Here is a 57671-nt window from a genome sequence, read left to right as displayed (position 1 = left end):
CTCTGCAACCCAAAGTCGTGCGCCACGTTTACAGCCTATGCCGTTGATCGTAATTGTTGCCGACGAATTTGCCGACATGATCATGCAAGTGGGTAAAAAAGCTGAAGAAATGATTACCCGTCTTGCACAAAAATCACGTGCAGCAGGGATTCATTTGCTGTTGGCGACGCAGCGTCCAACCGTAGATGTAGTGACAGGTTTGATCAAAGCCAATATTCCAACGCGTGCTGCGCTACGTGTGAACAGTAAACTGGATTCACGTACTATCTTAGACGCTGGTGGTGCGGAAGACTTACTGGGCCATGGTGATATGTTATTCCTCGGACCGGGGAAAATTGAACCTGAACGGGTACATGGCGCGTTTATTTCAGACGATGAAGTGAACCGTATTTGTGATGCATGGCGTGAGCGCGGTGAACCGAATTATGTCGATGAAATCCTCACGCCTTATGATGAAGAGCCGACATCTCGCGGTTTTGAAGATGGTGATGGCGGATCAGATCGAGATGCTTTGTATGACCAATGCGTTAGCTTTGTACTGGAAACTCGTAAAGCTTCTACTTCTTCGTTGCAACGTAAATTTAGCCTCGGTTATACCGTGCTGCACGGATTATTGATCAGATGGAAGAAAATGGTATCGTAAGTAGTATGGGGCCAAATGGTAAACGAGATATCTTGGTCTAAGTTCTAAAACAAAAAACCTGCTTCGGCAGGTTTTTTTTATTTTTAGATTGAGAACTCATCTTGGTAGAACATGCACTGAGCCAGTTCGATAAAGGCTTTGCAGGCAGGGCTCATGAGTTTTTGATTTTTTACGGCGAGTCCAATTTGCCGTTGGGTATTTGGAAAGAGTGGACGTTTAACCACATGTGGATGCAACGCCAACAGCTCAGTAGGCATCGCCATATCTGCAACAATAGCAATCCCTTCCTGTAAATTCACCATGTTTAAAATGGTTAACAGTTGCGACATTTGATAGGTAATTTTAGGTTGTATGTAGTGTTGTTTAAGCAGTTTTTCGACATGGGACTGGCTGCCTGCACGGGTCATAATAAAGGGGTAATTTTGCAGGTCTTGGATATCTAAATGACTGTGTTTGGAAACTGAATAACTATCTGGAATCAAGGCAATGAAAATGTCTTGAATTAAGGGGAAGGTGAACAGCTGCGGCTTGGGGAGTACGGCAAAACCAACATCAATCTGACGTTCAGAAATCCAACGAGACACTTCTGCATCAGTACCTTCTTCGACATAGATTTCAATGTGTGGATAGCGCTCTCTATATGCCTTTAATAGCTCTGGAAGCAGATGAATCGAACTAGAAGAACCAAAAGAGCCAATTCTCAGCGTTCCTTGTTGAATACCATGTGCGGCATGCACTTCTTGTTGCATGATCTGTGCCGTATTGATGATTTCTTTGGCATGCAGCAATAACTGCTGACCAATGTGGGTCAGGCTAATTTCGCCTTGTTCACGGCTAAATAAGCTGACATTCCAATGTTGCTCTAAACACTTTAGGGCATGAGAGACAGCTGACTGAGTAATTCCCAGCTGTCGAGCAGCGAGAGTAAAGCTTTGTTGTTCTGCGACTTTAATAAAAATTTCAAGCTGAGAAAATGTCATTGCCATGAGTAATTACTCATTTTGTTATGAGTCTAGATGAGGATTATATTGTGCTACATAAATGGTTAAAGATGAAATAGCTACTTTATTTCAAGGCGTACAGCATGAATATCGTCGTCGCATTGTTTCCCCTCGTTGCATTAATCGCGATGGGCTATGTGCTTAAATACACACAGTTTGTTCAGGATGAATTTTGGGCAAATTCAGAAAAACTTAATTACTACGTTTTATTTCCTGTGCTGCTTTTTTTGAATGTATCAGCCGTGCAATTGGATATGAACACCGTTTCACGAATGTTGACAGTACTGGTTGCGGGCACCTGTTTGATCAGCATTGTGTTGTGGGGGATCAAGCAGTTTATGCATATCCCCGTGCAGCGTTTTGGCGTGTATATCCAAAGTCATATTCGTTTTAATACCTATATTGGTTTATCCCTTATGGGCGCTTTATTTGGCTCCACAGGCATGCAGATGTTTGCCATGTTAATTGCCGTTGCAGTGCCCTTAGTCAATATTATTTCAGTATTGGCCTTCTCAAATTTAAGTGTGAAGCAATTGAGGCATACCTGTCAGTCCATCGCAAAAAATCCCTTAATTTTAGGCTGTGTGGCAGGGGTATTGTTTAATTTATCAGGCTTGAGTCTGTTTCATGGCTTACCTGAATTATTAAAAATATTGGCAGCCATGAGTTTACCGCTCGGACTACTTTCTGTTGGGGCAGCATTACAGTTTCAGCAAATGCGCGCCGATCTACGTTGTTTAAGTTTAAATACGATAGGGCGTCTCATGTTAATGCCATGTATTGCTTATCTATTGAGTACTTGGATGGGTCTGACTGATTTTGAGCGAATGATTTTAGTGGTCTTTTTTGCTTTGCCAACTGCATCATCGTCTTATATTTTGACACGCTATTATCAAGGTAATTCACAACTGATGGCGGCCATTATTAGTGTACAAACCATTGGTTTTGGCTTGATGTTTCCATTGCTCATGTTGATCGTGCATTAATCATGCTGAAATACTATCACCCTGATTTTAAATAAAATAAAAAAAGCCCACATCATGCGGGCTTTTTTTTCGGTACTCGAAATTAAGCAAATTTTGCCAATACTTCGAGGAAACCTGCGCTTTGACGTGGGTATTGAGCAATCACGTCATGAATACGCTGACCTTCAGGATTAGTTGCGTTCACATCACGGCCATCGGCAACGAATTGAGTCAAAAGACGCTCATAGTCATTTGGACGCATATGTTTGAAAGCATGGTAAAGCACGTGAAAGTCGCCATTCACTCCTTCAGGAGGAAGCTGAGTAAGGTAGGCAAATACACGCTCATCTGACCATTCTTCGTTGAACGTTGCTGGCTGAGATAATGCCATCGCAATCTCCTTGCTGGTTTAAAATACAAAAAGGCAAAAATGAGTACGCAAGTAAAATGGTTTTATTCGCCATCTCTAAGTTAAGCGACTCATTTTATGGTTGGATCTAAAGTTATTTTTTTATCCCGTTTACTCGAAGCAAAGCTTTTGATCTCACAAAGGAATAAAACTAATCCAGCCCACTCGAAGCAAAGCTTCTCATCTTGCGGCTGGGTAAAGCAGCGCTTTACTGATCCAGCCTCACATTTTGCCTTGATTCAATTTACTTGGCTAATCAGAATTCAGATTAACGTTCTTCAGGCAAATTGATATTCATTTCAAGCATTTCAATATTCGCTTCAGAACGAACAGACATTTGAATATGTTGCTCATCTACACCACGAACATAGCGGTTTACTACTTGCATGATTTCTTTTTTCATCATGTCAATCTTGTCTTGGCTAAGGCGTTTACCTAGACCATTTTCAGATGCCACGATGACTTTTAAACGGTCTTTTGCCGTTTGTGCGCTTGACGGTTTCTCGTCGCTGCTAAAAAGTTTGCTCCAGAATCCTGCCATGATTACGCTCCAAATAGACGTGCTAACCAACCCTTAGGTTTTACCGTAATGTGACGGTAAGGGCGCTCTTCACCAAGGAAACGCGCAACAAGGTCATCATACGCTTGGCCAGCCGCTTCTTCTGTAAACAGAATCACTGGTTTACCTTCGTTCGATGCTTGTAGAACGCTTTTACATTCAGGAATAACACCTAAAGTCGGTACGCGTAAAATATCTTTTGAAATGTCATCAATCGTCAACATCTCTTGTTTATCCGCACGTTCTGGATTGAAACGTGTAATACAGAGATGCTTACGGATACGACCTTCGTTTTGTTCTACTTTTTTGGTTTTGCTGTCAAGCATACCAATAATACGGTCAGAGTCACGTACAGAAGAAATTTCTGGGTTCGTCACAATGATCGCTTCATCAGCATGATACATTGCTAAAATTGCACCACGTTCGATACCCGCAGGTGAGTCACAAATAATGTAATCGAACTCTTGAGAAAGTTCGTCCATTACACGTGCTACACCTTCATCTGTTAACGCGTCTTTATCACGTGTTTGAGATGCTGGCAAAATGTAGAGATTTTCAATATCTTTATCGCGAATAAGCGCTTGTTGTAATCGAGCTTCGTTATTCAATACGTTTACAAAGTCATATACAACGCGGCGTTCACAGCCCATGATCAAGTCAAGGTTACGTAAACCCACATCAAAGTCGATTACAACAGTTTTGTGGCCGCGAAGGGCTAAACCTGTTGCAAAAGATGCGCTTGTAGTTGTTTTACCTACGCCACCTTTACCTGATGTTACGACAACAATTTTCGCCACCGAATCCACTCCTGTTATGGTTTAAATCCCCTTTTTTAATTAGGGGTTTGGTGATTATTTATACATTAAAATTGCAAAGCTTCAAATACTAGCTCTTGCTGGTCATTCAAATAAATATGTACTGGCTGTTTGACCACATGAGGCGGAATATCATCAGCGACACAGTAAGTCCCTGCTATTGAAACCAATTCAGCTTCTAATGAATGGCAGAAAATACGTGCAGCCGTGTTCCCACCAGCTCCGGCAATGACTCTACCACGAGCACTACCATAAATATGTATATTTCCTGAAGCAATTACTTCTGAACCGCTATTAATACCAGCATTAATAATGATATCGCCATGGTCTTGGACTAAACATTGACCTGTACGCAAGATTTCATTGTGATAAGACGTGGCATGACGAATAGTCGGTACTTCGACTGCAGCAATTTTATCTTCGGTTTTTTCTTCTGTAGGTGCGGGTTCTTCAACCACTTGTTCGCGTGTCGGTTTAACTTGTTGTAGTTTGCGATCCGCAGGAACCACTGGAAATTGGATAGCACGCGCTTGGTCAGATAGTGGACCTTCAGTGACACCAATTGGTTGGATTTCAATACTAATAAGCAGTTGAATCAGTGCAATTAGTTCTTGATCAACCGTACTCTCAATCACGGCTAATGTTCCGGGTGGAAAAGCCTTTTGGAACATTGGAGTAAGTTGCTGGCGGATCGCATCATGATCATTGGTATCGAGGTGAATGCGAATCGCATTGACCATTTTGCCTTTTATCCGTATATCAGCCATATTGAATCCTTGAGACTTCTAACTATTACTTTTGTGCCGAAGTAGTTATGTTGTAAATAGAGCAAATCCTAGAACAATTTGCATGAATACTCTAGCGGAGTTCGCAATTATTTTTGACTGAGTGTTTATTCTGTAGCTTGGTCCTGTTCCTGCATAATCTGCTGCCACTGTTTTACTTTCACTTGCTTACGAATAGCCTCTAGACTTTCAAAAACCGCAGAGCGAACCAACTCATCGAGCTGGGCATTATTTTCGATTTCAATACGGCTAACACGCTGTGAAATGTCTAAATATAGATTGGGTTTTTGAGCCGTCGATGTATTGGGATAAGCCAATGGGGAAATTAAACCTTGGGTAATATTTTCACCCAAACGTTGCCCGATACTTTGAATCTGCTGTTCAATGCGGCTGCCAACGATTGGCACTAAGCGCAATAGCTGCGTGAGTTCTGGAGTGTCTTCGATGGCCTGACTGACGATTTGTCCGACATTTTTGGCGATCAATTCACGTTCAGTACGTAGCTCTTTGCTTAAATTTTCTTGCAAAATCTCAGCTAAAACTTGGGTGAACATCTCACGGTGATGCTGCACAAGATTACTAATTAGGTCTTTATGGGTTGTACTGGTATTGAGCTCATGCTTAACACCATCTAACACGGTAAGTACCACACGATCTGACAGTTCTTCCATCACGACTCGATAGTAGAACAATGCCTTTTTCTGCCATGCAGAAGGCACGATTTGATAGCCCATTTCATACAGTCGATAAGCAATAATGCCCGCACGAAATAAACGCAGGAAACGTAAATGCGGCACAATAGCTAAAATTTCGTACCAATGTATAAACGGGAAGAAGAACCAGCGCTGATGGTGCTTGTTGATGATGGCAATCGCCCAGCGCACCAACAATTCTACAATCAAAAAGATAATGAACCACGCTTCGGTAGTAATCACCCATGGATGTAAATGTTCACGGTAAAAACTCAGCACATCGGGCAGGTAGATACTGTTAAAGAACCAACTGCCAAGATTGCTCATGAGGAAAAAGTTCATGCACAGGCAGAACAAGTTAAAAACAATAATAAACACCATGAATATGTCATAAATCAAAAACAGTTTGAATGACCAACTGTTTGGATTGACATGATGATATTTAGATTTCTTGTTTTGCGGCATGCTGTTCTGCGACATAAAACTTCTTCTTAATTATTCAGTAACTGAGTATTTAGCTTTCATACGAGTAATGAGTTGGTCTTTCTCCGTCCACAGCTCATCTACCCAATGCTGAAATTTTTCACGGAATTCTGCATCATCTTCATAGTTGCCGCCATGCACCCACGTTGGAATTTCAATTTTACGTAAATCCACGGCGATACGCGGAACTTCACCGAGCCAAAATTCGCTATAACCTGGTGCACCATTTGGATAGACGATGGTCATATCTACGAGAGCATCAACTTGATCCCCTAAAATATTGAGTGCCAGTGCTAAACCACCCGCTTTCGGCTTAAGAAGGTTTTGATACGGTGATTGCTGTTGCGCATGTTTTTCAGGGGTAAAGCGAGTGCCTTCCAAATAGTTCAGCAGGGTAAAAGGCTGGCTCAATAACTGTTCACAAGATTTACGCGCTTCTTCCATATCTCGATATTTAAGTTCAGGATTTTTCGCGATTTGTTCTTTGCTATGTCGTTTCATCATTGGGAAGCCTAAAATTTTAAAAGCTTGTCCAACAAATGGAATGAAAATGAGTTCCCATTTGGTAAAGAAACGCGTCAGTGGCATACGAGTTAAACCAAAATATTGGTTGACTGTCGTATCGACCCAACTCTGATGATTACAGGTCATGAGATAGCGACCATGCAAATTTAAGTTGAGGCCTTCATCGATGGTGATATCCCATTTTGTGTTGGGTAAAACGTGATCAATTAACCAGTTATTGACCGTGAGCCAACTGTTGGTAATTTTTATGTTGGTTTCATCAACCTTTTTTGATTTTTTAAAGAGTTTGGCTAGACCAAGGGCTAGTACAGGAGGACCATGGAAAAAAGTACTGCCTGTCATAACTGAACCGACGGTAAGTCCTTTGCTAATTTTTTTTAGTGTCGGTTGCTTATTTGTTTGAGATGACATATAAAAAGTCCTAGCGGAAATTGTCCAAATAATGATTGATTCTAGTAAATATAGTTCGAGTTGATTAAATAAAAAAGGGCATCTGCTGAACTGTGAAGAAATTGTGATGGAATTAACAAATAAATCTCGTATTCATATTACAAATTGTAACTTAACGTTTTATTATTAACAAAAAATCAATGGTTCAGCCATTTGTTTTACTTCATCATTTCAACCATACAACAAAACACAAAGAAGGAGGCATGCAATGCGTGCACTAGTAATTTCGGCAGTAGTTGGGGCAATGGCACTTACTGGTTGTCAAAACATGGAATATGACAAAGCAGCAATCGGTACTGGTTTAGGTGCTCTTTTAGGCGCTGGTATTGCTTATTCTAATGCTGATAAAGACAAAATGGGTCAAGCAGCAGCAATTGGTGCTGTAGTTGGCGCGGGTGCTGGTCTTCTTCTTGATAAGAAAGAACAACGTCTTAAACAAGAATTGGCTGGTACTGGTGTTGACGTAGGTCGTAATCCAGATGGTTCGATCAACCTTGTTATGCCATCAGTAACTTTCGCAACTAACTCTTCAACTATTCAATCTCAGTTCCAATCTGCGTTGAATGACGTTGCTAAAGTATTGCGTGAAGACGGTACTGCAAACAAACTTGCAATCGTTGTACATGGTCACACAGACAACACTGGTTCTGATGCGATCAACAACCCACTTTCTCAAAACCGTGCAAACTCAGTGAAAAACTACCTAGCGTCTCAAGGTATTTCTTCAACTCGTATTACTGCACGTGGTTATGGTTCAACTTCTCCAGTTGCGGATAACTCAACTGCTGCAGGTCGTGAACAAAACCGTCGCGTAGAAATCTCAGTTTACGAAACTAAATAAGTTTTAGTTCGAAACGAAAGGCCACCCTCGGGTGGCTTTTTTTATGGCATTTTTAATGACCGATAAAATACATTTTGCATTAGGCAAGATCGTTTCAGATGACTATAATCATCCTCGAATTAATAAGAGGAAAGACTATGTCACTGGCAAGTCAGTTGAACGACAAGCAACTTGAAGCAATGAAATACACTCAAGGACCCTTGTTAGTACTTGCAGGGGCAGGTTCAGGCAAAACATCGGTGATTACCCGTAAAATTGCCTATTTGGTGAAGCATTGTGGTATTCCTGCGCACCGTATCACCGCGATGACCTTTACCAACAAAGCTGCGCGTGAAATGAAAGAGCGTGTGACGAAGCTGATGAGCCGTGAAGAGGCAAAAGGGCTGTCGGTTTCTACATTCCATAACTTCGGGCTAAACATGCTCCGTTTGGAATTAAAAAATACACCACTGAAAAATAACTTTTCAATTTTAGATGCAGATGACTGCAAACGCATTTTGATGGACTTAATGCATCGCGACAATTTATCCGGTGCAGAAAGTAAAGAGCTGATTGCCAAAGCCATGAAAATGATTTCAGATTGGAAAAACGATCTGATTCCACCTGAGCAAGCGCATACCACCTGTGAAACAGCAGAAGACGTTCAGTTTGCACATCTGTATCAACTGTATGAGCGTAATTTACGTGCCTACAATGCTGTGGATTTTGATGATTTGATTGTCATGCCGACGCGCTTATTACAAGAAAATGCAGAAGTGCGTGATCGTTGGCAGAATCGAATCCGCTATTTATTGGTCGACGAATATCAAGATACCAACACCGCGCAATATATTTTGGTGAAATTACTCGTGGGTGTCATGGGACAGTTCACCGCGGTAGGTGATGATGACCAATCGATTTATGCATGGCGTGGTGCTAAGCCTGAGAATATGGCTTTATTGAAGGAAGATTTCCGTAATCTGAAAGTGATTAAGCTTGAGCAAAACTATCGCTCGACCAGTCGTATTTTAAAAGCTGCCAATACAGTTATTGGCAATAACCCACATATTTTCGATAAAAAGCTTTGGTCAGATAAAGGCCATGGTGAAGTGATCCGCGTGATTACTTGTCGTAATGACGATGATGAATCAGAACGCGTTGTAAAAGACTTGATTACGCACAAGCTGATGAACGGTAAAAATTGGAAAGACTACGCCATTTTATACCGTGGTAATTTCCAAGCGCGTGCTCTAGAGACACAGCTACGCCAAATGCAGATCCCGTATAAATTATCGGGTGGTCAGTCTTTCTTCGCTCGTGCTGAAATTAAGGACTTGATGAGCTACTTACGTTTGATCATCAACCCTGAAGATGACAGTGCATTTTTACGAATTATCAATACACCAAAACGTGCGATTGGTCCGGTGACTTTGGAAAAGCTTGGCTTATTTGCGCAGGAAAGTAATTTATCCTTACTCAGTGCAGCAGGGGATCAGCGCTTGAGCATGGCGATTCCGAAAAAAGCTACAACCCAATTGGCCGAATTTGCGGACTTTATTTCGACCTTTACTCGTGAATTATTAGAAGATGATGAACCTGTTCCGATCATTCGTCGCATGATGATTGAAGCAGGTTATATCGACTATGTTAAAGAATCTGCAGCTACACCTGCACAGGAAAAAACCAAACTGGATAATATTGAAGTGCTATATAGCAGTATTCAAAGTTTGATAAACCGCGCTGAAGATGTAGATGAAAAGAACATTGAAAGTGTGATTCGTAAAATGGTGCTGCTCGATATGTTAGAACAGCAACAAGAAGAAGAAGACACCGATAAAGTCAATTTGTTAACACTTCATGCGTCGAAAGGTCTGGAATTTCCATTCGTTTATTTGATTGGTCTGGAAGAAGAAATTCTACCGCATAAAAACTCCATTGCTGCAGACACGGTTGAGGAAGAACGTCGACTGATGTATGTGGGGATTACTCGTGCACGTCAAGGTTTAACCATGACTCTTGCAGAGCAGCGTAAAGCTGGTGGTCAAATGCGACAAATGACACCAAGCCGTTTCTTGGACGAACTGCCACAAGATGAATTGGAGTGGTTAGGGCGCAAGAAAAAGCTGGCAGGGGATATCGATCCTAAACAGCAAGCACAGCATTATTTAGAAAATTTACGTGCGCTGATTAAGCGTTAAAGCTTAATGTGTAGAATATTTTATTTATTTTTTGAAATTCGTTTTATTGAAACAGGAATGAACCATGAAAGTTCAAGTTAAAGTTCTCGACACACGTTTAGGTACGGAATGGCCAATGCCAACTTATGCCACAGCAGGTTCGGCAGGTCTAGATCTCCGTGCATGTGTAGAAGAAACCACCGTAATTGAACCGGGTCAAACTGTTCTGGTAAAAACAGGCCTATCGATTTATATCGAAGATACTAACTTTGCAGGTTTAATTCTCCCACGTTCAGGCTTAGGTCATAAACACGGAATCGTGTTGGGTAACTTGGTCGGTTTGATTGACTCAGACTATCAAGGTGAATTGATGGTATCTGTTTGGAACCGTAGCCAAACGGCATTTAGCCTAGAGCCGGGTGAGCGTTTAGCACAATATGTTTTAGTGCCAGTTGTACAAGCTCAGTTTGATATTGTAGATGAGTTTGAAGCCACTGAACGAGGAGCTGGCGGTTTTGGTCATACAGGTAAAAACTAATCAGCGCAAGACTTTTGCTCCAGTGTGTTGACAAGTAAATGCCTACAATCAAGTAGCGAATAAAAACCATCCTCGTGATGGTTTTTATTTATATCATTTTATTTAAATTTTAATTTATTCAAATTCAAATCTATATTTAGAGTATTTTGGATCTTATCAGGAGTTTTAATTCTGATGAGTTTACTTGGTTTATATTTTAGGGGTGAGGGTAAAGAATAATTAGAATTTTGTGTATTGGTTTAAATTTGATCGATTTACTATATTTATACACATTTGAATAAATAATCAAAAATATTTGAAAAGTAAAATATTTAAGACTGAATGATAATTTGATATTTTTATTAATTTAAGCTATTGATTTTATTTTAAAAATAAATTATTGGATAAATGTGAGTGTAATTTTTAGATCAGTATTTAAATATTATTAATTGATTGTTAACTAAATTTGTTATAAAAAAAGCTACACTTTTTTTTCAGGATTTTATCCTTTAATTAAAAGCTTAAATTCTCAATAGAATTTTAGATTTTTTAATTAATAAAGATGTAATTAGAAGAACATAGTATGGGTTCACTGTTTAGTCACTTTCCGCAACATATTTTTCGTGCATATGACATTCGCGGGAAAATATCGCTCTTAAATGCTGATTTAGTTCAGTCAATTGCTTGTGGCTTAGTCAAACAATATTTAGATGTAGGGCAAAAGAGACTTGCCATTGGCTATGATGCGCGTTTAACCAGTCCAACCTATGCAAAAATAATTCAAAAAGTCTGCCATGAGGCTGGCCTTGAAGCGGAAATTATTGGCTGCTGCTCAAGCCCGATGTTGTATTTTATTGCGGGACAATTTCAAGGCAATGGCATTATGGTGACGGCGAGCCATAATCCAAAATCAGATAATGGTATCAAGTGGATTATCAAAGGTGAGCCACCTTGTCCAGAGATGATTCAACACGTTGCAGTCGAAGCACGAAATTGTTTTTCATCGAAACGTGTGCATTTGATGACTGAACTTGAGCCACACGAAATCAAGCCTGAATATTGTTTGGCCTATCAGAAATTTATTTTAGATGACATTCATTTACAGCAACCGCTTAAAGTTGTGATCGATGGCATGCATGGTTCAGCTGGGTATTGTGCAGCCTTATTATTAAATAAATTAGGCTGTGAAGTTTTGGCATTACGTTGCCAAGCTGATGGACATTTCCCTGATCATGCTCCAGATCCATCACAGCTCAAACATTTAACTCACCTTCGCCAAGCTATAAAGCAACAACAAGCCGATATTGGCATTGCTTTAGATGGTGATGGTGATCGTTTAGTGCTGATTGATGAATCTGGCAAAGTGGTTTCTGCAGATCGATTATTGTGTTTATTTGCTGAAATTTGTTTGACTCAAAAACCACATGCAGAAGTGGTATTTGATGTGAAATGTTCAACAATGATTCGAGATACCGTGTACGATTTAGATGCGCAGCCTGTCATGATTCGAACGGGCAGTAGTTTCTTGCGAAAATATATTTCCCAATCTAAAGGCAAAGCGGTTTTTGGCGGAGAGTACGCAGGGCATTATGTTTTTAATGACGGCCGCGGCGGCGGTTATGACGATGGTCTATATGCTGCACTAAGAGTTATAGAATATATTCAGGCTCAAGGACTGACATTGTCAGAAGCTTTGGCAAAATATCCGGAGCGCTTTAGTACCGAAGATTTATATGTCAGTACGCATCAGCATGATCCAGCGGAAGTTTTAAAGCAGGTTGAAGCCAATTCTACGCGAATTCCGGCACAAATCAGTAAAATTGATGGAATACGCCTTGATTTTGATGATGGATTTGGCATCATTCGAGCATCGAATACAGGTGAGTATTTCACTTTACGCTTTGATGCCAACTCATCAGCACGCTTAAAAGAAATACAAGATCTGTTTGTTTCCATGTTAGTTGAGCACTATCCAGACATTGCTCATGACATTCCAGATGCTCAATAAGGAGAGGCAAATGCCACATCAACATACTGGCATCGACAAAGCACAAATCCTGACGGAAGCTTTGCCGTATATTCAACGTTTTGCGGGTAAGACGCTGGTAGTGAAGTATGGTGGTAATGCCATGACCGATCCTGAGCTTGAGAGCTCATTTGCACGTGATATCGTATTGCTGAAAACGGTTGGTCTAAATCCGATTGTGGTACATGGCGGTGGTCCACAAGTGGATTCATTCCTCAAACAATTAGGCCGTGAGTCTGATCGTATCGACGGTATGCGCGTGACTGATCCTGCAACGATGGAAGTTGTCGAGATGGTCTTGGGCGGCAGCGTGAACAAATCGATTGTGAACTTAATCAATAAACACGGTGGCCGTGCAATTGGTTTAACGGGTAAAGATGGTAATTTGATCCGTGCGCAAAAATTATTGATGGAAAAAACTGCCGAAGATGGTTCAGTAAAACAGATTGATTTAGGTCTAGTTGGCGAAGTGGTTGGTGTGAAAACTGACGTACTTGAAATGTTTACCCAAAGCGATTTTATTCCTGTGATTGCACCATTAGGTGTAGACGAAGACGGCAATACCTATAACATCAATGCTGACTTGGTTGCAGGTAAAGTGGCGGAAGCATTGGGTGCGGAAAAGCTAATTTTATTGACCAATATCACGGGTGTTTTAGACGAAAATAAAAATCTGCTGACTGGGTTAACAACCCAAGAAGTCGATCGTTTGATTGAAACTGGCGTGATCTATGGTGGCATGATTCCGAAAGTTGGCTGTGCATTAGATGCAGTCAAAGGTGGCGTAATCAGCGCACATATTGTTGATGGTCGTGTACCTCATGCAACATTACTTGAAATCTTTACGGATCATGGTGTGGGTACATTAATCACCAATCGAACCAATGTGAAAAAAGCTTAAGATACTTAGCATTTTTTGATATAAAAAAGCCTCTTTTGAGGCTTTTTTATTATTTATCAGTTGGCTAAGTGAGATTTGTATAGATCAAATAAAGTATTTGCCCTGTTGGATTATAAAAACTCTTATAATGGCGCCGATTTTAGATTTACAACAACTAAAACTGTCATGCACAATAGAGAAATCATAGATTTACTGCTGAAATGATCAATATGTGCCAGCTGCTCGGAATGAATTGTGCGACTCCCACCGATATTACTTTTTCGTTTCGGGGATTTTCGCAGCGAGCAGGAATTACCTCAGATCATTGTGATGGCTTTGGTATCGCTTTTTTTGAAGATAAAGCATGTCGTTTATTTGTCGACAATCAATCTGCTGTAGAGTCTCCGATTGCCGAGCTGATCCGAAACTACCCGATTAAATCTCGCAATGTGATTGCACACATTCGTAAAGCGACACAAGGCAAAATTAATCTTGAAAACTCACATCCATTTAGTCGTGAATTGTGGGGCAGACAGTGGATTTTTGCACATAATGGCGACCTACATGGCTTTCAGCCTGAGCTCACGGGGCGCTTCAGCCCCGTCGGCAATACCGACAGTGAATTGGCCTTTTGCTATTTGCTTGAGCAAATGGTGAAACGTTTTGGTTATACCGAACCAACACTCGATCAGGTGTTTGACCTGTTATTAGAAATCTCTCCGAAAATTGCGGAACATGGCACCTTTAATTTTTGTTTGTCGAATGGGCAGGCGCTATTTAGTTATGCGATTACCAAGCTGCATTGGCTGGTTCGAGAGTTTCCATTTCAGCCTGCACAGTTGATTGATATTGATGTTGAAGTCGATTTTAGTGAAGTCACTACGCCTGAAGACCGTGTTGCCGTGATTACCACTGAACCCTTAACGCAAAATGAAGTTTGGACAGCATTTGAGCCGGGTGAAATGATTTTATTTCAACATGGTCGTCCAATACGTGCTGCAAAGACGGTTGTTGAACGTTTAGAACGTGAGCGGCTGGACCCATCTTTAAAACGTGTCACACGTGCAGATCAGTATTAATTTTGAATGAAAGATATTCATTATAAAAATGAATATCTTACACTTTATTGAATTAAGGGTGTTTTCTAAGATATTGAATTGATTAAAAAATATCTTAGCTTTATACTCGGGATTAAATAAATTAACATAATAAAAACAATTAATTACAATATAAATAGCAGTATTTCAATTAAAACCAACCTTTTTACTTCATTTTTATTTAAGTTCTTTAATTATATGATGAAATTTACGTGATAAGTCCTTCATATTTATAGGTGGTCGTAATGAAAATGAAATGGGTTCCAGAATACAATACTGGTATCGATGTGATTGACGATCAACACAAACGGATTCTTGACTACATCAATGAAATTGATGGCATTGACGCAAATACAGATCGTGATCGTGTAAAACAAATTCTGGAAAACATTATTGATTACACGCAATCACATTTTACCTTCGAAGAATCTTTACAAGAAGAAGCGGGTTATAAATATCGTGTGCCACATAAACGCGTACATGATTTATTTATTAAAAAAATTGAATCTTACCGCGACCGTTTTGAAATGGGGCATGCGATTGAAAATGAATTACATGAAGTGCTTTCAAAATGGCTGATTAACCATATTCAGCACGATGATGCTGATTATGTCGGTGCGGTTAAAGAAAATATGATGGGTATCATCAAAGAAAAAGAAAAGAAAAAAGGCAAAAATTGGTTTGCACGTTTCTTTTCATAACCTCAAAAAATGAAATAAAAACAATTAAAATCTAATAATATTATTTGCGCAGCAAATCACCTTTAAGGTGATTTGCTTTTTGTTTTTGATTTTCAAGGCACAGCAAGGCAAAATAGCGCTAGAATTTTCAAAGGAATTTGTCATGCAGGACAATGCGATGTCGAAATGGTTATCGCCACTGATGGCGTTCTGTTTATCTTTTATCATTATTGCAACTTTAGCACCGGTAACAGGTATTCAAATTGAACGTCAGCTAGATTTCTGGCTGTTGTGGCTAGGTACAATGCTTATTTTAGCTTTACCGCTATGTTATTTGGAAATTGCTTTAGCAAAACGTTCAAAAATTACAGCAGTTCAAGCACTGTCTTCGCTAACACGTGATGCGGATGCTTCACCCAAATGGCGTATAGTCGGTTGGCTTGCCGTAGTATTTATTCCATTTTTAGCAGGTGCCATGCTTTCAGCCGCGTCGCAATATGTGGCAATTTTTACAGCTAATGGCTTTGCCTATAGCATTATTTTGGCTGTCCTTGCAGTCATTGCATTTGCATTGTCGTTTGTACCACGCCAATTTTTAGTGATTTTGACCGCTATTGGTGTGATTGCTGCAGTAGTCTTAGCGAATGTTATGGGAACTGCCTTACCAGAGTGGAAAATGACTGCGCTCGAATTTAGTGAGTGGGGCAATGCAACCGTCTTGGCGCTCGTAGCAAGTGGTTTGGGGATGGGCTTGTACTGGCAGTCAAGTTTGCCAGCTGTGAAGCAACAAGAGATTGCAAGCAAAACGGTATTTCCAATTTGGATCGCTCAACTTTTGGCAGTGGTTGCTTTTGCCTTTTTCGCAGCAAAAGTACAAGTACCTGCTTTAGCACTGGTTGTGGGTTTAGTCGCAGCTTCAGCATTGCTGATTCAAATGGCACGTGAACAATTACAACAACGCCAATTGGCCGTAGTGGTGCAATGGGCGATTTTATTGGTTGCGGTTTTTGTATGGGCACTGAGCACTGTTGTTCCAGTATTTAATATTGCCTTGTTGATTTGGGGCTTAATTATTTGTCTGATTTATGCGATTTTCGCAGGGTGGATTATGAAGATTAGTCATCTACGTAAGTCAATGAACTTCAGTCATGAAACCTTTTATAATATTTGGCGTATTGCCGTACGTATCGTCGTGCCCTTGTCAATAATATTGGCATTGGTGGCTGTGATTGGGCAGTTATTCTAATGACAGCTCAGTTACAAGTATGGGTCGCTTATGCGAGCGTGGAACAGCAGATATTAATTCCGCTGAGCTTTAATCCCGGTATGACGGTTGAAGATGCTATTGTGCAAAGTGGCATTCGAAAACAAGTGGATTTACCCGAAGAATTAACACTAGGAATCTTCGGGGCGCGTGTAAGCGATTCATCTCAGTTACTTGAAGCAGGTGATCGTGTCGAAATCTATCGTGCATTAACCATTAATCCGAAAGATATTCGTCGTAATCGCGCCAAGAAAAATCCCGTTGGTCGTTATTGTCGAGGCAATCGTTTCAAACAATTGTACTTATAAAAAAAACCCCTAAATTTAGGGGTTTATTTTTATCTGAAAGCGACTATAGTGGTGGCGCAGTTAAAATCGCTTCTTTAGAACCTGGTAAGCCAGGTTGAGACTCTGGAATGGTTTCTAAGCCTTCAATTTTTTGAACGATACCGTTTTGGTCAAAGAAGATTTTTAAGTGTTGACCATGTGCAGCAGGAATCTTGGCTTTTTTAGCATATGTTCCTGGGGTATACTTATAAATGTAGTCCCAACGTAACGGATTCATTGGATCGGCAACAGTTGGACTACCTAGCAAAAAGCGAACTTGTTGGTGGCTCATTCCCACTTGAATTTTAGCCGCTTGTGCTTGAGTTAAAGGTGTACCTTGTGGAATATCAACTTTATAAACGCCCAAGGTTGAACAGCCTACGAGCAATGAAGTGACGAATAACGTCAGCATGATTTTTTGCATTTTGCTAAACTATCCCAAATTAATTATGATGCATTTGATCCAAGGATAGATCATACTGCATCTACACTTTGTTGCATATTCCAACTTTAATTTTGTTGAGAGACCTTTTTTCATGCCTATTTCAAATCAAGATTTACGTAAAGCTGGACTTAAAGTTACACTTCCACGAATTAAAATATTGGAATTGCTTGAAAATTCAAGACAACATCACTTAAGCGCAGAAGATATTTATAAGACTTTACTTGAACAGGGTGAAGATGTGGGTTTAGCAACTGTGTATCGCGTGTTAACACAGTTTGAAGCTGCAGGTATTATTCAACGCCATCATTTCGAAAACAATCATTCTGTTTTTGAGATTATGCAAGAAGATCACCATGACCATATTGTGTGTCAAAACTGCAATAAAGTGGTGGAATTTACTAATGATGTGATTGAGCATGAGCAACATCAAGTGGCAGAAAAATTTGGTTTCCAACTTACAGGTCACTCATTAAATCTTTATGGCTATTGTGATGCGCCTGAATGCCAAGAAGCATATCGTAAAAAATAATCCGATGCGGATGAGAATGAATAAAAAACAGACTTCATATGAAGTCTGTTTTTTATTTCCGAAAGCATCATGCAGAATTAATGTTGACCATCAAAGGTAATATTTGAATTTGCACGCAGTAAATGCTCACCGCCTTCTTCAGACAATTTAATCTGTAGACGCAGGTCATTCGGTGAATCGGCATGTTTGAGCGCATCTTTGTAGCTAATTTGCTTGGCTTTATAAAGGTCATATAAGGCTTGGTCAAAGGTTTGCATACCCAGTTCACGAGAACGCTTCATCAGGTCTTTAATTTCATGCACTTCACCCTTACGGATTAAGTCTGAAATTAAAGGTGAGTTGATCAAAATCTCAATGGCAGCACGACGTGAATTACCATCAATGGTTGGAATCAACTGCTGCGCAACCATTGCTTTTAAGTTCAAAGATAAGTCCATGAATAGCTGACTATGACGATCCGCTTCAAAGAAGTGAATGATACGGTCGATGGCCTGGTTGGCGTTGTTGGCATGCAGTGTTGCAAAAACCAAGTGACCGGTTTCAGCAAAGGCAATCGCATAGTCCATGGTTTCACGTGAACGAATCTCACCAATCAGAATCACGTCAGGTGCCTGACGTAGCGTATTCTTTAAGGCAACTTCGAAAGAGTCGGTATCAATACCCACTTCACGTTGGGTAATGATACAGCCTCGGTGTTGGTGTACAAATTCAATCGGGTCTTCAATTGTAATGATATGACCTTTGCTATTTTCATTACGATAGCCAATCAAAGATGCCAAAGAGGTTGATTTACCTGTACCCGTTGCACCTACGAAAATGATAATGCCACGCTTGGTCATCGCTAATTCTTTTAAAATCGGCGGTAATTTCAACTCATCCATCGTTGGAATAACGGTTTCGATACGACGCAGAACCATACCTGGCTGGTCACGTTGTTGAAAGGCGCTGACACGAAAACGAGCAGATTTACTGGTATTACTAATGGCAAAGTTACATTCGCGCGTATCGGCAAACTCCTTACGCTGTTTTTCAGACATTATCGAATATAAAATTTGACCGACAGTCGGACCCGGTAACTTAGTCGAGCCAATTGGCAAAATTTGCCCATTGATTTTAATCGAAGGTTCAACATCGGCTGTAATGAATAAATCCGATGCTTTTTTCTCCACCATATAATCAAGTAAGCCGTTAAAATCCATAACGATCGCCCCAGAAAAATAAAAAAATTACAAGAAAGATTCGGGTTGTTTCGCTGCAGTCCGTGCAGTTTGCGTACTAATAATGCCTTTTGCGACAAGGTTTTTTAAGCTTTGATCGAGTGTGGTCATACCGTAGTTGGCACCGGTTTGAATCGCAGAATACATTTGTGCGACTTTGTTTTCACGAATCAAGTTACGGATCGCAGGAATACCAATCATAATTTCATGGGCAGCCACACGACCACCGCCATTTTTCTTGAGTAGGGTTTGTGAAATTACGGCTTGAAGTGATTCGGATAACATTGCACGAACCATATCTTTTTCTTCAGCAGGGAATACGTCAATCACACGGTCAATGGTTTTTGCGGCAGAGGTTGTATGTAGTGTACCGAAGACCAAGTGACCGGTTTCAGCAGCTGTCAGCGCCAAACGAATGGTTTCAAGGTCACGCATCTCACCGACTAAGATAATATCCGGGTCTTCACGCAGTGCGGAACGAAGTGCTTCGTTAAAGCCGTGCGTATCACGGTGTACTTCACGTTGGTTGACCAAGCATTTTTTTGATTCGTGTACAAATTCGATCGGGTCTTCGACCGTTAAAATATGGTCATAACGGTTGTCGTTAATGTAATCAACCATCGCAGCAAGCGTGGTTGATTTACCCGAACCTGTTGGACCGGTCACCAATACGATGCCACGTGGATATTCACAAATATCTTTGAAGATTTGGCCCATGCCAAGATCTTCAATGGTTAGTACTTTTGAAGGAATGGTACGGAATACGGCACCAGCACCACGGTTTTGGTTAAATGCGTTCACACGGAAACGAGCCACACCAGGTACTTCAAATGAAAAGTCAGTTTCTAATTTTTCTTCGTAATCACGACGCTGTTTATCGTTCATGATGTCGTAAACCAATTTGTGCACTTCTTTATGTTCAAGAGCAGGAAGGTTGATACGACGAACTTCACCATCCACACGAATCATTGGTGGCATACCAGAAGATAAATGTAAATCCGAAGCGTTATTTTTGGCAGCAAAGGCCAATAGTTCTGTAATGTCCATAAAATCCCCGAGATAAAAATTAAATCTTAATTATTTTGATAGAATAATAAGGCTTTCCCACAGCTTAACCAACACTTAGTTGCAGGGCAATGCAAAAAAAGATGAATGAAATGAGAACCCCGTCAATGAATAAACTTCAAGAAGCACGAAATCAAGTCTTGCAGCAAATTGAGCAGGCTTGCCAACTTGCGGGTCGACCACAGCAATCGGTTGAATTGTTGGCTGTATCTAAGACGCATCCTGCTGAAATGCTAAGAGAAATGTATGCAACGGGGCAACGCTCATTTGGTGAAAATTATCTGCAAGAAGCGCTTGAAAAAATTGAGGCTTTGGCAGATTTAGAGATTGATTGGCATTTCATTGGTCATGTACAGCGCAATAAAACCAAACATTTGGCTTCAAACTTTGCTTGGGTGCATGGGGTAGACCGTTTGATTATTGCGGAGCGTTTATCAAGCCAGCGAGAAGCGACGCAAGCACCTTTGAATATTTGCCTACAAGTCAATATTGATGCGCAAGATACGAAGGATGGCTGTCAGCCGAATGAAGTAGCAGATTTGGTCGCAAAGATTTCTACGCTACCGAATTTACGCTTACGTGGACTGATGGTGATTCCTGCTCCAAACAATCCGCAAGCGTTTGCTGATGCCAAAATGCTCTTTGAACACGTCAAAGCACAGCATGCGAAACCTGAAGATTGGGATACATTAAGTATGGGGATGTCAGGCGATATGACTGATGCGATTGCTGCGGGTTCAACGATGGTTCGCGTGGGGACAGCATTGTTTGGCGCACGTGATTATTCAAAATAGGACAGAAGATTCAGCCTGCTTTCAAAAACTAGGCTTATAAAGTGTAAGCACAGCAGATAAATTTTCACAATAGATGAAACCTATGGGTTCAAAGTGAGCCTTTTAATTTGAACTTTCCATTAAAGTTGAGTACAAAATAATCAGGATGTTTTTGGTATTGAAGTAATTCACACTTGGACAAATAGGGAAGTTCATGACGGCATATTATCAGTTGATTCAACGCGACGTAGATGCGCAAGGCTGTGTCACGGCACATTACCATTCGACCAATTTAGCACAAGGTGCATGGAATGCACATGAGCAACACATGGCACCAGCTACAGGCATTATTTGTGCTGAATTAGACCGTTTTTCACCACGTCATGATATGCGTATCGGGCGCATTAGCCTCGATATTTTGGGCTTAATTCCTGCTGGCGAGTTTGAAATAATCACGCAAGTGATTCGTCCGGGAAAAACCATTGAACTGATTGAATCTGAAATGCGGGCTCAGGGCAAAACCTGCATTGTGGCACGCACTTGGCGCATGATGACGCAAAATAGCCAGTCCGTGAAAGGTTTGGAGGATGCTGATGTGACTGGGCCAGAAACTGCGCCGATTTGGGACGGTATCCGTCAGTGGCCGGGGGGATATATTCAGTCGATTGAAGCAAGAAGCCATGGGCGCCGTGCAGGTCAAGGCATTGTGTGGCTGAGAACACAGCATGACATGGTTGAAGGTGAGCCGACTGCTGATTTTGTCCGTTTAATGGGCATGGTTGATACCGCCAATGGTATTGTTCCGCGTCAGGATTGGCCATTTGGCTGGGGCTTTCCAAATCTGGATCTACAAATCCATTTGCACCGTTTACCACAGGGACAGTGGTTAGGTCTGGAAACCGTGCAGCAGTATGGAGCGGATGGTGTTGGTTTGAGTAGTTCTGTATTGCATGATGTCCATGGCCCATTTGGGCGTAGTGAACAGATTTTAACGCTACGTCCACTCGGGACGTAATGATCTAGAGAATCAAAAATTATAAAGCCTGCTTTAAGCAGGCTTTTTTTAAGATACGATTTGGATGGTGCTTGCACCTGCTCCGACAGGATTGACTTGAATTTGCACAGGGATTCGTTCGTGCATTTCTTGAATGTGAGAAATTAGCACGACTTTACGCCCTTGGTTTTGTAGCTGATCCAGAGCATTCATCACCATGTGCAGACTTGAAGCGTCTAGCGTACCAAATCCTTCGTCAATAAATAGGCTTTCAATTTTTGTTGTACCTGATGCCATGCTCGCAATGGCTAAGGATAAAGCGAGCGCGGTTAAGAAAGACTCACCGCCTGAAAGCGAAGAGACCGAGCGGGTTTCACCATCCATATCATGATCGACAATGGCTAGGCTTAATGAGTTTTCAAGGCGCTTTAAGGTATAGCGCTGTGAAAGCATCGCCAATTGCTGATTGGCATATTCAATTAAAATATCGAGGTTATATTGCTGTGCCAAATCACGGAATTTCTTGCCCGTTGCATCGCCCATTAAGCTCGAAATCTTATTCCAACGATGTTCCTCAGATTGGATCTGTTGAATCTGATCGGTAAATTGCTGCTGTTTTGCTACATTGCGTTGATGTACTTCGAGTTTGAGTTTCACTTCATCACGCTGTTCCATCACTTGGGTTATTTGTTCAACCAAACTTTGTAATTGTGAGAGTAGTGCTTCAAATTCGATTTCAGGCTGCAGCATTAAGTGCTGCTGTAGTTGCTCATCCAATGTTTTCTTAGCAGACTGAGCATCGCTATATGTACGTTCAGCCGAGCTAATTTGCTGTTTCAGTTGCAGCTCTTGCTCATGTGTAATTTCACTGAGCTGCTGTAACAAGGCGTCACTAAAATCAATATGCAGCGCTAACCACTGTTGAATACTCAACGCGGCTGCATTTTGTTGAGTTTGCAACTGTAGTTGCTGTGCCTGATATTTTTGCAGTGTTGCTTGTGCCGTATCAAAGGCTTGGCGTCGCTGCTCAAATTGTTGACGTACGGTATTAAACTGAGTCTGCAGCTGTTGTCGGTTTTGCTCAAACTGTAATAACCATTCATGCGGTTTTTCAACAGTTACTTGAGTCATGGTAAAAATAGCTTGGATTGCAAGATCGCTATTTTGTTTACCTTCTTCTAACAGTGTCGAAATGCGTTTTTCAGTTGCAGCAATATTCTCTAGACTGAATTTACTGCGCTGTTTTGCCTGTTCCAGCTGATGTGTTATTTGATTCAGCTGAGCATTTAGTTCATTACGTTGTTTTAAGGTGTTAAGACGTTGCTGTAATTGAATATAAATTTCTTCAGCAGCGGTGCGGGTTGACTGCTGCCATGCGTATTTTTCAGTGTCATCCAATAAAGACAAAATAGGTTGAATATTTTGTTCCGCATGCTGTATTTCTGTCAGCTGCTTTGTCGTGTGCTGAATGTATTGAGTCAAAGTATGGCTGTTTTGCTGCGCCTGTTCATGGGTTTTTAAATCAGCTTCTGTTTGCTGCAAAGATTGCTGTGTTTGTGCAATATGATGCGTTATAGCCGTTTCAAGCAAGCTCAAATCAGAGTGCAAATCGTATGGAATATTCAGTGCATTAAGTGATTGCTCAAGCTGGGTTTGGGCATTGCTCTGTTGCGTGCTGATTGCGGTGAGTTGCTGTGCATTGGCTTCAAAGGCAGTGGACTGCTGTGTGCATTTTTTTTGCAGTTGCTGCCACAGATCAAACGTTATTTTTTCCTGCGCTAGTGCTTGCTGTTCCTGCTGTACTTGCAGTTTCAATAGTTCATGGGAAAGCACATCTTGGTTATATGTATAAGGGTGCTCGGTGCTGCCGCAGACCAAACATGCTTCACCTGCAACCAGATTTGCTCTGAGCTGTTCAATATTTTCTGCATGCAGTAATCGCTGCTGCTGCAGTACAGTTTGCAAATTCTCTCGAGCTGCTTTTTGTGCATGAAATTCAGTTTCAGCCATGCTGCATTGCTGCTGATTCTGTGTGAGATCACTTTGCAGTTGGTGCTGGTCTTGCAATTTTTGCTGATGTTCAACATGAATGGCGTGGTAATGCTGCCAATGACTCTTGGTGATATCTAATTTATTGATGCGATTTAATAAGTCTTCACGCGCTGTACGCAAGCCCGTAATTTTCGAGTTAAGTGCTTGGTCTTGCCCAAATTGCTGAATGAGCTGGTCAAGTTGCTGTTGTTTTTGTGCCACTTGTTGCGTGGCTTGAGCGACATCACCATATTGCTGCTCAAATTGCACATAACTTTGAATAAAACGCTGTAAAGGGCTGAGATGTGCAGACAGTGCTTCATCCAAAATTTGAAAATGTGCTGTTTGCGAGAGTAGGGTATTTTGCTGCGCTATATTTTGTTCTAACTGCTGCTGTACTTGTAACAATTGCTGTTCGGCTTGAAGCAGCGGGGCATGCTGATCTTGCAGTTTTTTGAGTTCATCTTTTACAGCAATTAGCTGATCGCCTAGCACTCGGCGGTCGGCAATTCGCGCACGTACTAAATCAATTTGATCTTGATGATCAACTTCAAATTGGTGCTGCTGTTTTTGCTGTAGATCAAGTTGTTTAAATTGAGTTTTTTCATGATTAAACTTAATTTCAATTGCGTTGAACTGCTGCTGTGCTTGAGCCAATTGAGGCTGCAGCGTTGCTATTTCAGTACTTAAATTCTTGCGTTGAATGATGCTTGGACGGATTGAGGCGAATTTTTCCAGTTGCTGCAATTGCTGCTTCTGCGGCTGCAGTGCATCGAGTTGCTGCTGTTGAACAGCCAAATATTGCTCACGTTGCTGAATATCCGCAATCAGTTTATCTTTGTGTTGAAACCATTGCTGCTGTTTGAGCAATTGCTGCTTTTCACTTTCGAATTTTTGGTAAGACTCTGTATGACTTTGAAAATTCGCCGTGTATAAGGCAAGATCTTCATCCGATAAAATTTCAATATCACCGAGTCGAACTTCCAAAGCCTTACGCTGATTGGCAATTTGCTTGGTTTTTTCAAAGGCCAATTGACCAATTTTCCCGAAAATACTGGAATTGGTTAGATACTCCAATAGCTCGCCACGTTCATTATCACGCGCTTTTAAAAAAGCGGTCACTTCTGACTGAGCCAGTAAAACGGCACGGGTGAATTGTTCAAAACTGAGTTGAGTAATGCGTAAAATTTGGCTCTCAACCGCTTTGGTTTTATCCGCAACAACAGTGCCATCTGTTAAGCATTTCAGTGAGCGCTGTACGCTTTGCAATTTACCGTTTGGGTTTTCACGGGCACGTTTAATTTCCCAACGTGCAGAATAGACTTTTTGGTCTTGAGCAATAAAACTGAGCTCGGCAAAGCCTTGGCCTGTACCACGGCGCAAGACTGTTTGCGGTGAGTTGGTCGGCAGCTCTGAACCATCTACATCGATGAGTTTGCCATCGCTGTCTTTTAAGCGCGGCACACGGTTAAACAGCGCCAAACACATGGCATCTAAAATAGTCGATTTACCAGCACCTGTTTTACCAATAATTGCCACTAAGCCTGCACTTGCTAAGGGTTCAGATTCAAAATCAATAAAATGCTCACCCGCTAAAGATGCCAAGTTTTTAATGCGTATAGATAAAATTTTCATGGCAATTCCTTAAGTGTTCGCATCATCTTCAAGTGATTTTTGTGCTTCATCGACCAAACTTAAAAAATCTTTCATTACGGTGTCATCAGCACCGTAGCCCTGTTTTTCCCAAAGGTTTTGGAATAATTTTTCAGGCGTAGGCGGATCAAGGTTGATTGCGGCTTGCTGCGGATTATTTTGATCTGAATTTAAATAACGTCGGCTGATGCGCACCAAACGATAACGGTTTGGCGCTAGCGCTTCTTCAAATTGCTGTCGTAAATTCGGTGCAGGCGGAGTGTCGGTATGATATTCAATTTCGACATATTCACGCTGATCAATATCTTCAATTTCACCGCTCGGCAAAGCGGATAATTGTGCCAAAACTTCTGGAATTGTGCCTTTGATGCGATGCAATTGCACGCTGCGCGGAATCGCTAAGGACTCTATTTGAAAGCGTGATTCATCGCTTTGAGTCGGGTCAATACTGATATCAAGCACTTGATGCTTATAATTGATTTCACTAAATGACAGGGGAATCGGTGAGCCGCTATAACGGATATGAGTTTGTCCAACTTTTTGCGGTTTATGCAAATGCCCAAGAGCCACGTAGTCAATTACATCATCAAACAGGGCGGTTGAAATTGCTTCTTCATTGCCCATAATAATCGGGCGCTCTGAGTCTGACGTTTCACCGCCTTGCATGTGGGCATGGGACATTAAAATTAAGGCTTGATCTGGAGTTTTACGTGCATTGGCTTCAGCAATTAATTGTTGATGTACATAGGCAATGGCATTTTGACTATTGGTGGTTTGATCATTGAAACCGGTGATCTCGGCAGCACGTAGAAAAGGTAAAGTCAGGCACCATGCCACTACATTTTTGTGTTCATCATAAATAGGTACCAGCAGTCGGTCTAAATCGAGCTGACCTTCGGTATTTTTATGGACCACGCCTACAGCTTTGGCATGGTATTTTTCTAATAAAGGCTCAACTTGTTCAATACGGTAGCCTGAGTCATGGTTGCCTGCGATCATCAGGGTTTGCATGTGCGGAGCCCGCTCATGTGCATCTGCTAGAAACTGATACAACTGTTTTTGCGCTCTGGAAGCGGGGTTGATCACATCAAAAACATCGCCTGCAATGAGCAGGGCATGTGGCTGTTTTTGTGCTATTTGTTCAAGCAGCCAATTGAGAAACTGTTCATGTTCGTAGTCACGTGAGTGGTTATAGAAAAATTGTCCTAAATGCCAATCAGAAGTATGAAAAAAACGAACAGTCATGCAAGCCCCAAAAATCAAAAAAATTGATTGGGCTCTAAAGTATCACAGATGGTCACGTTTTCGAGGGCGATTAATCATTCATACGTCAAACTAAGTCGTTCTCGACAAGTAGAAGCTCCCCAATCAAAAACCAAGTGTTTACTGTGCATTTGGATCGACTTGCACAAGGCCAAAGGTATTGTGGTCTGGGTCTAAGAAATAGCCTTGCCAACATTGACCGGGGATCGCAAATTTTTCCATGGCAATTTGACCACCTTGCGCCAAAATTTTCTCAGCGATTTGGTCGAAATCTTCAACTTCAAAACTACAGGTAAATGCATTGGTGCCGCAGTGCGTCGGTGGCGTCTGAGCAGGGCGTTCTAACAAGCCACCATGAATACCTTGAGTTTCAATACGGAAGTACTGAATTGGTAGCCCTTCAACTGGGGTAAATGTCCAACCGAAAACTGCAGAATAAAAGGCCACTTCACGCTTTGGATCGGAACTTTTAATTTCAAAATAGTAGAGCTGGTTCATTGTTGTTATATTTTCTTTGATGGATTACACGTTTCAAATAGTTGAGATCTGAAATTAGGGTAAAAAATACCAAGAACTAGGAATATAAAATGTTGTTCTAATCCTGTATATAGGTGAATTATTGTACAGCGGGTATATTGCCTGCATTTGGAGTAGCAGGAGATGCAACATGCCAAATAATCCTTTTGATGAAGAAAAACTTGCAAATAATATGGTGTATAAGACTTTATTAGAGTCTACATTAGCCATTCCTTGGTGTATTGATTGGGACAGTAAAACATTTAGTTATATTGGACCGCAAATTGAAAAGTTACTCGGTTGGAAACAAAGTAGTTGGAAAACGGTAGATGATTGGGCATCACGTATGCACGAGGAAGACCGTAATTATGTACTGAATTATTGTGTTTCACAGTCCATGGCTGGTATAGATCATGAAGCAGATTATCGTGCACTTAAAGAAGATGGTTCATATCTTTGGATACGTGATGTTGTTCATGTCGTGCGTAAACCAAATGGTGATGTAGATTGTCTTGTCGGCTTTATGTTTGATATTTCCGAGCGGAAAAAACAAGAGGAACAACTACAAAAATTGCAACGTCAGCTCGAAGAATATTCATATAAAGATGGCTTAACTGGTATTGCTAATCGACGTTTGTTTGATGACTTTTACCAGCGTGAATGGTTAAACGCAATCCGCACGCAAAAGCCGCTGAGTTTAATTTTGATCGATTTAGATTATTTTAAACAATACAATGACTTGAATGGTCATGTGATTGGGGATACATGTCTGCGTCAAATTGCTAAAAGTTTGGAATCTTGTTGTACACGACCTCGTGATTTAGTTGCGCGTTTTGGTGGCGAGGAATTTGCTTGGATTTTACCAGAGACCAATGAAGCCGCAGCAGCAGTGATGGCCGATAGAATTATGGATGCCGTGCGTGCTGCACGATTACCGCATAAAGCCTCTGCGGTGTCGGAACTCGTCACACTCAGCATGGGGGTAAAAACCATTATTCCTTCAGATCTGGATAATCCAATGCAATTTCTGGATCAAGTTGATAAAAACCTTTATGTAGCCAAAAGACAGGGGCGTAATCGCTACTGTGCTGCATAACATAGATTTACAGTTGTGACTTATTTTAAAGTTGCATAGATTTTTCAGTCAGTCGATATTTTATCGGCTGATTTTTTTGGGTGTAGAATATAAAAATTAAATGCTGAATACATAAGGCACAAAATAAAAGACCGACGATTCGAGTGATGATGAAATCGTCGGTCAAAAAATCGATTTTAAATTTAAGTGATGGCTGCTGTTCATACTTAAATTCAAAATGAAGCTTATTGCTTTTAAAAAGGTCACCGAAACATTGTGGATGCCGTCCAAATCATCGGTTGCTACAGACCTTGTACCCTATATAACGTAGCCGATTACAGATTGGTTGACATGAAAATGAAAAAAAATGCATTTTTTTTTATACTAGGTGTCAACTTCTTCTTGGGTTAGGGTCATGGTGTCTTTAACACGTTATTTTTTATTGTTTTTTTTCATTTGTTTAATCATGACCTGTATTTGCGGTGTGATCGCTGCATTATTGCCACAGGGTGTAGGTGGTATTTTAACAGTCGTACCCTACCTGGTTGCCATGATCGTGGTGTTATTTCGGTTTTTAAATAAAAATCAGAGAGCACCGACACAGGCAGAGCGTAAAAAATTTACCTTAGGTTTTAGCCTGATTTTTTGGTTATATAATTTAGCTTTTGTACTTTTGGGTATCGCAATTTTTTCAAGAAAAGATCCTGAAATTTGGCAAAATTTAATGCTCTATGTTCAACATCCTCAGTTTATGAGTTTAATGGTGATCATGTTGTTACTGATGGCTATCCCTTTGTATTTAATCACCTATTGGTTTTATGGTCCGCAAGCACAGCGGATGGCTGCTCAAAAGTTTGGTGCATAAAGCTTGATCGTTTGGTGATCTTGTTCTATAGATAATAGTATTATTTCATATAGATAAGAACAAATTATGCATCATCCCACAGTACTGATGACGGGTGGCAGCGGTTTTATTGGCACACATCTCATCAAGGCACTTTTAGCTGCGGATTATAAAGTGATTGGGCTCAGTCGTAAGGCTGGGCGTATTTTTAAATCACCACATTTAACTTGGGTACAGCAGCTCGATCAAATTCCTCATGACAGAATTGATTATGTGATTAATCTTGCAGGTGAAAGTATCGGCAAAGGTCGTTGGACAGAGACGCGTAAACAGCAATTATTAGAAAGTCGGGTCAAAACCACAGAAGCGCTGTATCAATATTTACGTAAACGTAAAATTTTTCCGAAATGCATTATTTCAGGTTCGGCTGTTGGCTATTATGGTATTGATATTGAAGAACAATGGACAAAAGTGTGCGATGAAAATACTGCACCACAAGCCATTTTTATGTCAGAGCTATGCCAAAGTTGGGAGCAAGTCACACGCCAATTTCCTGAACAAAATACCATTATCACACGACTAGGTGTGGTCTTGGCTGAAGGTGGCGGGATCTTACCGCAAATGTTGCGACCGATTCAGTTCAATTTGGTCAATAAAATAGGTTCTGGTCGGCAGCCTTTTGTGTGGATACACATACAAGATGTGATCCGAAGTATGCTGTTTTTAATGAAACAAGCTGAGAAAAAACATGCGTTGCTTGAACCCACGCCAATCGATCCGCATATTTTTAATTTAGTTGCGCCTGAAAAATCGACGCAGGCTCAGTTTGCGCAGATTGCAGCACGTCAATTAGCGAAAAAGCCATGGCTCAATGTGCCTGCAATTGTTTTTAAAATTTTATTGGGTGAGCAATCGCAATTAATTTTAAATGGTCAATTGGTTCAGCCAGCCGCATTATTACAGCAAGGCTTTGAGTTTAAATTTCCGACGTTAAAAGAAGCCTTGCAGGATTTATTGGCTTAGTTGAATTTGACGGATTGACCATTATTCGACGCTTAACAATGCATCTTGAAACAGGCGACTCGGACTATAGTGGTCCGCATTGAATGAAGGCGTTTCCCCAGTCATAAGTTCAGCCAATAACTGAGCTGAAGCTGGTCCCATGCATAAACCATTTCTAAAATGCCCAAAATTTGCCCAAAGATTGTCGAAATTTGGCATCTGCCCAATATATGGAATCCCTTCAGGCGAAGATGGGCGCAGGCCAGCCCAAGATTTCACAATCGGAAAGTTGGCAAGCTCTGGTACCATGTCAAAGCAGGATTTTTGAATATGCTGCAAGGTTGTATTTGTTGTCTGAGTATCAAAGCCACATTGGCGCATACTTGAGCCGCAAACCACATGACCGTCTTGGCGTGGAATCAAGTACATGACTTTATTCATGCACATGGTCGGCAACCAGTTCTGCGGAGTTTTAAAGAGAAGCATTTGTCCCTGCACGGGTTGTACGGGTATCTCAATGTCTAGTTGTTCACTCCATGCGGCTGACCAAGCGCCCGTGGCAATAACGAATTGATCAGCTGTATGTTGTTTGCCATCTGCGGTGGTGATGGACTGGATACGATTGTCCGAACGGTTTAATTGGCGGATCGGGCAATTTTCATATATCTGAACTTTAGGATGCTGCTGTAAATAAGCCGTTAAAGACTGCAAAAGTCGCGGATTACGGATGTTGGCTAATTGTGAAAAATAAATGCCATGTGCAAAGCGTGCTGAAATGTGAGGATTAATCTGCTCAATTTGCTCGGATTGTAAATATTCCGCATGTTGCATCGGGTCTTGGTGCAAACGGGCATAATCTAAGCCAATTTCAAAATCATCTTCATCAAAAATCAGCATGCCAGTTTCATGAATTTCAAAATCAATCCCAGTGATCGGTTTTAATTTTTCATTCCATTTTTGGTAGCTCTGCTTGCCATAACGTGCGAGCGCATTGACTTCATTGGGATATCGCCAAGGATACATCGGGGAGAGGATGCCACCGCCAGCCCATGATGCGGCGGAACCTGTGCGTTGTTGGTCGAAAATCGTCACCGTACAACCGCGTTCAACCAGTTCTAATGCGCTGAGTAAACCACTAATACCCGCCCCAATAATGGCAATATTCATGTTCTTTTAACCGATGAATGTATGAGTTTGATCTTAACTTCAGCAACGCCGAAGTTTTTCTTCCAAGACTGTTTTTTAAATTTTACAGATATAAAAAAAGCCTTCCTGAACGTTACCATTTCAGGAAGGCTTTGCAGGTTATTTCATGTCTTTCAACATGAGTGCTGCATCTTCAGCAAAGTAAGTCCAGATCCCATCTGCACCTGCACGGCGGCAGCTCATAAGCGATTCGATAATCACGTTTTCAGACAGCCAACCATTTTGAATGGCACCTGCCAACATGGCGTATTCGCCACTCACTTGATAGACAAATGTTGGAACACCGAAATTATCTTTGACTTCACGGACGATATCTAAATACGGCATACCCGGTTTTACAATCACCATGTCGGCGCCTTCTTGGATATCCAGTGCGATTTCATGTAAAGCTTCTGCACGGTTACCGATGTCCATTTGATAGTTATATTTATTGCCACCTTTGAGGTTGCTTGAAGAACCTACCGCATCACGGAATGGCCCGTAAAAGCTAGACGCATATTTTGCAGAATAAGCCATGATGTTGGTATAGATATGGCCATTGGCTTCAAGGGCTTGGCGAATTGCACCGATACGACCATCCATCATGTCACTTGGTGCAACCACATCTGCACCCGCTTCGGCATGGCTGAGCGCTTGTTTAATTAAGCATTCAACGGTTTCATCATTTAGTACATAGCCGGTATCATCAATAATACCGTCTTGACCATGTGTGGTGTATGGGTCGAGCGCACCATCAGTGATGAGAACCATTTCTGGTAGTTCTTTTTTTAATAAACGGATGGTGCTTTGGACTAAGCCATCTTCATGCCAAGCTGCTTCAGCCGTTAAGCTTTTATCTTCCTGTGGTGTAACTGGGAACAAAGCTAATTTTGAAACACCCAATTCGAGTAAACGTTCTGCCTTTCTTAGTAACAAGTCAGCAGATAGACGCTGTACGTTTGGCATGCTTGGAATATCTTGAGTTTGTTGCTGGCCTGGCAACACAAATACTGGATAAATGAGATGATCAGTCGTCAGTTGAGTTTCACGCACCATAGCGCGAAGCTGGTCATTTTTACGAATGCGACGCATGCGAGTGGCAGGAAAAGCTGGACGATTGAACGTATAGGTCATAACAATCTCATTGATCAGTATTAAACTTTGACTATTGTAGACGCATAATGAGGGTTTGGCGCACCCCGTATTATTTTTTTATTCAATGACAGCGATTCGAGTAGGCTATGACAGATGTAAATAAGAGTTGGACCGGTAATATTGACCTAAACTCGAAGAATGAAATCGATACTTTATTAAATAACATTGCTCAAGCATTTAACAGCTCCCCATTTTTTGTACACAATGCCATGAAAATGACGGTGATCGATGGTCAGATCGAAGCACGTGTGGACATGGCCAGTAATCTAATAGGAAATGTCGCATTCCAAATTTTACATGGTGGTGTTGCGGCAACTTTACTCGACAGTATCGGTGGTATCTCTGCGATGGCAGAATTGTATAAAAAGGCCACAGCTGAAGATCTAGTAGAAACGAGTAAAAAGGTATCTCGCTTAGCGACCGTCGATATGCGTGTGGATTATTTGGCGCCAGGACGTGGACAGTATTTCGTTGCACGAGCTGAAACCTTACGTTTAGGCCGTAAGGGTTGCACTATGCGTATGACCATGGTTAATGATGAAGGTAAAGCGATTGCAACGGCGATTGCATCGTATGCTTATTAAGCCATTTTTAAGTTAACACATTCAAAATGATGAAAAAATAAAGTCCAGCATTGGCAGCAGGGCATGATTTTATCCTGTTGCCGACGAAAAAAAGACTGACGAGTTACATTTTCTATTCTCAGGATATGATTTTTTAGCTTTAAAATGCCGGAAAATTGAAGAAGATAGACTTTCTCACGACACCATTATCTGACAGCAAAGTTGACATGCTTTGCAAAGCTCATGATGCCATGACCAAGTCTGCTAGATTTAGGACAAATCTATGACAGATACCGTTAGTAACCTGCCAGAAACCCCATCTACAGAGCAGCCCACCGATCAGGAATTAAAAGCACGCAGAAAAAAAGGCCTTGGTATAGTGGCTGTATTGATCGTGATTGCTTTGGTGATGTATTTGATTTGGTCAATATTTCTAAATCATTCCGTCAGTACCGATAATGCCTATGTCGGTGCAGAAACAGCGTCGATTACCTCGATGGTCACGGGGCAAGTGGCAGAGGTTTTGGTGAGTGATACGCAGCAAGTGAAAAAAGGCGATGTGCTTGTTCGCATTGATGCTCGTGATGCTGAAATTGCCTTAGCTCAGGCACAGGCTGAATTACTTAAAGCAAAACGCCAATACAAACAAACTGCGGCGAATAGTAGTTCTTTAAACTCACAAATCTTTGTCAGTGATGATGCAATTCATAGTGCAAGCGCACAAGTGGCCAAAGCACAAGCCGATCTGAATAAAACACAAGATGAATTACAACGCCGTCAACAATTGGCTGCTACGGGTGCGATTTCTAAAGAAGAATTAAGCACAGCGCAGAGTGCTGTGAATACCGCTAAAGCCAGTTTTGATGTGGCCCAAGCAGGGCTCGCTCAAGCCAAATCTAGTCAAAAAGCGGCACAAAGTAATAAAGCTGCAAATGATGCATTAATTCAAGACAGCAATGAAAATTCAACCCCAGATGTTTTAATTGCACAAGCACGTCTACAACAAGCTCAGTTGGACTTAGAACGTACACAAATTAAAGCACCCTTTGATGGTGTGGTGACACGTCGCAATATTCAAGTTGGGCAACGCATTGCACCGGGAACGTCATTAATGATGGTGGTGCCTGTCTCTCAGTTATATGTCGATGCCAACTTTAAAGAAAGCCAATTGGCAGGGGTGCAAGCGGGTCAAAAAGTTGAACTGACGTCTGATCTGTATGGTGACAAAGTTAAATTTAATGGCATAGTCACTGGTTTTTCTGGTGGCACAGGTTCAGCATTTGCCTTGATTCCAGCACAAAATGCCACAGGAAACTGGATTAAAGTGGTTCAGCGTTTACCTGTGAGGATACGTTTAGATCCAAAAGAGTTGGCAGAACACCCACTACGTGTGGGGCTGTCTATGGAAGCGACGATTGACTTGAAATCGAAGTAATTGCCTATGAATCAGCAAATGCAAATGACTGACCTGAAAGGTGGTCGTCTGATTCTCGCTGCCTTGGTCTTGGCTTTGGCGAACTTTATGGTTGTGCTCGACATGACCATTGCCAATGTATCTGTACCACATATTACCGGTAGCCTTGCAGTATCGGCATCCCAAGGGACTTGGGTCATTACTTCCTATGCCGTGGCAGAAGCGATTTGTGTGCCATTAACCGGTTGGCTCGCTGGGCGCTTTGGTTCTGTACGGGTTTTTGTGATTAGCCTATTTGGCTTTACTGTATTTTCGATACTGTGTGGTTTATCGACCAGTTTGGAAATGTTGGTGTTTTGCCGAATTGGGCAAGGCTTATTTGGTGGCCCGATTATGCCACTGAGCCAAACGTTGTTAATGCGCATTTTCCCTCCTGAAAAGCAATCCCAAGCCATGGGGATGTGGGCAATGACCACTGTAGTTGGCCCTATTTTAGGTCCAATTTTGGGTGGTACGATCAGTGATAATTTATCTTGGCATTGGATTTTCTTTATCAATATTCCAGTTGGGATCGGCTGTGCAATCGCAGCGATGCGCTTACTGAAAACGGCTGAAACCCCTACACAAAAATTGAAAATAGACCGTGGAGGTTTGTTGCTGTTGGTGTTGTGGATCGGTGCATTGCAGTTGATGTTGGACTTGGGCCATGAACGAGATTGGTTTAATAATCCATTTATTGTGGTGCTGGCACTGACGGCATTTGTTGGGCTGATCGTTTTCACGATTTGGGAGCTGACTGAGCGGCATCCAGTGGTGAATATACTGCTGTTTAAGTACCGAAGTTTTACCATTTCGGTCTTGGCTTTGGCCTTTGGTTTTGGTGCCTTCTTTGGCAGTATTGTCCTGATTCCGCAGTGGTTACAAATCAACTTGGGCTATACCGCAACGTGGGCAGGTTATCTCACTGCAACGATGGGCGTCGGTAGTTTGACCATGTCGCCAATTGTTGCGAAGCTTGCAACCAAATACGATCAACGTGCTTTGGCGAGTTTTGGTTTAAGTATTTTGGGTGGTGTAACCCTTATGCGCGCCTTTTGGACCACGGATGCGGACTTTATGGCTTTGGCTTTACCGCAAATATTACAAGGTTTTGCCGTGCCATTTTTCTTTATTCCTTTGTCCAATATGGCCTTGGCATCGGTACTGCCACAAGACATGGCATCTGCGGCAGGTTTGATGAACTTCTTAAGAACCATGGCAGGGGCAATTGGGGCCTCGATTGCAGTAACCATTTGGGATGATCACACCAAAGTCGCACGCAGTGAAATGGTCGGTAATTTACAAGTTACCGAGGTACAAAATACCTTGGTGAATCATGGAATGAGTTCAGAATCCGCATTGGGTTACATCTCCAGTTTGGTGGATAAAGAAGCCTTAACGCTTTCAGCCAATCATGTGTTTTTAGTCTTGGCGGGTGTCTTTATATTCGCCGCACTGATCATTTGGCTCTGTCCACGACCTAAAGCAGGTGTGGGTGGCGGTCATGCACACTAAATAACATCAAGTATATAAAACCGCTCATTCGAGCGTTTTATATTGCATACGGCGTTGATTGAAAAAAATCAAAGGTCCGAGCGCGCCCGTTTGAGTGCAGATTGCCACTGGGCCAAATGAAATTCACATTGATCAGCATTCATTTTGGGTTCAAAAGCACGTTCTAATTGCCATGATGCGGCAATTTCATCAAGATTTGAAAACACACCCGCTTTGAGTCCGGCCATTGCGGCAGCGCCCCATGCTGTTGATTCTAAAAGTTTAGGACGCAGTACAGGCACATTTAAAATATCGGCCTGAAATTGCATCAGCATATCATTGCTACTGGCACCGCCATCGACCCTGAGTTCTTTAAGTGGACTAGACAGGTCTGACTGCATGGCGGTCAATACATCCGACACTTGAAAGGCAATGGCCTCTAAGGCGGCACGAGCTATGTGGGATTTATTTGTACCACGTGACATTCCACAGAGGAGGGCACGGGCATCACTATCCCAATGCGGAGCGCCTAGCCCAGTAAAGGCAGGAACCAGAACCACGCCATCGGTGTGTTCAACTTGGCACGCAAGTTTTTCAACATCACTGCTTTTTTGAATAATCCCTAAACCGTCTCTTAGCCATTGCACGATAGCGCCAGCCATAAATACACTGCCTTCAAGTGCATAATGGGTTTGACCTTGAGCTTGCCATGCAAGGGTCGAGAGTAATTTATTGTGGCTATATTGAACTTCTGTGCCGGTGTTAAAGAGCATGAAACAGCCGGTACCATAGGTATTTTTTGCTGTTCCTGCGTCAAAGCATGACTGTCCAAATAGCGCAGATTGCTGATCACCTAAAATGCCGGTAATGGAAATGTTTGCGCCAAGTAAACCTGTAGCGGTATCTGCAACATATTCATCTGAACTGATGATTTTAGGGAGGACCGACAGGGGAATATCGAATAATTCTAAGAGTTCTTCATCCCAAGCTTGTTGCTGTAAGTTCATTAGCATGGTGCGAGAAGCATTACTGGCTTCAATCACATGCTCTGCACCTTGTGTCAGGTTCCACACCAACCAACTGTCAATCGTGCCAAAAGCCACATGACCTTGCTGAGCGAGTTCACGTAGACCTTGTGTGTGTTCTAATAACCAGACCAATTTGCCAGCACTAAAATAGGGATCGATACGTAAACCGGTCTTTTTGTGAATGAGGTCATTGAGGTTTTGTTGGGTCAGTTGTCCACACCACTCGGTTGCACGGCGGTCTTGCCAGACAATTGCAGGGGCAAGGGGTTGACCTGTGCGTTTATCCCAAACCACAGTGGTTTCACGTTGATTGGTCAGTCCAATGGCTTTAATATCTTTTGCGAGGATACGAGCAGAAGCGAGTGCTTGTTGCACGACGGCAATTTGTGTACTCCAAATTTCTTGAGCATCTTGCTCCACCCAACCCGAATGCGGGGTTTGAATATGGGTTTCCCGTTGAGCTGTAGCTTGAACTTGTCCATGTTCGTTAAAAATGATCGCACGACTTGAAGTCGTTCCTTGATCGAGTGCCAATAAAAAGCTCATATATTTTTCTTTTGCGGTCTTGAAAAATAAAATATTAACGCAATTATGTAATTAAGCGCAGATCAATGTGTAATTGTTTCGAAATTGCATCGCAATTTTTTGAAGTTATGCTATGATGACGCTACTTTGGGGATGTTTCTGGCTTCGACGCTGGTGATGAAACTCATAGATGCATGTCGAGAGCGCATTTTCTCTCGTAAATCAAATTTGCATATTTTAGTCGCAAACGACGAAACTTACGCTCTAGCTGCCTAAGGGCAGCTTGTCCGCATCCCTGAATACTTGTGGTTAGGGGTCCCGACTGAAGCGAACGCACACAAGTCCGTATAAGATCAAGCCTTGGGGTCTTATACTAAATCTTAAAGGATCGCGATTTGTACCCTGTTCGTCGGGTCACAAAGAGCTAAATCAATAGACGATATCTAAGCATGTAGTATTCTCGAGCGTAGTGCTGGCGGACGCGGGTTCAACTCCCGCCATCTCCACCAAATACCTAACAAAACATGGCAAAATATGCCAAGTTTTAAAACGAAAAGGCTTGATTCTAAAGGGATTGAGCCTTTTTTCTTGCCTAAACATAACTAAATATAACTAGCTACAGTGTACATGCACCGTGTACACTGTCTTGTACATTGCAAGATTTATTGAATCCATTGGTGTACAAGCCATGAAAAGAACAGAAATTAAACGTAGACCGTTATCAGACACCGTACTGGCTAACCTAGAACCCGAATCAAAAGAATATCGGGAGCTGGACGGTGACGGCTTATATTTTCGTGTAAAGCCTGATGGTAAAAAAGCATGGTTATTCAGGTATAAAAAGGCGGATGGTAAATGGTCGTGGCTTGGCATTGGTACTTATCCTGAATTATCGGGTAAAGGTGCAAGGAAAAAAGCATCTGAGATAGTTCAAGACATATCACACGGCGATAATCCCATCATTACCAAACAAGAACGCAAGCGACAGGAAGTAGAACAGCACAGTGCTACCTTTGAAGTATTGGCTCGTGAATGGTTAGACACAAAAAAGGAATCATGGGTACAAGACACCATGACCCGAAATAAGGGCGCACTGGAAAAACACATATTCCCGATTTTTGGGAAACGCTTGTACACCACAATCAAACCGATTGAATGGATGAATCATTTAAAAGGTATTCAACAAAAGCAGGGAATCTATGAACAAGTAAATCGAGTTCGGGCTATGTGTCGTGATATATACGATTTTGCAAAGGTGACAGGCCGTATTGATTACAACCCACTGGAGGGGCTGCAAAAGTTCCTACAGCAAGGTATTAAGCAAAATATGTCGCATGTGAGTGAACAGGAGTTCCCAGCACTACTTAGGGCAATCAATAATTATCCAACTATGGACGTTCGAATGGGCCTACAGCTTTTAGCCATGCTGTTCTGCCGACCTACCGAGCTAAGAGAAGCCAAGTGGCAGGAGTTCGACCTAGATCAAAGGGTGTGGAATATACCAGCCGAGCGTATGAAGAAACGCCGTGAGCATATCGTCCCTTTATCCAATCAAGCGGTGGCGATATTGAAAGAGTTGCAGACCTACCAAACCAATTCAGATTATTTATTTCCGAGCAGATCGGACAAGAGCAAGCCAAAATCAGACACGGTTTTTATTATGGCCTTGCGCCGTATGGGCTATGAAGGCAGACAGACACCGCATGGATTCAGGCACATTGCCAGCACCTTACTAAACAATCGTGGTTTTGATGAACGTCATATTGAAGCAGCACTGGCACACGTAAAGGACGGTGTAGCAGGGGTGTATAACAAGGCTCAATATTTAGATGACAGGGCAAGCATGATGCAATGGTACGCCAATCATTTAGAAGAAATTGCAGATCAGAGCATTATTCAGTTTAAAAAAGCACAGTGACAAGGCTTGTCGCACTACTAGCCAATAAATGCACAAATATAGGTAAATATAGATTATATTCAGATTGCTAAGTCTAGGTTAGCTCCCGAAAGTCGGACACCCAATCCGATTGGCTTAGCAGCTTTTTGGGGATGCTTGGGAGGCATGAAAGATGAGCGAAATATTAATCAATGAATTAAAAGAAAAAATAGAGAAAAATAGAATTTTATTAATTAACAGTAGAGATAATAACAATACAGAATTTTTAGAGGAATTTAAGGAAAAATCAGAGCTATTCATTTCCAACTTTTTAGACAACATGACGGTAGAGGATGCTATTTCTAATTGGGAGGAAGTAGCTAAAATAGTACTCAAACCATATTTCGAATTGTATAAAGAATATAAAAACAATCAGTTAGATCAAGGAATGTGTATTTCGGCTAACTACTTATTGTTTCTGAATATTTTTTTATTAATAAGAACTGCTTTAGACTTAAGAGCAGGAAATAAGACAGATAAATTCATATTAAATATGATAAGAGCAATTAGCTTTTCAGATACCACAACTGCGCAATATATTAAGAAGATTGATGATATTAATGAAAAGTCAGAAAGAATGAGGGAGCTGGCGCATAAAAAGCATGAAGGCAAAAAAGAAAAAGATAATAAAACAAAAGATAGAATTAAACAGATATGGTTATCAAGTAATTGGGATTCTTATACACAATGTGCAAATCACATACATAAAAATGCTCTAGTAGATGAAGAAAATTATAGAAAAATATATTCATTACTATCGAAAGCAGCTAAAGAAAAAAGATAACTTTTACAATATGCGACGCATTTTGTACGCTGTGCAAAGCAGTTTGTACAACAGCGTGGCACTTGTTTTATTTTAATAAAAATCAAAAACATACTGCACTTACACAATATCTAGCCATGTAGGTGCATAAATGACTATCAAACCGATCCGTATTCAATTTAAAACAGCTTGTGAGCTACTGGACATAAGCCGTGAATCATTGCGCCATATCGTGCGTACAGATGCCACATTTCCCCGACCTATCAAGACTGGCGACACCAAACAAGCACCAGTCTATTTCGACTATGCCGAGCTTGTAGAGTGGCATAACAGCCAAAAACAAAGCCTTGCAGCTATGGAGGCTTAAACATGAACCACCAAACCCAAGTTTTAGCCCACCTCAAACAGGGTAAAACCTTGAGCCAAGCAGAGGCAATTCACCACTTTGATTGCTATCGCCTGAGTGCCGTTATTCAGCGTTTACGCCGTTTAGGGCATGACATTGTGACCCACCAAGAGCCGAACCTAAACAACAAAGGCACACATGCTCGTTATGAATTAAATGAGGTGCAAGCATGAACCCATCTATTTTTAATTTTAATGAATACGGCGTTCGAGTTGCCTTTGATGAAAATGGCGAACCTATGTTTTGTTTACCTGATATTTGTAAGGTGATGAATATTTCTCGTTCATCTGACTTGGTACAGGTATCAAAGGGGTACGTTAAAAACGAAACCCCTAGACGACAGGGAGCATTAAACCCTACTGGAGTACATAAAATTCGTATTTCAACCAATGGCGGTATGCAAGAACTTGTTTTTATCAATGAAGAAAATTTATATCGAGTTATCTTCCGATCTAATAAACCCGAAGCATTGAACTTCCAAAACTGGGTATTTGCTGAGGTACTGCCAAGCATCCGCAAGACTGGGAGCTATTCAGCAAGACAGACAGCCTATGAAGAATTAAACCGCCTATGTATGCAGGAAAAGACCCAAAAGGCTAAAGGTTCATTTCATGGCACCGGATTAGTGAACCATCGTTATTCAATGCGAGATTTAAACCTAAGAATTACAACATGCAAAGCAAATTTACAGCTAACTTTTGAGGGGGTAGACAATGAATAAACATGTAAACCCTGAGTTTTTCAAAGCGTTTGACCATTACAAAGCAATGGTGAAGCAATACGGAGATGACCACCCCATCACAGAGCAGGCCCTCATTTTGACAATGCACTACACGCCTGAGCATATCAAAGAAGAAATGCACCAAAAGGCGAAGGAATTAAACCTATTGCCACCGCCAAGCGGTTATACGGATGACGGCGAACCTATGTACCGCCTAGAGGACATTGCCAAGCATTTTGGCATTAGCTTTGAAGAAGCAGAGCAGCAGTTATTGAAAATGATGGATAACCGCCAAAAAGTCGGACTGCCTAATGATGGCGTTTTGATTAATTCAGATATTCATATCAACCGTGTGCAGTGAGGTGAAATCATGAAAGACATTGTATTAGCTTCATATCGCACTAACACCGAGGCAGACATTGAGGCAGATTTAATCGTAAACAATGAGGCTTGTAGTTTTATCGAACTAATCACTGTAGGCGGTGGAGTTCAGGCCATTGATGACGGTATGGAGCAACTTATGCAAAACCCTCAAGCCACTGGCGTTGTGGTGCTGCATGGGGAGAGCTTACAGCAGCTTATTGATGCTTACTTGAGAGGGGCAGAAGCATGAAAAACAAATTATTCGATATTGCTAACATGCCTAAGTATGGTTATATTAATCGGGCTTTGAGCAAAATCTCAAAGTTAGCTTTGACAGGCTACAAACTACGAGGCGTACAGCCCACTTTCTATAGTGGCTTTTTTGTGCGTAATATCTCTATGCGTCCGCATCGTTATGTGGAGCTTGGGAGGGACATCTTCGGATGTGCAGGAAACCTTGTAGTCCTGTCTGTCAACCCTTTCAAGCTTCACACCAATCATTTGACAGTGGTTTGTGAAGCTCCAAAACTACAAGGAGCGCATTCTCATGCCTAAACAAACCAATAAAACCGCTCAAAACTTTTTAGAAAATTCTCAAGTGATTATTGAATCACTGCAAGGTACATTGCTTCGCTTATATGTGAGCTATGACCAGCACGACATATCCGATAACAAAGCAAAGGCGATGCTTGAAGTATGCGAAACGCTGGCAAATGCTGCTTTAGAAGATATTGAAAGTGCGAGCGCAAAAACAATACTAGACATCTCAATGATTGTTAGCCTTGCTACTGGCATCTTATACACGCTTGAAGAACTGGCGCATTTAAACCTAGCAAAAAGCCATACAGCAGCAGCTATAAACGGCTTGACCTTAGCTTGTAGCACATTAAATGAATTGCTAGAAACTGCGGTGGATTATGTGATGAAAGGGGGCAGCCATAATGCTTGATTATGACCACCCCAAAGAACTAATAACACCCGAAGCCATTTTAAACGAATGCACACAGCTTGTATCGTTTAATGATGCTTATTCATCACATCCATTAATACAGCGTTTTGGCAGTCCTGAGCAGCCGATTTATGTTGATGATGGCAATGTGGATATAAACGGCGTTACCTATGCACAGCCTTTGATTATGCCTATTTATGATGGGCTGCTTGAGCTTGTTCAATGTGCTGTTATGCAAGATAGGCAGCGTGTAGCTGTCATTCCTGATGGACTGGCTAAAGGTTTTGCAAGGTATGGTGATTTTGACCATGCCAAGCCAGTAATCATTACTTATGGACTGGAGGCATTCTTTAAGATTGCTCAAACAGGTTATGCCGTTGTATTGGTACTACTGCCTACCCTATGCAGCAACCATAAAACAGAACTCAAGCCGTTTGATTTTGAACAAATACAGTTCGTTATTAACCAGCTATCACAGGCAGGCTATAAGCAGCTTTATTTACCTGTCAGAATTGAGCATATAAACCTTGAGCCATTTAAAAAGCTGGAGCAAAACACGGCTGTTAGACTGCTATGCCAGTATTTAAGAATCGGTGTAAATCAGTTCGAGATTGGATTAAGTCAGGATGAAAGCGTAAGTGAGGTGCTGGCGTTTATTGAGGAAGCTATTGAGCTATTAAGTAAGCCTACCGACTGGGGCGAGTTATTGCCGTTATCTCAATCAGAAACCGTTTTAAATCCTTATCCGATCCATGCACTGCCACCACTGGCACAGGAGGCAGTAAAGGCCATTTCTGAGCATGTGCAATCACCAATTGCCATGACTGCCCAATGTGTTATTGGTGCTATGTCGCATATTGCCCAAACTAAAGTAAATGCACCTCATCCATTTAATGCACACGGAGAGCCATGTAGCTTATTTTTGCTTACAGAGGGGCAAAGTGGCAGCCGTAAGAGTACTAGCCGAAACCTAGCAGATCAGGCCATTATTAAGCACGAGCGCAAGCAGTACGAGTTATACCGCCGTGACCTTGAGCAATGGAAAAGCGCACAGGCTGGATTACCTAAAAAAGACCGCGAGGCATATTGTGCAGAGAATCCACCACCTAACGACCCTAGCACCCTATACAGTGACATCACCTTAGAATCTATTGCAGGGCTTTTTATTGACGGCGTTTTGAATAATGCGTCCATTGCCAGTGATGAAGCAGGGCAGTTTTTCGGCGGTCATAGCATGAAAGCCGATACACGTAACCAAGCACTAGGAGGCTATGCAAAGTTATTTGATGATGGTTTTGTGGAGCGTACCCGATCCAAGTCTAATTTAAACGGCAGTGGCCGAGCTTATGACGTTCGGCTCACATTCAATCTACAGGGACAGCATGAAGTTCTAGCCGAGGCATTGAAAGACCCAGTGCTAAGGGGACAAGGTTTTTTGCCTAGATTCATTCTAACCATCCCCGAAAACCTAGCAGGCACACGCCTACAAGATGCAATCTATCGAAATAAAAACGCAAGCACAGACCATAGACTTATAGCCTACTGGACACGCTGCGAATATCTACTTGATTACTGCCCTCAAGTGAAAGCCGAGCATGAGTTACATAATGGGCGTTATGTTCTGCCTATGAATGAAGAAGCAAAGGAAATAGATGCAGCGTTCTACAATATGTTTGAAGAATTACAGGGCAAGGGAAAACGCTACGAATACCTACAAGCGTTCGCTAGTCGTGCCAGTCAATTAGCGCGCCGTTTAGCTACTGTATTTGCTTATTTTGAGGGCTTGCAGTGGATTGATGCCAAAACCCTAAAGGGAGCTTGTGAGGTCGTTAAGCATTCTTTAAATGAATGGGCAATGTATGCAGATATTGAGGTTAAAACCGAAACGGAAGCGGAACGCCTTATTAAGTGGATTGCCAAAAAGTGCAATGAGCAAAAGACCGACCGTATAGCGTATTCAAATGTTCAAACCTCATGCCCTAGACCAATGCAAAAGAATAAAAACCTTTTGGAAATGGTTGTAGAGCAGTTGATTGATTCAAATCATATCAAGATCGAATCCATAGGGCGTACAAGGTACGTTGTAATTCACCCTTTTTTAGCAGAATCGTGACTAAGTGACTAAATGAGCCTGAAAGCCTTGCAGCTAAAGGGCTTCCGTTTAGCAGTCATGGTTTGACTAAGTGACTAAGTGACTAAATGGAATTAATCATTTAATTTTTTCGTTTAGTCATTTAGTCATTTAGTCATAGTGGTTTTGGGTGACTGCTAAACAGAGAGCCTTGTATATCAAGCGTTACAGAGCTATTTAGTCATTTAGTCAGACTTTTGAAGAAAAATATATAAATTGAGATTTAAGCCAATGCCAAATTTAAATAGAGTCACAGTGATGGGTGTACTAGGCCGTGACCCTGAAACTAAACAATTTCCCAACGGTGGCAGCGTTACAACATTCAGCGTTGCAACTACTGAGTTTTGGAAAGACAAGGCCACTGGAGAGCGCAAAGAGGCTACAGAATGGCACAGAATCACCACTAACAACCGATTAGCCGAGATTGCGAGTAAGTACCTCAAGAAAGGCGGAAAGGTTTATATCGAGGGCAGCTTGCGTACAAGGAAATATAAGGACAAAAGCGGATCGGAAAAGGAAATAACCGAGATTCGAGCCGATGAGCTGCAATTGCTTTAATCGAAGCTCCCTAAATATGGGGAGCTTTTTTATTGGCTGAGTGGTCATTATCACCATGCAGATTCAACTATCATGGAAATCATGACAACTGAATAAACAGTTTTAGACAGCATTAGATCGGTGCAGTCTAATTAGACAAAAAACGCTTCTTTCATAGGGTGAGTTTTGCAAAAAGTATCTCTTTCATAGGATTGTTTCGCAAATTGAAGAAATTGATTGATTACACCCCTATTTTGTCTAGGTACGTCTAGCAAAAACGGCCATATTTTAGATATACGAAACATCATTAATCTACCTTGACAGCACCCCACCAGAAAATACCCTTAAAACCGTGTCAAAGGCTTATACAGTAAGCATTACAGTTATTTTATTAAAACTGAGTTTCGTCAAAGTACGTCAAAGTAAATTAATCAATTCTGTGTCGCTACGTGTCGCAAAATCTTGCATGACAAGCCTTTTGTATTTGTTGGACAAAGCCCCAATAAAAACATCTATAAAAATGCACTCAATGCCAAGCCATACAAGGCATACGGCGTTTTAATCAGATATGCAGTTCGTCAAACTACGTCAAACAAAAAGTACGGTTTTGTCATGCTACGTCATGCTAAATTTTGCTTTACAGGGTATTTGTAAGAAATGCCACCTATGTCAATTACAGCAAGGCATACAGCGATTTAATAACTTTGATTCTGTACAGCTACGTACAGCAAAGACCCCCCTATTTTGTATAGCTACGTAAAGAATTTCTTGTTTTACAGCACCACATTAAAAAGACCATTAAAACCATGCTCAAATATAGGTACAGCAAAGTTTACGCCGTTTTAAACGACTACCTATCTTGTATGACTACGTAAAACAAATATCAGGTTTTATAAGGTTTAACCAATCGAGTGATGACGGCTAACCAGTGGGGGGAGTTCATAACTTATGGACTGACCCAAAGTGGAGACCACTCCCAACCGCACCAGCAAAAAAAATTCTGTTTGAGTTAAAAGTTAAAATAAAGTTAAAGGTGCTTACTATTGCTTAACAGCTACGGCGTTCTAAATGTCAGGTTTTGTCAGGTTGTGAACTTAGGATTACTTAGGATTTACGCTGCTTGCAATGTTAAGTTTTGACAAGTCCGAGCAGTAAACGGAAAGTAGTATTTTGTAGTAGTCCAGGCCATAACAATTGATAACAGCATGACGGCGCAAAATTGCGTTGGCTAATGAACTACGAAACTTTCGTACAGTCACACAGTATGGGTATGGTCAAAATGACCACCCCTAAAAGCGATGCTCAAAAGTGAGCAACGGTATTCACTGAGCGCAAAATTGCGTTTTGCAACAAAAACGCGCGCGCGCGCGAGGGATGGGCGGAAACGTGGTTTTAAGGCTTAAAATCCCAATAGAATTACAGCGTGATTATTGGAGCGGTTCACTGCTACAAATGGCCTGAACATAGGACTACCCCCCACTGGGGGATATGCTCAAATTTGAGCGCATATAAACAACCGAGCTACTTAATCAACCACTTGGACGGCTAACTTAATTCAGGATTTAAAATCCAATCACCAAATATGGTGAACGGATAAAAAGATGGTTAGTGAGCACCTGAGCCACAAATAAGAGGAGCAGATCGAATATTTAGTTTTTGCGCTCCACCAAAAAGAGGAAGCCAAATAACGAGCCTCATAATCCGATCCGCTAAAAGGAGTGTTTTTAACTCCTGAGTTCGCCACCCAGCATGGCAACTAAACTCAGAGAAATGGCCTAGCAACATATAATTTGTACACTGTGGTGTACACTGTGATTTTTGTATAATTTTTAATTTATATAAAACATATACTTAGTAAATTTGTTCAATTGACGCCATCCCACCAAAATTCAATTCAGAGATGTTCGACTGAATGTAAAAAAGCCCTTAAATTCAATGTTTAAGGGCTTTTTTATTGGCTGTATTGTCCGATCCTGTCCTAAGCTGTGTGACCCAATTTTTGCCTTCTGCGGGTAATAATTGGGAAAATTTACCCAATAATTTTACTATTGATAAAGGGTAAATACACATGAAACTCACAGATACAGAATGCAGAAAAGCACAGCCACAAGATAAGCGTTACCGTCTGTCAGATGAGAATGGTCTTTCACTTCTTGTGACTCCTGCAGGACAAAAATATTGGAATGTACGTTATACCGTTCATGGTGAACGTAAGTCAGAGTCGCTTGGTCCATATCCTGACATGAGTTTAAAGAAAGCAAGGGAGCTTGCCATTGAACTGAAATAAATGTATTACAAGTCAGTCTATTACAAATATATCAAGCTATTTTTTAAAGTGGTCGTTGAGAATCAAAGAATAAATAGTCATGATCTAAAAATGATAATTTGCTTTATTCAACTCTTTTGAGACAACAGTGTAATCTTTAATCCCTTAGGAAAATTCGGTTCAAATTGGATGTCATAAGCATATTGTTGCAGCATTATTTTGACCAAAGATAAGCCCAGTCCATGACCTTTCTGCTGAGACGATTTACGCCAAAAACGTTGCCCTAAGTAACGAATATCTTCGGCATTTAAATGTGGACCGTTATCTTGAATGTGTAAAGTGTTTTTCTGCATACTCACGTTAATCACATCAGCATTTGCATGTAATAGTGCATTTTCAAGCAGATTTTTAAGAACAGAATACGAGACAAATTGAGGTAATGCCAAATCGCCAAGACTGTGCCAATCGACCTGAATTTTAGCTGTTGCTTCAGGATAAATCAGTGCTAAATCATCGAGTACTTTTGCAATAATGGGCTGTACCTGAATGCTTGCTTTGATCTGTTCAATAGATTGATCAGTATTCGATAACATCAGTAATTGCTCAAGTAAATCAGCATAGCGACGGACACTTTGATTTGCTTGATCCAGGCTATATTGCAATTTCATATTGCCGTCCGTTTTCGCCATCAGTTGTGCCAATTGCACATTGGTTTTAATTGCGGTTAAAGGACTCCGTAATTCATGTGCCGCGTAGGCACTAAAGACTTTTTCATTTTCAAGACTTTGATGCAGTTTATGCACTAAGTGATTCGAATTTTGCACAAAGGGGTAGACCTCTGAGGGCATGGTATTGGCATCTAAGCTCGTTAAATATTGGCTTGCTTCATTGAGCGATAAATTAGACTGACTTAAATCGCTTGCAACCTCATCCAAGGCTTTAAATTCTCGACGAACAATTAAAACAATTAAGCCGATACACAACAATAATGACAAGATCAGCGGAATTAAGACCGATTGTAAAATTTGTTTTAGCAAAGACTCCCGCAAAAACATACGCTCTGCAGCCACCATTTGAATCTCACCACGGCGTAACACATAACTGCGCCATTGCGTCTGACCTTGTTGCCAAGTACTAAAACCAACCGCTTGTTGACTTAAATCTTTCGGTGCCCCGCGTGTTTTGGCAATTACATGCTGTCCTACACTGATGTCAGAACTAAATAAAGATACTTCGCAAGCGATCAATTGTTCTTGATCTGTGGAATCAAGTTGTTGGGCTAAGGCAGACTCATCCAAGCTTTGCAGTGGTAATTGTTGAATCAGTCGTGCCACCATTTGTGCGGAAGCATGTAGACGTTGATCTAGAGTGTCCTGTGGACGTTTTTGTAAGTCGAGATACAGCCAAACAAATACCATACTCCATAAGCCGATCATCACAGCCAAAAGACTACTGACCAAGCGCCATTTTAAGCTGTGTGATTTTTGCATGGCATTGACTCAGGAATTTTAAACATATAACCGACGCCCCGAATGGTCTGGATATAGTCCGCATGCAATTTTTGCCGTAAATGATAAATATGGACATTCAAGGCATTACTTTCGATACTGTCTTGGAAGCCGTATAACTTGTCTAACAGCACTTCGTTTTTAAGTACTTGATTTGGATGGCTCATCAAGGTTTCAAGTAAACTGTATTCACGGCGTGAAAGCTGAATCATTTGATCTTGATAATGGACTTCTTGGGTGTCTTTATTGAGCTTTAAGTGGTCAAATTGAATGACATTCGATGAAAAACCGCGGTGACGTCTGGTGAGTGCATGAACCCGTGCAATCAGTTCATCCAGTTCAAAAGGCTTGGTTAAATAGTCATCGGCACCGACATTTAATGCCTCAACACATTGCTGGGTCTGTAACCGTGCAGTTAAAACCAAAATAGGAACATGAATGTGATCTCTGCGCCATGATCGCAGTAAGTCTAAACCATCTTGGTCAGGTAGGCCTAAATCAAGTAAACATAGATCGACCGCACTGTGGCGGATAAAATAATCTGCATCACGCGCATGACTCACATGTTCTATTGAAATATTTAAAAAATCCAATGTGGCACAAATACTTGAGGCAATATATGGATCATCTTCAACCAAAACAACAAACATAGCGTTTTCCTGACTTCCTGCCTGTATTTTATAAATGATTTATCTTATTAATGCTCCCTTAATTTATGCTTTTGCATAATCAACCAAAATAGATTTATGTCGGGTATTAAAGTCATCTATGCGTATAGGGTTAGTAGGGTTGTGTGGAATATTCAGCATTTTGAGTGTGCAAAGTGCATCCGCTGATTTTTTACCTCCTGATCAAGCATTTGCTTTTCAGGCTGTATCGACAGCGCAAGACCAAGCCAGCTTCACGTGGCGTATTGCTGATGGTTATTATCTGTATCATGATCAGATTAAAGTCATTGAAAATGGCAAAGCATTATCACTGCAACTGCCTCGTCCACAGCAAAAAGATGACCCCAATTTCGGCATGACCGACGTATATTATGGGCAAGTGCAAGCGACTGTCGCCATGCAACCCAATCAAAGCTATAAAATTGAATGGCAAGGCTGTGCCGAAAGTGGCTTATGTTATCCAGTACAGCGTACAACCATTCAAACCGATGCCGATGGATTATTGCCTGAAAACAAGCTGAGTCAGCAAAGTACAACGCAAAAGAAATTATTAGATGCAGTCACATCGTCGTCATTACCCAATACTGCAATACCTGTAGAACTACAGGCGAAAAACACTGAAACTGTAACAGTTGTAACGCCAGCAAATACAGCAGAAGTCAAAGAGGATGAAAATGGTTTAAGTCCCTCTTCTGAAGTGACTGCTTTAACAGAATCTAGCAAAGCCAGTGCGTCAGAGCTAGATGATGCCTTGATGATGCAGGCAAATTCTGAATCTGTGACTACAACGAATGCTGAACAGCGTACGAAGCAGGCCGATTGGAACAACGACCAGTACTTCTTTTATTTACTTTCAACAGACAATATTACACTGAATCTGATCATCTTTTTAGGTTTAGGGATATTGCTCGCATTCTTACCTTGTTCCTTACCATTGATTCCGATCTTATCCAGTATTTTGGTGCAACGTCATCGTGGCTATCGTGCCGGCATGATTGCAGGTGTCTTTGTGGTCGGAATGGCATTGATTTATGCCTTGATGGGTTTAGCTGTGGCAGGACTTGGCTATAACTTCCAACGTTGGTTACAAAGTCCCATCTTTATTGGGTTATTTGCGGTCATGTTTGTGCTGTTTGCACTGAATTTATTTGGCGTATTCCAGTTGTCTTTACCACAAGGTGTATTACAGCGTTTAGATCAATGGCAACAACGACAAAAAGGTGGAACCTTATGGGGTTCATTCATTATGGGCATGATCTCTGCGCTAATTGTCGGACCCTGTATGAGTGCGCCATTGGCAGGGGCTTTGCTGTTTGTTGCGCAATTGCCTGAACCGTGGATGGGGGCTAGTTACCTGTTTATTCTAGGTCTAGGTGTGGGCTTACCATTGTTGATTGCCTGTGTGTTTGGTGCACAGTACTTACCCAAACCGGGCGTGTGGATGGATCGTCTGAAATTCACTTTCGGTTTTGTCATGCTGTTGTTGGCGCTGTATTTCCTGCGTCCTTTACTGCCGAGTGTGGTTTATTTGATGTTGATGGGACTCTTATTCATCAGTATCACCGTTTACATTTTATGGAAGATACGTCCACATATTTCGCAGATGCCGACGCAACTACTGTTCATTGCAATGAGCTTAGCGACCGCAATATCGGGTGGATGGTATGTCACGCAAGCATGGTCACAACTGAATACGACACAAGCCACAACATTAGTTGCATGGCAAAAAGTACGTACCCAAGCTGAGCTTGAACAGGCACTCAATAAAGTCAAAGGACAAGCAGTACTCATCGATGTGTATGCCGATTGGTGTGTGGCTTGTCAGCCGATTGAAAAAGAGGTGTTAGCTCGTGCCGATGTACAAACAGCTTTAGATGCTGTTGCTCGAATCAAACTCGACTTAACAGAATACGAAGTAAGTCAGGATGTCATACTAAAAGAATGGCAAATTTTAGGGCCACCGACTTTAATTTTCTTAGATACAGAGCATCAGGAACAGCGCAATCTACGTTTGACGGGCACCTTTAGTGCAGCGCAACTCTTGAGCCGATTAAACCGAGGTACACCGCCATGATCTCAAGCGAAGCACTGCATCTTGGACCATTCATGTTGCCTTGGGGACTGTTGTGTTTGGTGTTGGCTTTGCTGGTCAGTGCCATGATTGGACGAAAAGTCGGGCAACAAGCACAGTGGTCAACCGAAATCCAACAGCGTTTCCAAGATTCTATTTGGAATAGTATTTGGATCGGATTAATAGGTGCACGCCTAGTCTTTATTGGATTAAATCTGGAATCTTATCTCGCATCGCCAATTGATATGCTGAAAATTCAAGACAAAGGGTTTCATCTGATTGGCGGGATAATTATAGGAAGTCCATGGTTTTGGTGGCGAAATTCAGCCATTGCGAACAAAGCAAAGGCCACATTATTGCTGATCTTTGTCATGCTGGTGGGGGCAGGATGGACAGTACAAAAAATCATGTATCAAGATAGCCATTATCCAAATTTGAGTTTTCCAAGTCTGAACCTAGCCATTCAAGGTCGGTCAGAAATGATTGCGCTAAAACAATTTCAAGGTCAGCCGACGGTTGTGAATTTATGGGCGAGTTGGTGTCCGCCGTGTCATCGTGAAATGCCTGTATTACAGCGTGCGCAGGATCAATATCCTGAGGTGCATTTTGTCATGCTTAATCAAGGTGAAGAGGTCGATACAGTCCGTACTTATCTCACAAAACATCACTTCAGTTTTCAAAATATTTTGCTCGATATGCAGGGTGAAATGCCACAAGCAGTGAACAGTTTAGGTTTACCCACTACCTTATTTTTCAATGCACAAGGTCAGTTGATTGCGCGTCATCAAGGCGAAATCAGTCAAGCGATGTTGCAACAATATCTCAAGAAAATTAACCCATAAATTAATCATAGGGTATGCGTCATGAATACTTTACTTAAAACCAGTTTAGTTATCGGAACACTGTTGACGGTGGCATGTGGTGTCAGTGCTAATCCGAATGCCATTAAAAAACAACTAGAAAAAGAAGGCTTTCAATTTGTAAAACCAGTTCCTGCACCCGAAGGTTTAACAGGTTGGGTAGGGCATGAAGATCAATATTCCAATACCATTTTTATTTCTAAAGATGGTAAATATTATATAAAAGGTGAGTTGTTTGATGCCCAAGGCAATAATCTTTCAAACACTTAAATTGAAACCCATATGAAAAAAGCCATTTTGGATGATGTATGGAAAACATTAGAAGATTCAACATGGATTCAAGATGGCATAACCGATGCGCCACGTATTGTCTATGTATTCTCAGATCCCAATTGCCCGTATTGCCATAAATTTTGGCAAGAAGCACGTCCTTGGGTAGAGTCAGACAAGGTTCAATTACGTCATATTCAAGTGGGTGTGATTCGTGAAGAAAGCCGTGCTCAGGTGGCAACTTTACTGATGTCAAAAAATCCAACAGCGGTATTTCTTGATATCAATATCAATCGTGGCAAAAAGCGCCTTAAACCAGCAGAAAATATTCCTGTAGAGATAGCAGAAAAAATTGATTTTAACCAAAGCTTAATGGGCAAATATGGTTTCTTCTCCACACCATCCATTGCTTGGCGTGATAGCAAGGGTAACTTCCAATCTGCACAAGGGATGCCGAGTGATCTCAAAGAAATATTTGAAAAATAAGGAAAATAGATGCTCACCAAGCCAACACAACAGCCCGTCTACGATCATGCTAAGCTCAACGTCAACGACTTAAACATCAGGGGGCGCAATGTCAAATTTACAAGATCCACGCGTATTGTTCGCTTTGGAACGTACAGCATTGGCATGGAACCGCAGTGGTTTAGCCCTGATAGCCTTTGGTTTTGTGATTGAAAAATCAAATGTATTGCTACAACTACTGCGCCCTGAGGAATATCAGCACAAAATTATCTATGGACAGTGGCTTGGCATTGCCGTGATTGTGTTTGGTTTATTGGTGAACTTTGCCTCAATTTTGCAATATCGTCGAGGATTGAGCTCATTAACCGAACAGGAATTTATTGAGGATTATCATACCCAACATCCCGTGTGGCTGAATTTATTGACCATGCTGACAGGGTTTTTACTGATCATCTCATTTTGGATTTACTAAGCTTGGCTGAGCCTCCATACAAAAGCATGCACAAAAATGTTTATTCCTGACAGTACAATTGATACAGCGTTTGCATAATACCCAGCACTTTAGGGTCTGCCAATTGATAAAAAATTTGTTTGCCTTCGCGACGTGTCGAAACAATTTTATTGTTCCGTAAAACGGTCAATTGTTGCGATAGGGTCGGCTGATGAATATCGGTACATTCCTCAATTTGCTGAACATTTAATTCGCCATTGATCAACACACATAAAATTTTTAAACGGTCCGGATTTGATAACACTTTCAAACAATTGGAAACGGTATCAACCTGCGTAAATTCAATTTTTAAGTTATCGAATGCGATGTTCATAACGTCTAACCTGAATCATAAAAAGCAAAAGGAGCAAAGTATATCGAGATAATAACATAAAATGGCTTGATTAATATATAAAGATATATAATATAAGTTTAAATATTGTTTTGTGGCGCATTAACTATGCATGATTTTGTGACAGCGTTTCTTGGTGGTGCTCTGTTGGGTATAGCAGTGGTGGGTTATTTGTATGTCCATGGGCGTATTGCAGGCATCAGTGGCTTGATTGCGCAGGTACTGAATCCACAGACGATTTTTAAAACGCCTGCAGTGTGGTTTCTTTCAGGCTTGATCATCACGCCATTTATTTATGGTCTTTTTGTACAACCAGAGATTATCGTGTCTGCTAGCCCAATAATGATGATTATTGCTGGTTTACTGGTGGGTTTTGGTACCCGCTTAGGTTCTGGTTGTACCAGTGGTCACGGTATTTGTGGGATCAGCCGATTATCTAAACGTTCCATCATTGCAACTATGACCTTTATGTTTGCAGGCTTTATTGCTGTATATGTCGTTCGTCACTGGATTGGAGCATTCTAAAATGAAAAACTTTTTAGCTTTTGTATTTGGTTCGCTTTTTTCAGTGGGTTTGATGTTCTCTGGCATGTCTAATCCGCAAAAAGTGATCGATTTTTTAGACATATTTGGTAATTGGGATGCAAGCCTTGCCTTTGTCATGATGGGGGCAATTGCTGTGGCATTTATTCCATTCCAAAAAGCGGTACATAGCAGTGCACCAACCACAGTATTTAATGAGCAGATTGATTTACCAAGTAACAATAAAATTGATTCAAAGCTTATTATCGGTGCCTTAATATTTGGTGCAGGATGGGGGATTGCCGGCATTTGCCCAGCGCCAAGTTTCACCTTAATTAGCTTAGGACATTATCAAGTTTTATATTTTATAGGGGCGATGCTTGCAGGCGTGTTGATTCACCGTAAATGGTCAGGAGCTTAACTATGCAACAACCGATTGTTCAGGATTTTTTTGATCAAGCGACCAATACATTTAGTTATGTGGTGAGTGATCCGGTAACCAAGCGCTGCGCTATCATTGACAGTGTTTTGGACTATGATGCGGCTTCGGCAACCACCTCGACCACTCATGCTGATGCAATCATTGCATATGTCAAAGTACAAGATTTAAAAGTAGATTGGATTTTGGAAACCCATGTGCATGCAGATCATTTGACTGCAGCACAGTATTTAAAATCTGTACTCGGTGGCAAAATTGCCATGAGTCATCACATTGCCTTGGTGCAAGAAACCTTTAGTGCCATTTATAATTTAGATATCAAGCAGTTTAATGCTCAACAACCATTTGATTATTTATTTGATGATCATGAGCATTTTCATATTGGTGAGCTAGAGGCATATAACATCCCGACACCAGGTCATACGCCTGCATGTTTAAGTTATGTAGTGGGTGATGCAGTTTTTGTCGGTGATACTTTATTTATGCCAGATTATGGCACAGCACGTTGTGATTTTCCTCGTGGTAGTGCAGATACCTTATTTGATTCGGTGCAAAAACTGTATCAATTGCCAGCGTCCACCCGGGTGTTCTTGTGCCATGACTATTTGCCAAAAACGCGTGATGAATATCACTGCCAAACCGATATTCAAACGCAAAAAGAGCACAATATTCATATTCATGAGGGAACTACAAAATCTGAATTTGTGCAGATGCGTCATGAGCGGGATGCAACATTAAGTATGCCTAAACTGATTTTGCCGTCGATTCAAATCAATATGAAAGCGGGTCAATTTCCCGAACCTGAAGAAAATGGGGTGTCGTATTTAAAGTTACCGCTTAATTTTTTTAAAACCTAAAAATATTGTATTTCAAATTATTAAAGACTTATTTATGTCTTTATCTTAAAAATTCATATTTATATCTTTAAAGTGAATATTCACTTTAAAGATCTTGGTATTTTAGGTATATTTATTCTATAAAGCTGACTTGTATGATCGGATTTCAAGGAATCACTGCTTTTTAAGTATTTTTGCTTTCGTTGGCATCTGTTGAGAGAATATGTTGCTAAGACAGAGTGGACTGTTTTTTGCAATTTTAACTTTAGTTTTGCAAATCGCAGTATATTTACAACCACTATTACCCGAAGAATTTCAAATTGCTCCGGTATGTCTCTCTATTACACATAATTTACTGTCCCCAGAAAAGCACAAACACGTACATGAGACGTATAACGAACTTGTTCATCATCTGACCCACGATCATAATCACGACGATCACAATGGACATAACCATCAATGCCAATACTGTACCGTCTATGGTGATGTTGTCCTACCTTTTGATTTTGAGATAGTTGAAATCATCGATAAGATTCAAGTCCGTCTAAGTTTCTATAAAGATGCTTTCCGACATGTATATTTTTCACTGCAAAGGCTTTACTTACTTCCACAAGGTAGGGCACCTCCACACACTTTAAATCCTAATCAGACCAACAATTTGAATTGTTGATTTACCTCGGTATTTAAAGAGTGATTTTATGAAACTTTATATTTTTGCATCGTTTAGCGGATGCGAACAGAATCGGTTCGCCTATATCATTAGGCTAAAACAATTGATCAAATCCCAACAGATTCACAACAGTCTGCGTCATCGTACTGATCTATCTTTCCTAAAGCAGTCCCGAAATTATGGGCCGTTAGTGGTTCACCGCATAATTCCACAATAAGGTGATAGACATGGATTTAGGTTTGACAGCACTTGAATTGGCGCGAATTCAATTCGCTTTTACAGTTTCTTTTCATATTATTTTCCCTGCAATTTCCATTGGGCTAGCAAGTTTTCTTGCGGTCTTAGAATGGCGTTGGCTTAAAACACAAGATCCCGTTTACCGTGATCTGTTCCAATTTTGGATCAAGGTGTTTGCATTGTCTTTCGGAATGGGAGTGGTTTCAGGGGTAGTCATGAGCTACCAATTTGGCACCAACTGGAGTGAATTCTCTCGTATTGCAGGTAGTGTCACTGGCCCCTTACTC

57 protein-coding genes, 1 other RNA gene and 3 pseudogenes (1 of these 61 running past the window's edge) are annotated in these 57671 nt (G+C 41.3%); 42 read left to right on the top strand and 19 right to left on the bottom strand.

The window, feature by feature from the left end; all coding sequences use genetic code 11:
• Positions 1–684 (top strand): annotated as a pseudogene (locus AVJ20_RS11210) (DNA translocase FtsK) (it extends 2429 nt beyond the left edge of the window).
• A 42-nt stretch (positions 685–726) separates the two neighbouring features.
• Here AVJ20_RS11210 and AVJ20_RS11205 read toward each other — a convergent pair.
• A complete protein-coding gene (locus AVJ20_RS11205; RefSeq protein WP_111885281.1) occupies positions 727–1623 on the bottom strand; it encodes a LysR family transcriptional regulator in 897 nt (298 codons plus the stop codon).
• A 104-nt stretch (positions 1624–1727) separates the two neighbouring features.
• Between AVJ20_RS11205 and AVJ20_RS11200 the strand changes: the two genes are divergently transcribed.
• Positions 1728–2630 carry an AEC family transporter gene (locus tag AVJ20_RS11200; protein WP_111885273.1) on the top strand — a complete coding sequence of 301 codons (903 nt, stop codon included), beginning with the start codon at positions 1728–1730 and terminating at the stop codon, positions 2628–2630.
• An 82-nt stretch (positions 2631–2712) separates the two neighbouring features.
• Here AVJ20_RS11200 and AVJ20_RS11195 read toward each other — a convergent pair whose 3' ends face one another.
• The 6 genes from AVJ20_RS11195 to AVJ20_RS11170 all read right to left on the bottom strand — a co-directional run bounded on the left by AVJ20_RS11195 (position 2713) and on the right by AVJ20_RS11170 (position 7288).
• Positions 2713–3000, bottom strand: coding sequence for a PA4642 family protein (locus AVJ20_RS11195; RefSeq protein WP_067766167.1), 288 nt, complete (start codon positions 2998–3000; stop codon positions 2713–2715).
• 286 nt (positions 3001–3286) lie between these two features.
• The gene (gene minE, locus AVJ20_RS11190) at positions 3287–3559 is read right to left on the bottom strand and encodes a cell division topological specificity factor MinE (protein ID WP_078190039.1); all 273 of its coding nucleotides are present in this window, start codon (positions 3557–3559) and stop codon (positions 3287–3289) included.
• A gap of 2 nt (positions 3560–3561) precedes the next feature.
• Positions 3562–4374: a septum site-determining protein MinD gene (gene minD / locus AVJ20_RS11185; protein ID WP_067670152.1), complete on the bottom strand. Its 813-nt coding sequence runs from the start codon at positions 4372–4374 to the stop codon at positions 3562–3564.
• 65 nt (positions 4375–4439) lie between these two features.
• Positions 4440–5159 carry a septum site-determining protein MinC gene (gene minC, locus AVJ20_RS11180; RefSeq protein ID WP_111885272.1) on the bottom strand — a complete coding sequence of 240 codons (720 nt, stop codon included), beginning with the start codon at positions 5157–5159 and terminating at the stop codon, positions 4440–4442.
• 125 nt (positions 5160–5284) lie between these two features.
• The gene (locus AVJ20_RS11175) at positions 5285–6349 is read right to left on the bottom strand and encodes a preprotein translocase subunit SecA (protein WP_416240546.1); all 1065 of its coding nucleotides are present in this window, start codon (positions 6347–6349) and stop codon (positions 5285–5287) included.
• 15 nt (positions 6350–6364) lie between these two features.
• Positions 6365–7288 (bottom strand): acyltransferase, encoded by a 924-nt coding sequence (locus tag AVJ20_RS11170; protein ID WP_111885271.1) that lies wholly within the window; start codon positions 7286–7288, stop codon positions 6365–6367.
• A gap of 247 nt (positions 7289–7535) precedes the next feature.
• Between AVJ20_RS11170 and AVJ20_RS11165 the strand changes: the two genes are divergently transcribed.
• The 9 genes from AVJ20_RS11165 to AVJ20_RS11125 all read left to right on the top strand — a co-directional run bounded on the left by AVJ20_RS11165 (position 7536) and on the right by AVJ20_RS11125 (position 17096).
• Positions 7536–8168, top strand: a complete 633-nt coding sequence (locus tag AVJ20_RS11165) for an OmpA family protein (RefSeq protein ID WP_078190036.1) — start codon at positions 7536–7538, stop codon at positions 8166–8168.
• Positions 8169–8305: 137 nt separating this feature from the next.
• Complete coding sequence (locus AVJ20_RS11160; protein ID WP_078193107.1) at positions 8306–10345, top strand: UvrD-helicase domain-containing protein; 2040 nt, start codon at positions 8306–8308, stop codon at positions 10343–10345.
• A 64-nt stretch (positions 10346–10409) separates the two neighbouring features.
• Positions 10410–10862 carry a dUTP diphosphatase gene (gene dut / locus AVJ20_RS11155; protein ID WP_111885270.1) on the top strand — a complete coding sequence of 151 codons (453 nt, stop codon included), beginning with the start codon at positions 10410–10412 and terminating at the stop codon, positions 10860–10862.
• 562 nt (positions 10863–11424) lie between these two features.
• Positions 11425–12849 (top strand): phosphomannomutase/phosphoglucomutase, encoded by a 1425-nt coding sequence (locus tag AVJ20_RS11150; protein WP_111885269.1) that lies wholly within the window; start codon positions 11425–11427, stop codon positions 12847–12849.
• A gap of 10 nt (positions 12850–12859) precedes the next feature.
• Positions 12860–13768, top strand: a complete 909-nt coding sequence (argB, locus tag AVJ20_RS11145) for an acetylglutamate kinase (RefSeq protein ID WP_078190033.1) — start codon at positions 12860–12862, stop codon at positions 13766–13768.
• Positions 13769–13977: 209 nt separating this feature from the next.
• A complete protein-coding gene (locus AVJ20_RS11140; protein ID WP_111885279.1) occupies positions 13978–14826 on the top strand; it encodes a class II glutamine amidotransferase in 849 nt (282 codons plus the stop codon).
• Between the two features lie 263 nt (positions 14827–15089).
• Positions 15090–15545, top strand: a complete 456-nt coding sequence (locus AVJ20_RS11135) for a bacteriohemerythrin (RefSeq protein WP_078190032.1) — start codon at positions 15090–15092, stop codon at positions 15543–15545.
• Between the two features lie 142 nt (positions 15546–15687).
• Positions 15688–16770 carry a hypothetical protein gene (locus AVJ20_RS11130; protein ID WP_111885268.1) on the top strand — a complete coding sequence of 361 codons (1083 nt, stop codon included), beginning with the start codon at positions 15688–15690 and terminating at the stop codon, positions 16768–16770.
• Positions 16770–17096 carry an RnfH family protein gene (locus AVJ20_RS11125; RefSeq protein ID WP_111885267.1) on the top strand — a complete coding sequence of 109 codons (327 nt, stop codon included), beginning with the start codon at positions 16770–16772 and terminating at the stop codon, positions 17094–17096. The genes AVJ20_RS11130 and AVJ20_RS11125 overlap by 1 nt, the downstream gene beginning before the upstream one ends.
• A gap of 43 nt (positions 17097–17139) precedes the next feature.
• On the opposite strand, the gene AVJ20_RS11120 is transcribed toward AVJ20_RS11125, so the two are convergent.
• Complete coding sequence (locus AVJ20_RS11120; protein WP_078193102.1) at positions 17140–17538, bottom strand: outer membrane protein assembly factor BamE; 399 nt, start codon at positions 17536–17538, stop codon at positions 17140–17142.
• 112 nt (positions 17539–17650) lie between these two features.
• Between AVJ20_RS11120 and fur the strand changes: the two genes are divergently transcribed.
• Positions 17651–18088, top strand: coding sequence for a ferric iron uptake transcriptional regulator (gene fur, locus AVJ20_RS11115; protein WP_078193101.1), 438 nt, complete (start codon positions 17651–17653; stop codon positions 18086–18088).
• Positions 18089–18165: 77 nt separating this feature from the next.
• On the opposite strand, the gene AVJ20_RS11110 is transcribed toward fur, so the two are convergent.
• Both AVJ20_RS11110 and AVJ20_RS11105 read right to left on the bottom strand, forming a co-directional pair.
• Entirely contained in the window at positions 18166–19287 is a 1122-nt protein-coding gene (locus AVJ20_RS11110; protein ID WP_111885266.1) for a PilT/PilU family type 4a pilus ATPase, read from the bottom strand.
• 27 nt (positions 19288–19314) lie between these two features.
• On the bottom strand, positions 19315–20352 hold the full coding sequence (locus tag AVJ20_RS11105; protein ID WP_078190026.1) for a type IV pilus twitching motility protein PilT: 1038 nt from the start codon (positions 20350–20352) through the stop codon (positions 19315–19317).
• Positions 20353–20477: 125 nt separating this feature from the next.
• On the opposite strand from AVJ20_RS11105, the gene AVJ20_RS11100 reads away from it, so the two are divergent.
• Positions 20478–21164, top strand: coding sequence for a YggS family pyridoxal phosphate-dependent enzyme (locus AVJ20_RS11100; protein ID WP_111885265.1), 687 nt, complete (start codon positions 20478–20480; stop codon positions 21162–21164).
• A 193-nt stretch (positions 21165–21357) separates the two neighbouring features.
• Positions 21358–22158 carry a thioesterase family protein gene (locus AVJ20_RS11095; RefSeq protein WP_078193098.1) on the top strand — a complete coding sequence of 267 codons (801 nt, stop codon included), beginning with the start codon at positions 21358–21360 and terminating at the stop codon, positions 22156–22158.
• A gap of 48 nt (positions 22159–22206) precedes the next feature.
• On the opposite strand, the gene AVJ20_RS11090 is transcribed toward AVJ20_RS11095, so the two are convergent.
• The 3 genes from AVJ20_RS11090 to AVJ20_RS11080 form a co-directional block, all read right to left on the bottom strand.
• A complete protein-coding gene (locus tag AVJ20_RS11090) occupies positions 22207–25803 on the bottom strand; it encodes an AAA family ATPase (RefSeq protein WP_111885264.1) in 3597 nt (1198 codons plus the stop codon).
• Positions 25804–25812: 9 nt separating this feature from the next.
• Positions 25813–27066, bottom strand: a complete 1254-nt coding sequence (locus AVJ20_RS11085; RefSeq protein ID WP_078193096.1) for an exonuclease SbcCD subunit D — start codon at positions 27064–27066, stop codon at positions 25813–25815.
• 138 nt (positions 27067–27204) lie between these two features.
• Positions 27205–27582, bottom strand: a complete 378-nt coding sequence (locus tag AVJ20_RS11080; protein WP_111885263.1) for a VOC family protein — start codon at positions 27580–27582, stop codon at positions 27205–27207.
• A 169-nt stretch (positions 27583–27751) separates the two neighbouring features.
• Here AVJ20_RS11080 and AVJ20_RS11075 point away from each other — a divergent pair, with 169 nt between their 5' ends.
• From AVJ20_RS11075 to AVJ20_RS11065, 3 genes are all read left to right on the top strand, one after another.
• Positions 27752–28696 carry a GGDEF domain-containing protein gene (locus AVJ20_RS11075; protein ID WP_111885262.1) on the top strand — a complete coding sequence of 315 codons (945 nt, stop codon included), beginning with the start codon at positions 27752–27754 and terminating at the stop codon, positions 28694–28696.
• A gap of 394 nt (positions 28697–29090) precedes the next feature.
• On the top strand, positions 29091–29540 hold the full coding sequence (locus AVJ20_RS11070; protein ID WP_111885261.1) for an ABZJ_00895 family protein: 450 nt from the start codon (positions 29091–29093) through the stop codon (positions 29538–29540).
• 66 nt (positions 29541–29606) lie between these two features.
• A complete protein-coding gene (locus AVJ20_RS11065; RefSeq protein WP_111885260.1) occupies positions 29607–30542 on the top strand; it encodes a TIGR01777 family oxidoreductase in 936 nt (311 codons plus the stop codon).
• A gap of 21 nt (positions 30543–30563) precedes the next feature.
• On the opposite strand, the gene thiO is transcribed toward AVJ20_RS11065, so the two are convergent.
• Together thiO and hemB are read right to left on the bottom strand one after the other, a co-directional pair.
• Positions 30564–31688, bottom strand: coding sequence for a glycine oxidase ThiO (thiO, locus tag AVJ20_RS11060; RefSeq protein ID WP_111885259.1), 1125 nt, complete (start codon positions 31686–31688; stop codon positions 30564–30566).
• 138 nt (positions 31689–31826) lie between these two features.
• A complete protein-coding gene (hemB, locus tag AVJ20_RS11055) occupies positions 31827–32840 on the bottom strand; it encodes a porphobilinogen synthase (protein WP_111885258.1) in 1014 nt (337 codons plus the stop codon).
• Between the two features lie 107 nt (positions 32841–32947).
• Between hemB and AVJ20_RS11050 the strand changes: the two genes are divergently transcribed.
• The 3 genes from AVJ20_RS11050 (at position 32948) to AVJ20_RS11040 (ending at position 36392) form a co-directional block, all read left to right on the top strand.
• Complete coding sequence (locus AVJ20_RS11050; protein WP_111885257.1) at positions 32948–33445, top strand: thioesterase family protein; 498 nt, start codon at positions 32948–32950, stop codon at positions 33443–33445.
• 262 nt (positions 33446–33707) lie between these two features.
• Positions 33708–34859: an efflux RND transporter periplasmic adaptor subunit gene (locus tag AVJ20_RS11045; RefSeq protein WP_111885256.1), complete on the top strand. Its 1152-nt coding sequence runs from the start codon at positions 33708–33710 to the stop codon at positions 34857–34859.
• Positions 34860–34865: 6 nt separating this feature from the next.
• Positions 34866–36392: a DHA2 family efflux MFS transporter permease subunit gene (locus tag AVJ20_RS11040; protein WP_111885255.1), complete on the top strand. Its 1527-nt coding sequence runs from the start codon at positions 34866–34868 to the stop codon at positions 36390–36392.
• Between the two features lie 68 nt (positions 36393–36460).
• Here AVJ20_RS11040 and glpK read toward each other — a convergent pair whose 3' ends face one another.
• Positions 36461–37945, bottom strand: a complete 1485-nt coding sequence (gene glpK / locus AVJ20_RS11035) for a glycerol kinase GlpK (protein ID WP_111885254.1) — start codon at positions 37943–37945, stop codon at positions 36461–36463.
• Between the two features lie 128 nt (positions 37946–38073).
• Here glpK and ssrA point away from each other — a divergent pair.
• From ssrA to AVJ20_RS10970, 13 genes and pseudogenes are all read left to right on the top strand, one after another.
• Positions 38074–38433: a transfer-messenger RNA gene (gene ssrA / locus AVJ20_RS11030) on the top strand.
• 179 nt (positions 38434–38612) lie between these two features.
• Positions 38613–39842, top strand: a complete 1230-nt coding sequence (locus tag AVJ20_RS11025; RefSeq protein WP_111885253.1) for a tyrosine-type recombinase/integrase — start codon at positions 38613–38615, stop codon at positions 39840–39842.
• A gap of 151 nt (positions 39843–39993) precedes the next feature.
• A complete protein-coding gene (locus AVJ20_RS11020) occupies positions 39994–40644 on the top strand; it encodes a hypothetical protein (protein ID WP_111885252.1) in 651 nt (216 codons plus the stop codon).
• Between the two features lie 130 nt (positions 40645–40774).
• Positions 40775–40990 carry a transcriptional regulator gene (locus AVJ20_RS11015; RefSeq protein ID WP_111885251.1) on the top strand — a complete coding sequence of 72 codons (216 nt, stop codon included), beginning with the start codon at positions 40775–40777 and terminating at the stop codon, positions 40988–40990.
• 2 nt (positions 40991–40992) lie between these two features.
• A complete protein-coding gene (locus AVJ20_RS11010; protein ID WP_111885250.1) occupies positions 40993–41202 on the top strand; it encodes a helix-turn-helix domain-containing protein in 210 nt (69 codons plus the stop codon).
• Complete coding sequence (locus tag AVJ20_RS11005; RefSeq protein WP_111885249.1) at positions 41199–41750, top strand: Bro-N domain-containing protein; 552 nt, start codon at positions 41199–41201, stop codon at positions 41748–41750. The genes AVJ20_RS11010 and AVJ20_RS11005 overlap by 4 nt, the downstream gene beginning before the upstream one ends.
• Positions 41743–42111, top strand: coding sequence for a hypothetical protein (locus AVJ20_RS11000; RefSeq protein ID WP_111885248.1), 369 nt, complete (start codon positions 41743–41745; stop codon positions 42109–42111). Before AVJ20_RS11005 ends, AVJ20_RS11000 begins: the two co-directional genes overlap by 8 nt.
• A 9-nt stretch (positions 42112–42120) precedes the next feature.
• Positions 42121–42363: a hypothetical protein gene (locus AVJ20_RS10995; RefSeq protein WP_111885247.1), complete on the top strand. Its 243-nt coding sequence runs from the start codon at positions 42121–42123 to the stop codon at positions 42361–42363.
• The gene (locus tag AVJ20_RS10990; RefSeq protein ID WP_111885246.1) at positions 42360–42668 is read left to right on the top strand and encodes a hypothetical protein; all 309 of its coding nucleotides are present in this window, start codon (positions 42360–42362) and stop codon (positions 42666–42668) included. Before AVJ20_RS10995 ends, AVJ20_RS10990 begins: the two co-directional genes overlap by 4 nt.
• Positions 42661–43062, top strand: a complete 402-nt coding sequence (locus tag AVJ20_RS10985) for a hypothetical protein (RefSeq protein ID WP_111885245.1) — start codon at positions 42661–42663, stop codon at positions 43060–43062. Before AVJ20_RS10990 ends, AVJ20_RS10985 begins: the two co-directional genes overlap by 8 nt.
• On the top strand, positions 43055–45175 hold the full coding sequence (locus AVJ20_RS10980; RefSeq protein ID WP_111885244.1) for a DUF3987 domain-containing protein: 2121 nt from the start codon (positions 43055–43057) through the stop codon (positions 45173–45175). Before AVJ20_RS10985 ends, AVJ20_RS10980 begins: the two co-directional genes overlap by 8 nt.
• 249 nt (positions 45176–45424) lie before the next feature.
• Entirely contained in the window at positions 45425–45751 is a 327-nt protein-coding gene (locus AVJ20_RS10975; RefSeq protein WP_111885243.1) for a single-stranded DNA-binding protein, read from the top strand.
• A 2047-nt stretch (positions 45752–47798) separates the two neighbouring features.
• A pseudogene (locus AVJ20_RS10970) lies at positions 47799–48080 on the top strand (Arm DNA-binding domain-containing protein); the annotation flags it as partial.
• A 44-nt stretch (positions 48081–48124) separates the two neighbouring features.
• Here AVJ20_RS10970 and AVJ20_RS10965 read toward each other — a convergent pair.
• Together AVJ20_RS10965 and AVJ20_RS10960 are read right to left on the bottom strand one after the other, a co-directional pair.
• On the bottom strand, positions 48125–49486 hold the full coding sequence (locus tag AVJ20_RS10965; protein WP_111885242.1) for an ATP-binding protein: 1362 nt from the start codon (positions 49484–49486) through the stop codon (positions 48125–48127).
• A complete protein-coding gene (locus AVJ20_RS10960; RefSeq protein WP_111885241.1) occupies positions 49465–50154 on the bottom strand; it encodes a response regulator transcription factor in 690 nt (229 codons plus the stop codon). Before AVJ20_RS10960 ends, AVJ20_RS10965 begins: the two co-directional genes overlap by 22 nt.
• 118 nt (positions 50155–50272) lie before the next feature.
• Between AVJ20_RS10960 and dsbD the strand changes: the two genes are divergently transcribed.
• The 4 genes and pseudogenes from dsbD (at position 50273) to AVJ20_RS10940 (ending at position 54310) form a co-directional block, all read left to right on the top strand.
• The gene (gene dsbD / locus AVJ20_RS10955; protein WP_111885240.1) at positions 50273–52246 is read left to right on the top strand and encodes a protein-disulfide reductase DsbD; all 1974 of its coding nucleotides are present in this window, start codon (positions 50273–50275) and stop codon (positions 52244–52246) included.
• Positions 52243–53085 carry a TlpA disulfide reductase family protein gene (locus AVJ20_RS10950; protein ID WP_111885239.1) on the top strand — a complete coding sequence of 281 codons (843 nt, stop codon included), beginning with the start codon at positions 52243–52245 and terminating at the stop codon, positions 53083–53085. Before dsbD ends, AVJ20_RS10950 begins: the two co-directional genes overlap by 4 nt.
• A gap of 21 nt (positions 53086–53106) precedes the next feature.
• A pseudogene (gene dsbG / locus AVJ20_RS10945) lies at positions 53107–53859 on the top strand (thiol:disulfide interchange protein DsbG).
• An 88-nt stretch (positions 53860–53947) separates the two neighbouring features.
• The gene (locus tag AVJ20_RS10940; protein WP_111885238.1) at positions 53948–54310 is read left to right on the top strand and encodes a YidH family protein; all 363 of its coding nucleotides are present in this window, start codon (positions 53948–53950) and stop codon (positions 54308–54310) included.
• A 40-nt stretch (positions 54311–54350) separates the two neighbouring features.
• Here AVJ20_RS10940 and AVJ20_RS10935 read toward each other — a convergent pair whose 3' ends face one another.
• Positions 54351–54662 (bottom strand): ArsR/SmtB family transcription factor, encoded by a 312-nt coding sequence (locus AVJ20_RS10935; protein WP_078193081.1) that lies wholly within the window; start codon positions 54660–54662, stop codon positions 54351–54353.
• A 126-nt stretch (positions 54663–54788) separates the two neighbouring features.
• Here AVJ20_RS10935 and AVJ20_RS10930 point away from each other — a divergent pair, with 126 nt between their 5' ends.
• From AVJ20_RS10930 to AVJ20_RS10910, 5 genes are all read left to right on the top strand, one after another.
• Complete coding sequence (locus tag AVJ20_RS10930) at positions 54789–55205, top strand: YeeE/YedE family protein (RefSeq protein WP_111885237.1); 417 nt, start codon at positions 54789–54791, stop codon at positions 55203–55205.
• 1 nt (position 55206) lies between these two features.
• Entirely contained in the window at positions 55207–55623 is a 417-nt protein-coding gene (locus AVJ20_RS10925; protein WP_111885236.1) for a DUF6691 family protein, read from the top strand.
• 2 nt (positions 55624–55625) lie between these two features.
• Positions 55626–56498, top strand: a complete 873-nt coding sequence (locus AVJ20_RS10920) for an MBL fold metallo-hydrolase (protein ID WP_078193078.1) — start codon at positions 55626–55628, stop codon at positions 56496–56498.
• Positions 56499–56703: 205 nt separating this feature from the next.
• Positions 56704–57147, top strand: coding sequence for a DUF2946 domain-containing protein (locus AVJ20_RS18705; protein WP_111885278.1), 444 nt, complete (start codon positions 56704–56706; stop codon positions 57145–57147).
• A gap of 227 nt (positions 57148–57374) precedes the next feature.
• The coding region (locus tag AVJ20_RS10910) for a cytochrome ubiquinol oxidase subunit I (protein ID WP_162689759.1) at positions 57375–57671 on the top strand (297 nt) is incomplete at its 3' end.

Origin of the sequence: Acinetobacter sp. CFCC 11171 (genome assembly GCF_003268405.1) — a bacterium.
Lineage (GTDB): Bacteria > Pseudomonadota > Gammaproteobacteria > Pseudomonadales > Moraxellaceae > Acinetobacter > Acinetobacter amyesii.
The sequence above is the reverse complement of the archived record's forward strand: the minus strand, read 5'-3'. Positions and strand labels throughout refer to the sequence as shown.

What these genes read in the sequence shown, in the direction of transcription:
- AVJ20_RS11025 (WP_111885253.1), top strand. Translation starts at nt 38,613, where the DNA reads ATGAAAAGAACAGAAATTAAACGTAGACCGTTATCAGACACCGTACTG.
- AVJ20_RS11130 (WP_111885268.1), top strand. Translation starts at nt 15,688, where the DNA reads ATGCAGGACAATGCGATGTCGAAATGGTTATCGCCACTGATGGCGTTC.
- AVJ20_RS10925 (WP_111885236.1), top strand. Translation starts at nt 55,207, where the DNA reads ATGAAAAACTTTTTAGCTTTTGTATTTGGTTCGCTTTTTTCAGTGGGT.
- AVJ20_RS11075 (WP_111885262.1), top strand. Translation starts at nt 27,752, where the DNA reads ATGCCAAATAATCCTTTTGATGAAGAAAAACTTGCAAATAATATGGTG.
- AVJ20_RS11170 (WP_111885271.1), bottom strand. Translation starts at nt 7,288, where the DNA reads ATGTCATCTCAAACAAATAAGCAACCGACACTAAAAAAAATTAGCAAA.
- AVJ20_RS11045 (WP_111885256.1), top strand. Translation starts at nt 33,708, where the DNA reads ATGACAGATACCGTTAGTAACCTGCCAGAAACCCCATCTACAGAGCAG.
- thiO (WP_111885259.1), bottom strand. Translation starts at nt 31,688, where the DNA reads ATGAATATTGCCATTATTGGGGCGGGTATTAGTGGTTTACTCAGCGCA.
- AVJ20_RS11085 (WP_078193096.1), bottom strand. Translation starts at nt 27,066, where the DNA reads ATGACTGTTCGTTTTTTTCATACTTCTGATTGGCATTTAGGACAATTT.
- AVJ20_RS11105 (WP_078190026.1), bottom strand. Translation starts at nt 20,352, where the DNA reads ATGGACATTACAGAACTATTGGCCTTTGCTGCCAAAAATAACGCTTCG.
- dut (WP_111885270.1), top strand. Translation starts at nt 10,410, where the DNA reads ATGAAAGTTCAAGTTAAAGTTCTCGACACACGTTTAGGTACGGAATGG.
- AVJ20_RS11195 (WP_067766167.1), bottom strand. Translation starts at nt 3,000, where the DNA reads ATGGCATTATCTCAGCCAGCAACGTTCAACGAAGAATGGTCAGATGAG.
- AVJ20_RS11120 (WP_078193102.1), bottom strand. Translation starts at nt 17,538, where the DNA reads ATGCAAAAAATCATGCTGACGTTATTCGTCACTTCATTGCTCGTAGGC.
- AVJ20_RS11150 (WP_111885269.1), top strand. Translation starts at nt 11,425, where the DNA reads ATGGGTTCACTGTTTAGTCACTTTCCGCAACATATTTTTCGTGCATAT.
- AVJ20_RS10950 (WP_111885239.1), top strand. Translation starts at nt 52,243, where the DNA reads ATGATCTCAAGCGAAGCACTGCATCTTGGACCATTCATGTTGCCTTGG.
- AVJ20_RS11160 (WP_078193107.1), top strand. Translation starts at nt 8,306, where the DNA reads ATGTCACTGGCAAGTCAGTTGAACGACAAGCAACTTGAAGCAATGAAA.
- minC (WP_111885272.1), bottom strand. Translation starts at nt 5,159, where the DNA reads ATGGCTGATATACGGATAAAAGGCAAAATGGTCAATGCGATTCGCATT.
- AVJ20_RS11110 (WP_111885266.1), bottom strand. Translation starts at nt 19,287, where the DNA reads ATGGATTTTAACGGCTTACTTGATTATATGGTGGAGAAAAAAGCATCG.
- AVJ20_RS11100 (WP_111885265.1), top strand. Translation starts at nt 20,478, where the DNA reads ATGAATAAACTTCAAGAAGCACGAAATCAAGTCTTGCAGCAAATTGAG.
- dsbD (WP_111885240.1), top strand. Translation starts at nt 50,273, where the DNA reads ATGCGTATAGGGTTAGTAGGGTTGTGTGGAATATTCAGCATTTTGAGT.
- argB (WP_078190033.1), top strand. Translation starts at nt 12,860, where the DNA reads ATGCCACATCAACATACTGGCATCGACAAAGCACAAATCCTGACGGAA.
- AVJ20_RS11080 (WP_111885263.1), bottom strand. Translation starts at nt 27,582, where the DNA reads ATGAACCAGCTCTACTATTTTGAAATTAAAAGTTCCGATCCAAAGCGT.
- AVJ20_RS10985 (WP_111885245.1), top strand. Translation starts at nt 42,661, where the DNA reads ATGCCTAAACAAACCAATAAAACCGCTCAAAACTTTTTAGAAAATTCT.
- AVJ20_RS11000 (WP_111885248.1), top strand. Translation starts at nt 41,743, where the DNA reads ATGAATAAACATGTAAACCCTGAGTTTTTCAAAGCGTTTGACCATTAC.
- AVJ20_RS10940 (WP_111885238.1), top strand. Translation starts at nt 53,948, where the DNA reads ATGTCAAATTTACAAGATCCACGCGTATTGTTCGCTTTGGAACGTACA.
- AVJ20_RS10980 (WP_111885244.1), top strand. Translation starts at nt 43,055, where the DNA reads ATGCTTGATTATGACCACCCCAAAGAACTAATAACACCCGAAGCCATT.
- minE (WP_078190039.1), bottom strand. Translation starts at nt 3,559, where the DNA reads ATGGCAGGATTCTGGAGCAAACTTTTTAGCAGCGACGAGAAACCGTCA.
- AVJ20_RS11165 (WP_078190036.1), top strand. Translation starts at nt 7,536, where the DNA reads ATGCGTGCACTAGTAATTTCGGCAGTAGTTGGGGCAATGGCACTTACT.
- AVJ20_RS10965 (WP_111885242.1), bottom strand. Translation starts at nt 49,486, where the DNA reads ATGCAAAAATCACACAGCTTAAAATGGCGCTTGGTCAGTAGTCTTTTG.
- AVJ20_RS11005 (WP_111885249.1), top strand. Translation starts at nt 41,199, where the DNA reads ATGAACCCATCTATTTTTAATTTTAATGAATACGGCGTTCGAGTTGCC.
- AVJ20_RS11040 (WP_111885255.1), top strand. Translation starts at nt 34,866, where the DNA reads ATGAATCAGCAAATGCAAATGACTGACCTGAAAGGTGGTCGTCTGATT.
- AVJ20_RS10935 (WP_078193081.1), bottom strand. Translation starts at nt 54,662, where the DNA reads ATGAACATCGCATTCGATAACTTAAAAATTGAATTTACGCAGGTTGAT.
- AVJ20_RS11010 (WP_111885250.1), top strand. Translation starts at nt 40,993, where the DNA reads ATGAACCACCAAACCCAAGTTTTAGCCCACCTCAAACAGGGTAAAACC.
- AVJ20_RS11200 (WP_111885273.1), top strand. Translation starts at nt 1,728, where the DNA reads ATGAATATCGTCGTCGCATTGTTTCCCCTCGTTGCATTAATCGCGATG.
- AVJ20_RS11135 (WP_078190032.1), top strand. Translation starts at nt 15,090, where the DNA reads ATGAAAATGAAATGGGTTCCAGAATACAATACTGGTATCGATGTGATT.
- AVJ20_RS10990 (WP_111885246.1), top strand. Translation starts at nt 42,360, where the DNA reads ATGAAAAACAAATTATTCGATATTGCTAACATGCCTAAGTATGGTTAT.
- hemB (WP_111885258.1), bottom strand. Translation starts at nt 32,840, where the DNA reads ATGACCTATACGTTCAATCGTCCAGCTTTTCCTGCCACTCGCATGCGT.
- AVJ20_RS11090 (WP_111885264.1), bottom strand. Translation starts at nt 25,803, where the DNA reads ATGAAAATTTTATCTATACGCATTAAAAACTTGGCATCTTTAGCGGGT.
- AVJ20_RS11175 (WP_416240546.1), bottom strand. Translation starts at nt 6,349, where the DNA reads ATGTCGCAGAACAGCATGCCGCAAAACAAGAAATCTAAATATCATCAT.
- AVJ20_RS11095 (WP_078193098.1), top strand. Translation starts at nt 21,358, where the DNA reads ATGACGGCATATTATCAGTTGATTCAACGCGACGTAGATGCGCAAGGC.
- AVJ20_RS11020 (WP_111885252.1), top strand. Translation starts at nt 39,994, where the DNA reads ATGAGCGAAATATTAATCAATGAATTAAAAGAAAAAATAGAGAAAAAT.
- AVJ20_RS10930 (WP_111885237.1), top strand. Translation starts at nt 54,789, where the DNA reads ATGCATGATTTTGTGACAGCGTTTCTTGGTGGTGCTCTGTTGGGTATA.
- AVJ20_RS10995 (WP_111885247.1), top strand. Translation starts at nt 42,121, where the DNA reads ATGAAAGACATTGTATTAGCTTCATATCGCACTAACACCGAGGCAGAC.
- AVJ20_RS11050 (WP_111885257.1), top strand. Translation starts at nt 32,948, where the DNA reads ATGACAGATGTAAATAAGAGTTGGACCGGTAATATTGACCTAAACTCG.
- fur (WP_078193101.1), top strand. Translation starts at nt 17,651, where the DNA reads ATGCCTATTTCAAATCAAGATTTACGTAAAGCTGGACTTAAAGTTACA.
- AVJ20_RS11065 (WP_111885260.1), top strand. Translation starts at nt 29,607, where the DNA reads ATGCATCATCCCACAGTACTGATGACGGGTGGCAGCGGTTTTATTGGC.
- AVJ20_RS11070 (WP_111885261.1), top strand. Translation starts at nt 29,091, where the DNA reads ATGGTGTCTTTAACACGTTATTTTTTATTGTTTTTTTTCATTTGTTTA.
- glpK (WP_111885254.1), bottom strand. Translation starts at nt 37,945, where the DNA reads ATGAGCTTTTTATTGGCACTCGATCAAGGAACGACTTCAAGTCGTGCG.
- AVJ20_RS10975 (WP_111885243.1), top strand. Translation starts at nt 45,425, where the DNA reads ATGCCAAATTTAAATAGAGTCACAGTGATGGGTGTACTAGGCCGTGAC.
- AVJ20_RS10920 (WP_078193078.1), top strand. Translation starts at nt 55,626, where the DNA reads ATGCAACAACCGATTGTTCAGGATTTTTTTGATCAAGCGACCAATACA.
- AVJ20_RS10960 (WP_111885241.1), bottom strand. Translation starts at nt 50,154, where the DNA reads ATGTTTGTTGTTTTGGTTGAAGATGATCCATATATTGCCTCAAGTATT.
- AVJ20_RS11140 (WP_111885279.1), top strand. Translation starts at nt 13,978, where the DNA reads ATGTGCCAGCTGCTCGGAATGAATTGTGCGACTCCCACCGATATTACT.
- AVJ20_RS11125 (WP_111885267.1), top strand. Translation starts at nt 16,770, where the DNA reads ATGACAGCTCAGTTACAAGTATGGGTCGCTTATGCGAGCGTGGAACAG.
- AVJ20_RS11205 (WP_111885281.1), bottom strand. Translation starts at nt 1,623, where the DNA reads ATGACATTTTCTCAGCTTGAAATTTTTATTAAAGTCGCAGAACAACAA.
- AVJ20_RS11015 (WP_111885251.1), top strand. Translation starts at nt 40,775, where the DNA reads ATGACTATCAAACCGATCCGTATTCAATTTAAAACAGCTTGTGAGCTA.